Raw genomic sequence first — 56,674 nt, 5'->3', positions numbered from 1 at the left:
CATCGTCAGCGCCCACCCCAACAAGGTCATCGGCAACCCCGGGCTCAGCGACCGCCTCGAGCACGTCCTGGTCGGCCTCTTCGGCCTGGAGGGCCCGGTCGGCTACGACGGCGGTGTCGACTGGACCGTCGGCTACTCGCTGGGCGCGCTCGGCCTGCTCACCGCCATCACCACGATCTGCCTCGCCTTCCGGCCCGAGCAGCCGGCCGCCCGGCTCACCGAGGACGACGAGGCCCGACTGCGCGAACTGCTCGTCAAGCACGGCGGGCGTGACTCCCTCGGCCACTTCGCACTCCGCCGCGACAAGGGCGTCGTCTTCTCCCCCAGTGGCAAGGCCGCCGTCTGCTACCGCGTCGTCTCCGGAGTGATGCTCGCCAGCGGCGACCCGATCGGCGACGTGGAGGCCTGGCCCGGTGCGATCGAGCGCTTCATGGACGAGGCCAAGGCCCACTCCTGGACCCCTGCCGTGATGGGCTGCTCCGAGACCGGCGGCGAGGTGTGGACCCGGGAGACCGGCCTGGACGCCCTCGAACTCGGTGACGAGGCGGTGGTGGACGTCGCGGATTTCTCGCTGACCGGGCGTGCCATGCGCAACGTGCGCCAGATGGTGAAGCGGATCGAGCGCAACGGCTACGAGACGCGCGTACGCCGCGTCCGTGACCTGTCCGACGGCGAACTGGAGCGGATACGCCGCGCGGCCGGGGACTGGCGCGGTACGGAGACCGAGCGCGGCTTCTCCATGGCGCTCGGCCGGATCGGCGACCCCTCGGACGGCGACAGTGTGATCGCGACCGCCCACAAGGAGGACCCGGACTCCCCCTACGGCGACCTCAAGGCCGTCCTCCACTTCGTTCCCTGGGGCCCGGACGGCATGTCCCTGGACCTGATGCGCCGCGACCGCTCGGCCGACCCCGGAATGAACGAACTGCTGATCGTGGCCGCCCTGCAGGCTTCGCCGAAGCTCGGCATCGAGCGGGTCTCCCTCAACTTCGCGATGTTCCGCTCGGCGCTCGCGCGCGGCGAGAAGCTGGGTGCCGGCCCTGTCCTTCGCACCTGGCGCGGGCTGCTGGTCTTCCTCTCCCGCTGGTTCCAGATCGAGTCGCTGTACAAGTTCAACGCCAAGTTCCGCCCCCGCTGGGAGCCTCGGTTCGTGGTCTTCCGCAACACCCGCGATCTGCCGCGGATCGGCTTCGCCGCGATGCAGGCGGAGGGCTTCGTGACCCTCACGATGCCCCGCCCGTTCCGCCGCCGGAAGGCCCGCCCCGCCCGCCCCTGCGCGCACATCCGCCCCGCTCCGGCCGCCGCCGAGCGGGAAGTCCACGCAGCGTAGGACGGGTCCGGTGCCGGAGGACCGGCGTGGGACCCGTGCGTCCGGGCCTAGTCTGGACGCATGAGTACCTTGCGCGGACGGGGCACGGCCACGGGCCTGCCGGAGTGGGACCGCTGTGCGGTCATGGGAGTCGTCAATGTGACACCGGACTCCTTCTCCGACGGCGGCCGCTGGTTCGACACCACGGCCGCGGTCAAGCGCGGTCTCGACCTGGCAGCCGAGGGCGCCGACCTGATCGATGTCGGCGGTGAGTCCACCAGGCCGGGAGCCACCCGGGTCGACGAGGACGAGGAGCTGCGGCGCGTCGTCCCCGTCGTACGGGGACTGGCTGCCGAGGGCGTCACCGTCTCGGTCGACACCATGCGCGCCTCCGTCGCGGCGCAGGCGGTCTCGGCGGGCGCGGTGCTGGTCAACGACGTCTCCGGCGGCCTCGCCGACCCGGAGATGGTCCCTGCCGTCGCCGCCGCCGAGGTGCCTTTCGTGGTCATGCACTGGCGCGGCTTCAGCGCGGACATGAACAGCCGGGCGGTCTACGGGGACGTCGTCGCCGAGGTCGTCGGCGAGCTGCGCGAGCGTATGGAGGCCGTGGTCGGCGGCGGTGTCGCCGCCGAACGGATCGTGATCGACCCGGGCCTCGGATTCGCCAAGCAGGCCGAGCACGACCTCGCACTGGTCGCGCATCTCGCCGAGCTGCGCGCGCTGGGCCGCCCCGTTCTGGTCGCGGCGTCCCGCAAACGGTTCCTCGGCCATGTCCTGGCCGCCGGCGCCACAACCCCGCCGCCCGCCCGTGAACGGGACGCCGCCACCGCCGCCGTCTCGGCGATCGCCGCCCATGAGGGCGCCTGGGCGGTCCGGGTCCACGAGGTGCGGGCGACGGCGGACGCCGTGAGGGTCGCGCGCGCCGTAGAAGGAGCCGGACGCAACGAGGGAGCCCGGTGACCGCTCGTACGGACGTCGAACGGGTCGAGGAGGCCAACACCGCCTTCTACGAGGCGATGGAACGCGGCGACTTCGAGGAGATCTCCGCGCTGTGGCTGGACGGCGACGGGGGCGACGACATCTCGTGCGTGCACCCGGGGTGGCCGGTGCTGTCCGGGCGCGGTGAGGTACTGCGCTCGTACGCCCTGATCATGGCGAACACCGAGTACATCCAGTTCTTCCTCACCGATGTGCGGGTGAGTGTGGCCGGGGACACCGCCGTGGTGACCTGTACCGAGAACATCCTGAGCGGCGGGCCGGCCGAGGAGGCGGGTGAGCTGGGACCGCTCGTCGGGCAGCTGGTGGTGGCCACGAATGTGTTCCGTCGCACACCGGGCGGATGGAGGATCTGGTCACACCACGGTTCACCCGTTTTGGCCGAATCGGAGGACGAACAGGACGACGAGTCCCCCACCTGAGTGGGTAAGCGCCCTGGTGGAAGGTTGATTTCCGGCCGGGCGGGGTAGGCGCCGCTACCAGCCACCGTCGGCTCCTCCCGCAGCCCCGTGGGCGGGCCCTGTCGGTGCCCGCAGGTAGATTCGATTCGTGCACTGCTGCCGCCCGCACGCGGCGCCGTGCGCGCAAGACCTACGACAGCAGGAGTGATTCGCGTGGATCGTGTCGCGCTGCGCGGCCTCAGGGCCCGCGGGCACCATGGCGTCTTCCCCCGGGAGCGCGAGGAGGGGCAGACCTTCATCGTGGACCTGGTGCTCGGCCTGGACACCCGCCCGGCGGCGGCCGACGACGACCTGGCGAAGACCGTGCACTACGGAGTGGTGGCGGAGGAGGTCGTCGACGTCGTCCAGGGCGAGCCCGTCGATCTGATCGAGACGCTCGCGGAGCGCATCGCCCAGCAGTGCCTCAAGCACGCGGGCGTCCAGGAGGTCGAGGTGGTCGTGCACAAGCCCGACGCCCCGATCACCGTCCCGTTCGACGACGTCACCGTCACGATCACCCGGAGCCGAACATGAGCGATCCCACCGTGCAGCCGGTGCCCGCAGCGGTCGTCGAACAGGTCGACGCGGCGGACATCACTCTGTCCAACCCGAAATGGGCCGTCATCGCCCTGGGCTCCAACCTGGGCAACAGGCTGGAGACGCTCCAGGGCACGGTGGACGCGCTGGAGGACACTCCGGGCGTGCGGGTGAAGGCGGTTTCGCCGGTGTACGAGACGGAGCCCTGGGGCGTGGAGCCGGGCTCGCAGCCGGCGTACTTCAACGCGGTGGTCGTGGTGAAGACCACACTGCCGCCCAGCTCGCTGCTGGAGCGCGGACAGGCGATCGAGGAGGCGTACGACCGGGTGCGCGAGGAGCGCTGGGGGCCGCGCACCATCGACGTGGACATCGTGGCGTACGCCGATGTGATCTCCGACGACCCGGTCCTCACGCTGCCGCACCCCCGGGCCCATGAGCGGGCCTTCGTGCTCGCCCCATGGCACGACGTCGAGCCGGCGGCCCAGCTGCCGGGGCGCGGCACGGTCGCGGAGCTGCTGGCCGGTGTGGGCCGGGAGGGTGTCCTGGTACGCGCCGACCTGGAACTCCGTCTCCCCGAGTAGTCGTTAGGCTCTTCAGGGTCGCCGACACGAAGGACACACGGGTGAAGCAACTACGGCTCCGGGTACTGGCCGGGCTCTTCGTGGTGGCCGGAGTGCTGTCGTGGGGCGGTGCGCGCCTCTGGGACTCGTTCGGCACGTTGCCGAGCGTGCCGCTGGCCGCGCCGATCGTCCTCGCGGCGATCGCGGCGGTCCTCACCGCGACCGCGTTGTCGTTGCGGGCCCGCCTTCGCGCGCAGCGCGAGCGACGCCTCGGTGCAAAAGGCGTGGAACCGCTGATGGCGGCCCGCGCGGTCGTCTTCGGCCAGGCAAGCGCGCTCGTCGCCGCGCTCGTCAGCGGTATGTACGCCGGTGTGGGCGTCTTCCTCCTCGGCTCCCTGGACGTCCCGGCCCGCCGCGACCAGGCGATCTACGCGGCGTTCTCCGTTCTGGCAGGCGTCGCGGTGATCGCCGCCGCCCTCTTCATGGAGCGGGTCTGCAAGCTTCCCGAGGACGAGGACGACGGCAGGGGCCAGGTCCCGACGGCATGACATGGCGCGAGCGGGTCCGTTCCCCCGCCCGCGGCGCTGCCTGCTGCCTGCTGCCTGCTGCCTGCTGCCTGCTGCCTGCTGCCTGGAGCAACGTCCCGCCCTGCACATCCGCCGCCTCCAGGATGGCCGCCAGCCGCGTCCTGACGTCGTCCGGCAGGGAGACACGAGCCCCGAGAGGTGCGATGGCGACCTCGTCCCGCCTGGCCCGCAGGGCCCTGCCGACGAGGCGTTCATTGTGGCCACCGGGTCCGTAGCCGTCCGATGTGTCGAAGAAGGTCGCGCCCGCGTCCGCCGCGGCCAGCAGCGCGCGCTCGCCGCGGGCGTCGTCGATCTCCCCGTACACACCGGGCGACAGCACCATCGCACCGAAACCGAGCGCAGACACCTCGAGACCGCCGAGTCTGCGTCCGGGCAGCAGCTGTTGGCTCATGTACGGGATGCTTGCACAACGGGGACGCTCTGCCCCGGCGTTGAGGCCCGTGCGCCGGTCAGCGAGCCATGATCAGGCTCATCGCCTCATTGCGCGTGGCGACATCCCTCAGCTGGCCCCGCACCGCCGACGTGATCGTCTTCGCGCCGGGTTTGCGGATGCCCCGCATCGACATGCACATGTGCTCGCACTCGATCACGACGATCACACCGCGCGGCTCCAGGATCTTCATCAGCGAGTCCGCGATCTGCGTGGTCAGCCGCTCCTGCACCTGCGGGCGGCGGCCGAAGACGTCCACGAGGCGGGCCAGCTTGGACAGGCCGGTGATCTTGCCGGTGGTCGACGGGATGTAGCCGACATGGGCGACACCGCGGAACGGCACCAGATGGTGCTCGCAGCAGCTGACCACCTCGATGTCCTTCACCAGGATCATCTCGTCATGGCCCAGGTCGAAAGTGGTCGTCAGCACGTCCTCCGGCTGCTGCCACAGCCCGGCGAATATCTCCTTGTACGCCCTGGCCACGCGCGCAGGCGTCTCCCGCAGTCCCTCACGGTCCGGGTCCTCGCCGACCGCGATGAGCAGTTCACGCACGGCGTTCTCGGCGCGCTTCTCGTCGAACTCGCCGATCTTCCCCTCGCCGTCCAGCGTCACCGGGTCGGTCATATGTGTGCCTCGTTCCTGTGATCCGCCGCGGCGCAGAAAACGGCCGCACCTCCCAGGCTAGAACCTGGGAGGTGCGGCGTTCATTCCGGGTTTCGGATCAGTAGACCCGAAAACTTCCTGGTCAGGCCTCCGGGCGCTCCTCGGCCACCGGGTCGGCTGTCGACTTGGTGACATCCGTCACCGTGCTGCTCGAAGATCCGGCACCGTTTGCCGCACCGTTCGTCAGTGCCAGCTCCTTCGGGGAGAGCACCGGCGGACGTGTCGACGGCGTACGCCGCGAGGAGCCGGTCCACGCCGGGCGGGCCGGGCGCTTCACGATCGGCGCGAAGATCTCGGCGATCTCCTCCTTGCCGAGGGTCTCCTTCTCCAGCAGCGCGAGGACCAGGTTGTCGAGGACGTCGCGGTTCTCGACGAGGATCTCCCAGGCCTCGTTGTGCGCAGTCTCGATGAGCTTCTTGACCTCTTCGTCGACCAGCGCAGCGACCTCTTCCGAGTAGTCGCGCTGGTGCGCCATCTCACGGCCGAGGAACGGCTCCGTGTTGTCGCCGCCGAACTTGATCGCGCCGAGCCGCTCGGTCATGCCGTACTGCGTGACCATGGCCCGTGCCGTGGTCGTGGCCTTCTCGATGTCGTTCGCCGCACCCGTGGTGGGGTCGTGGAAGACGAGCTCCTCGGCCGCACGGCCACCCAGCATGTACGCCAGCTGGTCGAGCATTTCGTTGCGCGTGGTCGAGTACTTGTCCTCTTCCGGGAGCACCATCGTGTAACCCAGGGCCCGGCCGCGGGACAGAATCGTGATCTTGTGGACCGGGTCCGAGTTCGGCGAGGCCGCCGCGACGAGGGCGTGACCGCCCTCGTGGTACGCGGTGATCTTCTTCTCCTTGTCGGACATGATCCGGGTCCGCTTCTGCGGGCCCGCCACGACACGGTCGATCGCCTCGTCCAGCATCTGGTTGTCGATCAGCTTCCTGTCGCTGCGGGCCGTGAGCAGCGCGGCCTCGTTCAGGACGTTCGACAGATCGGCACCGGTGAAGCCGGGCGTACGGCGGGAGACGGCGGAGAGGTCGACGTCCGGGGCGACAGGCTTGCCCTTCTGATGGACCTTGAGGATCTCCAGACGGCCCTGCATGTCCGGGCGGTCGACGGCGATCTGCCGGTCGAAGCGGCCCGGGCGCAGCAGCGCGGGGTCGAGGATGTCCGGCCGGTTCGTGGCGGCGATCAGGATGACGCCGCCCTTCACGTCGAATCCGTCCATCTCGACGAGGAGCTGGTTCAGGGTCTGCTCGCGCTCGTCGTGGCCGCCGCCGAGACCCGCGCCGCGGTGCCGGCCGACGGCGTCGATCTCGTCGACGAAGACGATCGCCGGGGCGTTCGCCTTGGCCTGCTCGAAGAGATCGCGGACCCGCGAGGCACCGACGCCGACGAACATCTCGACGAAGTCGGAGCCGGAGATCGAGTAGAACGGGACACCGGCCTCGCCCGCGACGGCGCGTGCAAGCAGCGTCTTTCCTGTACCGGGCGGGCCGTACAGCAGCACACCCTTGGGGATCTTGGCGCCGACGGCCTGGAACTTCGCCGGCTCCTGCAGGAACTCCTTGATCTCGTGGAGCTCCTCGACGGCCTCGTCGGACCCGGCCACATCGGCGAAGGTCGTCTTCGGCGTGTCCTTGGTGATGAGCTTGGCCTTGGACTTCCCGAAGTTCATGACCCGGGAGCCGCCGCCCTGCATCTGATTCATCAGGAACAGGAAGACGACCACGATCAGCACGAAGGGCAGCAGCGAGAGGAGCACCGAGAGGAACGGGCTCTGCCGCTCGGGCGAGACCGTGTACCCCTTCGGGATCTCACCGGCGTCGTACTTCTGCTGCAAGGTCTGGGCCAGCGCGACGCCCTGGTCGCCGATGTAGCTCGCCTGGACCTTGTCGCTGTCGTCGACCTTCTGGTCCTTCTTCAGCTCGATCTTGATGATCTGCTCATCGCCGGTGGTCAGCTTGGCTTGCTCGACCTGGTTCTTGTTGATGGCCTGGACAACCTTGGCGGTGTCCACCGTCTTGTAGCCGCCCGACGAGCCGACGACCTGCATCAGCACGACCACGGCGAGGACGGCCAGCACGATCCACATGACCGGCCCACGGAAGTATCGCTTCACGTCCATCCATACGGAGCGGTGTCGCTCCGTCCCTCCTGCCCGTAGGTAAATGCTGCTATGAGACTCAACTGAAAAGACTGTTCTTCGGACGGTACCCCAGCATTGTCACCCGTGACCGCCTTCCCATGCTCCAACGGTGGGAAGGCGGTACGGGTTCCCGTGCTCCGGCGTCGTCGTCAGCCGCCGTAGACGTGCGGAGCGAGGGTGCCCACGAACGGGAGGTTGCGGTACTTCTCGGCGTAGTCCAGGCCGTACCCGACGACGAACTCGTTCGGGATGTCGAAGCCGATCCATTTCACTTCGATGGCGACCTTGGCCGCGTCCGGCTTCCGCAGCAGCGTGCAGACCTCGAGCGAGGCCGGCTCGCGCGAGCCCAGGTTCGACAGCAGCCAGGACAGGGTCAGTCCGGAGTCGATGATGTCCTCGACGATCAGGACGTGCTTGCCCTTGATGTCGGTGTCCAGGTCCTTGAGGATACGGACCACACCGGAGGACTGGGTGCCCGCGCCGTACGAGGAAACGGCCATCCAGTCCATCGTGACGGGGGTGGACAGCGCACGCGCCAGGTCCGCCATGACCATCACGGCGCCCTTGAGGACTCCGACGATGAGCAGGTCCTTGCCCGCGTACTCCGCATCGATCTTCGCGGCCAGCTCGGCCAGCTTCGCGTCGATCTCTTCCTTGGTAATGAGGACCGATTTGAGATCGGCGCCCATGTCCTTCTCGTTCACCCGCGTCGCTTTCTGTCGCTGCCCTTGCCGTTTCGGCGCATCGCCGAGGGCGTGTCGGCCCGCCCGCCCGCTGCCGGCTCAGCCTTGCCGAATAACCAGTCTGCCACCCTGCCGACGGACCTCGACGCGGCCCGGCAGGTTGATGGCCCCCTGCCCACGCCATCCGGTGATCAGCCGCTCGACCTCTTCGACATGCCGAGCGAACAGAGAACCGGCAGGTGAACCGGCTGCGACAAGGGCCCGGCGGAGCACCCGGCGGCGCACCGCGGGCGGCAGTCCGTACAGCTTCGCGCATTCGAGCAGTCCGGCTTCGTCCCGCACGGACGGGTCCACGTCGGCGGCCCAGGCATCCAGCGCGTCGGCGTCGTCCCGGGACAGCTGCGCGGTACGGGCCAGGGCCTCGACGACGCCCTTGCCGAGTGCCTTCTCGAGGGCGGGCAGACCCTCGTGGCGCAGCCGGGAGCGGGTGTAGGCGGGATCGGCGTTCATCGGGTCGTCCCAGACGGGCAGCTGCTGCACGAGGCACGCCTTGCGGGCGGTCTGCCGGTCGAGCTTGAGGAAGGGGCGGCGGTAGCGGCCGGAGGGGGACACGGCCGCCATGCCGGAGAGCGAGCGGATGCCGGAGCCGCGGGCGAGACCGAGCAGGACCGTCTCTGCCTGGTCGTCGCGGGTGTGGCCGAGGAGCACGGCAGCAGCGCCGAGGCGCTCCGCGGCCTCGTCCAGGGCTGCGTACCGGGCGTCGCGGGCAGCGGCTTCCGGCCCGCCTTCGCGGCCGACGGTGACGGCCACGGCCTCGACCGGGTCGAGGTTCATGGCGGTGAGGCGGGCGGCGACCTCGGCGGCGCGGAGGCCGGAGCCGGACTGGAGGCCGTGGTCGACGGTGATCCCGCCGGCGCGCACGGACAGCTTCGGCGCCTCGAAGGCGAGGGCGGAGGCGAGCGCCATCGAGTCGGCCCCGCCGGAGCATGCGACAAGGACGAGGGGCGGCTCGGCCGTCGCGAGCCGCCCGGCCCTGCCGACGGCGGCGGTGCGCGGGAGTTCGCTCAGTTCGTTGAGTACGTCGTGGAGTACGCGGCGGACCGCCAGGCGTATCGCCGCGACCGCAGGATGGGGACCCATGTCCGGTGCCCTTCGTGATGTTGGGGGGTGCCTCGATCGGAGAGTCGGAACGGGAGGTTCGGTCACTCAGAGTGCGTCGATGGTGACAGAACCGGGCCGTTCCCCGAGCATTGCACGCCTACCCATTGCCTACGGTCCCTCGGACGAGTGATTGAGAGGGCGTCCTTCTGCCGTCGGCCGCATGACGCTCCTCAGTCTGCCCTACGGTGCACCCTCGCGACCCAGTCCGCCGGTTTGGCGATCTCCGCCTTGGTGGGCAGGGTGTTGGGCGAGGTCCAGACCCGGTTGAAACCGTCCATCCCCACCTCCTCGACCACGGCCCGGACGAACCGCTCTCCGTCACGGTACTGACGGAGCTTCGCGTCGAGTCCGAGCAGTTTGCGCAGCGCGATGTCGAGCCGTGAGGCGCCACGGGCACGGCGCTGCTGGAACTTCTCCCGGATCTCGCCGACGGACGGCACGACCTGCGGCCCCACGCCGTCCATCACGAAGTCCGCATGGCCTTCGAGGAGGGACATCACGGCGGTCAGACGTCCGAGGATCTCCCGCTGCTCCGGGGTCTGGACGATCTCCACGAGGGAACGGCCCTCGTCCTCCTCGCCCTCCGGGCGGCCGCCGGCGAGCGACTGGGCGGCCTCACGCAGCCTCTCCAGCACGGTCATCGGGTCGACGTCGGTCTCGGCGAGGAATGACTGGATCTCGCCCTCCAGATGGTCGCGCAGCCACGGCACGGCGGTGAACTGGGTGCGGTGCGTCTCCTCGTGGAGGCAGACCCAGAGCCGGAAGTCGTGCGGGGCGACGTCCAGTTCGCGCTCGACATGGACGATGTTCGGGGCGACCAGAAGAAGCCGGCCCCCGCTGCCCGGGGCGCCCGGCAGCTCGCGGGTGGGCGGGGCGAAGGTCTCGTACTGGCCGAGCACACGGGAGGCGAGGAACGAGAGCAGCATCCCCAGTTCGACGCCGGTCACCTTGCCGCCGACGGCGCCGAGCACGGCTCCGCCGGGAGTCCCCGCGCGACGCTCCTGCATCTTGTCCAGCAGGGGTTTCAGCAGCTCACGGAAGCCGGCGACGTTGGCCTTCACCCATCCGGCCCGGTCGACGACAAGAACCGGGGTGTCCTCCGGCTGATGGCCGTCCGGGATCATCCTGGTGAAGTCCCGGACGTGTTCCTCGGACGCGCTGGCATGCCGGCGCAGCTCGGCGACGACGGCACGCGCCTCGTCCCGGCTGACGTCGGGGCCAGGCCGTACCAGGCGGGTCGCGGTCGCGACCGCGAGGTTCCAGTCGACCATCTCGGCACCACCGATGCTCGTCATGCGTCAACCGTACGTTGTCGGCGCCGCTGTGCCAGCGGGTTGGACGCCATGGCCTACGGCCGGTACTGCGCCCGCAGACCGACCGGTGCACCGCACGACCCCGGCGCCACGGTGCCGACCGTCCGCTGCGCGGGGACCGGAGCGCTGCCGCACCCCCGGTGACGCCCGGACCGCGACGGGCCCCGACGGCGGAACCCGCTGCCGGCCCGCGGGCCGCCCGCACCCTCGACGGCCACCCGTCGCCCCACGGCACGGATCCGCAGCCGATCCGGGCGCCGCACGCCACCCCGGCACCCGGTCGGTCGGACGGACACACACCCCCCGGACCACGGCCCGACCGGCCCGACCGGCCCGCCGGCCGCGTACGACGCCGTGCCGGTCGGGCGCTACGGGACGAGTGCGGAGGCCATCCGGTCCAGCGCCGGGCGGCCCGCGCCGTAGGACGGGGTGTCGCCTGCCATGAACGCGAACGCCAGCAGCCGCCCGTCGGGCGAGATGGCCGTGCCCGCCAGCGCGTCCACCCCGGTGAGGCTCCCGGTCTTGGCACGCACAAGGCCTGCGGTACGGGCCTCCGAGCGTTCGCTGAGCGTGCCGGTGAAGCCCGCCACCGGCAGCCCGGTGAGGACCGGGCGGAGTTCGGGGCGGGAAGGGTCGGCGGCCCGGGCGAGCAGCGCCGTGAGCAGGCCGGCGGAGACCTTGTCCGCGCGGTTCAGCCCGCTGCCGTCGGCGAAACGGGCCTTGCCCACGGGGAGCTTCAGCCGCTTGAGCCGTTCGGTGACGGCGGCCCGGGCGCCGTCGAAGCTCGCCGGATGTCCTCCCACGACCGCGGTCCGGCGGGCCAGGGCCTCGGCGAGGTCGTTGTCGCTGTTGGTCAGCATCCGTTCGACCAGGGCGGACATGGGCGCCGAGAAGGTCCTGGCGAGGGGGACGGCCTTGGCGGGGGGCCTGGCGCGGTCCGGCCCCGCCTCGGTGTTGATGCCGCGTTCACCGAGGAGCCCCACGAAGGCGGCCGCGGCGTCGTGCGCGGGGTCCGTGCCGCGTGGGGCGGGGCCGCTGCTGGAATCGTCCAGCCGGCCCTCGTTGAGCATCAGGGGGACGACGGGCGCGATGTTCTCGTTGGGGCCGATGGGGTGCCGGACGGGGCCCTTGTACAGGGAGGTGTCGTACGACAGCCGGATCGTGCTGACGCCCCGCTCACGCAGGGCACGCGCGGTGCCGTCGGCCAGCGCTCGCAGTCGGGCCTTGTCGAGGGTGGGGTCACCGCCACCGACCAGGGTGACCCGTTTGAAGTCCGGGGCCGCGACGACCGTGGTGGGGATGCGGTGGATGGGCCCCGTCGCCGAGAGCACCGCGACGGCCGTGGCGATCTTGACGGTGGACGCCGGGGTCATGGGGGTCCCTGCGGCCTTCCCGTACAGCTGCTTGCCGGTCGCGACGTCGACGACGCACGCGGTGAGCACCGAGCCGAGCCCGGGGTCGTCCAGAAAGGGCGCGAGTGCCTGGGCGACGGGAGCGGGCGGGGCCGCGGGGGCGGCGGGGGCAGCGAGGACCCCGGGAGCACTGGGGGCGGGTGCGGGCCCCGGAGGTGACGTGCGCACCGGCGTCCGGTGATGTACGCCACCTGTTCGGGACAGCGCAGCGGCCCTGTCCTGCTCGGCCTTACGCTGACCTGAGTCCCAGGGACCGGCCGCGGTCACCGCCCCGGCCGCGAAGGCGAGGCCGACCACGGCCGCGCCTGCCGTGAACTGCCAGGTCGCGCCTGTCGTGAGCTGCCGGTTTCGGCGGTCGGGCACCCTGGACCAGCCCCTTTCGCGATCACACACCTGCGTAGGGGACACTTAATCACTGCGCCTTGCCGCGAGCATGGCACCCCGGCCAGCACCGGGCCCACCCGGCCGGAGCCCGGGGCGGTCCGCTCCGGGGAGTCGCAGCCACCGACATATGTGTTGATCATGGAGGAGTGCCACCCGTGGAGTTCGACGTCACCATCGAGATCCCGAAGGGGTCGCGGAACAAGTACGAGGTGGACCACGAGACCGGCCGGATCCGCCTGGACCGTCGTCTCTTCACCTCGACCAGCTACCCCGCCGACTACGGCTTCGTCGAGAACACCCTCGGCGAGGACGGCGACCCGCTGGATGCCCTGGTCATCCTGGACGAGCCGACCTTCCCCGGTTGTCTGATCAAGTGCCGTGCCATCGGCATGTTCCGTATGACCGACGAGGCCGGCGGCGACGACAAGCTGCTGTGCGTCCCTGCCTCCGACCCGCGCGTGGAGCACCTGCGGGACATCCACCACGTCTCCGAGTTCGACCGCCTGGAGATCCAGCACTTCTTCGAGGTCTACAAGGACCTGGAGCCGGGCAAGAGCGTCGAGGGCGCGAACTGGGTCGGCCGCACCGAGGCCGAGGCCGAGATCGAGGCCTCCTACAAGCGCCTCGAGGCACAGGGCGGCGCGCACTGACGCGTACGCCGCAGGCGGACCGGGCGGTGCACCCCACACAGGGGTGCACCGCCCGTCGCATACTGGCCGCACGTGGGCCGGGCGGGTGAGTCGCAGCGACTGAAGCGCCCGGGCGGGGGTAGCTCCGTCCGTGGCAGGGGAGATCGGATTCCTGGAACGGGGAGGAGTCGGGAGAGCGGTGGTGGCGGAGCCGGAAGGTCCCCTGGAGGACCGGAAGCCGCAGTCGGACGAGGCACGCAGCGCGTTCGCCCCGCCCGAGGGGGTGGGACAGCCCGGGCCCCCCGAAGAGGACCATCCGTCCTCCGAGTTCGCCGTTCCCGCGGGCCTGGCCACGGAACCGGCGGCGGAGCCGGAGGGGTCCGCGTTCGCCCCGCCGTCGACGTACCGCGCCAAGCAGTCCCTGCCGGTCTTCACTCCGGCCCACGGCATCCCGGTGATCCAGCTGCCCAAGGACGCGCCGTGGCAGGACCGGATGCGCACGATGCTGCGCATTCCGGTGAGCGAGCGGCCGGCGCCGGAGCCGGTGCAGCGGCACGACGAGACGGGGCCGGCCGTGCCGCGCGTGCTCGACCTGACGCTGCGTATCGGCGAGCTGCTGCTCGCGGGCGGTGAGGGCGCGGAGGACGTCGAGGCGGCCATGCTCGCCGTCACGAGTGCGTACGGGCTCGACCACTGCGAGCCGACCGTGACCTTCACCCTGCTGTCCATCACGTACCAGCCGTCGCTGGTCGACGATCCGGTGACCGCGAACCGGACCGTGCGCCGCCGCGGCACCGACTACACGCGGCTGACAGCCGTCTACCAGCTGGTCGCCGACATCAGCGCCGAGGACCACGACATCAGGCTGGACGAGGCCTACCGGCGGCTGGCGGAGATCCGCCGCAACCGGCACCCGTACCCCGGATGGGTGCTCACGGCGGCTGCCGGTGTGCTGGCAGGGGCGGCGTCCGTGCTGGTGGGCGGCGGGGTGCTGGTGTTCCTGGCGGCGGCCGTCGGAGCGATGCTCGGCGACCGGCTGGCGTGGCTGTGCGCGGGGCGCGGGCTGCCGGAGTTCTACCAGTTCGTGGTGGCGGCGATGCCTCCTGCCGGGATCGGAGTTGCGCTGAGCGCCCTCCACGCGGATCTGAAGCCGTCCGCCGTCATCACGGGTGGGCTGTTCGCGCTGATCCCTGGGCGGGCGCTGGTGGCGGCCGTGCAGGACGGGCTGACCGGCTTCTACATCACGGCATCGGCCCGGCTGCTCGAGGTCGCCTACTTCTTCGTGGCGATCGTGGTCGGCGTGCTCACGGTGCTGTACGTGGGCGTGCAGTTCGAGGCGAACCTCAGTCCGGAGGGGTCCCTGGGCCCGGTCGAGCGGCCCGTGGTGCAGATCCTGGCGTCGATGGTGCTGTGCCTGACCTTCGCAGTCATGCTCCAGCAGGACCGTTCCACCGTACTGGTCGTGGCCGTCAACGGCGGGGTCGCCTGGGTGATCTACGCGGCCATCGCCGTGACGGCGGGCGGGTCGTCGGTGATGGCGACTGCCGTGGCCGCGGGTCTGGTGGGTCTTTTCGGGCAGTTGTTGGCCCGCTATCAGCACACCTCGTCGCTGCCGTACGTCACGGCGGCGATCGGACCGCTGCTGCCCGGATCCGCCACGTACTTCGGGGTGCTCCACATCGCACAGAACGACATGGACCTCGGCTTCGCCTCGCTGGCGAGGGCAGCGGCGCTGGCGCTGGCCATTGCGATCGGGGTGAACCTCGGCGGTGAGATCGCCCGCCTGTTCCTGCGCAGCCCTGCGGCGGCAGGGAGGCGGCGCGCGGCCAAGCGGACGCGTGGCTTCTGACTCCGTCGGGACTCCGGACGGGCTCCGGCGGACGGCCGCTCCGCCGGCCGGCATCCCCGATCCGGCCGCTTCCCGGCCGTCCGGCCTGCGGGAGCCCTGTCAGCGCTTCGCGTGACGGCCGCGCGAGTTCGGCTGAGGCGGCTGCTGGGCGGCCCTGTCAACGGCCGTGGGGCCGGCGGCCGCCGCTTCCTTCTTGCCCTTGGAGCGGGCCCGCAGGAACTCGATCGCGATCGGGACCACGGACATCAGCACGATGGCGATCAGGATGGCCTCGATGTGCGTGTGGACGAAGTCGACACCGCCGAGAGCGGCCCCGAGCAAGGTGACGCCCGCGCCCCAGAGCACGCCGCCGATCACGTTGAAAGTGATGAACGAGCGGTAGTTCATCCGGCTCACACCGGCGATGATCGGTGTGAACGTACGGACGATGGGCACGAAGCGGGCCAGGACCAGGGACTTCGGTCCGTACTTCTCGAAGAAGTCGTGCGCCTTCTCCACGTTCTCCTGCTTGAAGAGCTTGGAGTCGGGGCGCTTGAACAGGGCCGGGCCGACCTTGCGGCCGAAGAGATAGCCGACCTGGTCACCGATGATCGCGGCGAGCACGATGAGGGTGCACACCACCCACAGCGGCATGTCGATCTTTCCGGCGGCGACCAGCAGACCCGCCGTGAACAGCAGCGAGTCACCTGGCAGGAAGAACCCGATCAGCAGTCCGGACTCGGCGAAGACGATGACGAGGACGCCGATCAGGCCGAACGTGGTGATCAGATAGTCCGGGTCCAGCCAGCTCGGTCCGAGCGCAAGGGTGTTCACGAGGTCCGGGCTCCTGTTGGTGTTGATGGTCGGTCGGCGTGCGTACGGCGTGTCGGCCGGCGTGTCGGCTGCCCAAAGCTATCAACGCATCCGAGCGGCGACGGGTTCCACCCGGCCCTCTCCGGATGCGAGGTGAACGGACCGCAACCAAGCTGTGCCCCATGGGCATCGATGAGTACGGCGGCGGGCAGGGCCCGCACGCCGATGTGCTGGTCGTCACAACGAACGACGTACCCGGCCATGAGGTTCAACAGGTGATCGGTGAGGTCTTCGGTCTGACGGTGCGCTCCCGGCACCTGGGCAGCCAGATCGGAGCGGGGCTCAAGTCGATGATCGGCGGCGAGCTGAAGGGTCTGACGAAGACGCTGGTGCAGACCCGCAATCAGGCGATGGAACGCCTGGTGGAGCAGGCGCGGGCGCGGGGCGCGAACGCGGTGCTGATGTTCCGCTTCGACGTCACGGAGGCGGCCGACGTGGGTACGGAGGTGTGCGCCTACGGCACGGCGGTGATCCTGGCACCGCGGCCATGAGGCGCAACGGGGTGAACCGGCGTCCGGCCCGGGCCGGCCCCGGCAGCCGGCCCGTGCCCGGTGGCGTCAGTCCCCGGCGTGCCGGGATGCGTTCGCATGGATCGCCTCGCACAGGTGTTCCGCGAGGCCGGGCCGTGCGGAGTCGTAGAACTCCTTGAAGCGCGGGTCCGCGACGTACATGTCGGCCAGACAGCGGTGGATCTCGTAGGTGCACTCGTAGAACCAGGTGATGATGTGCCGCCTGTGCTCCTCGGCGAGGTCCATCGCGCGTTCGCCCGTCGCCGGCTCGCCCTCCGACATGAGCGCGGCGTAGCGCGCGCCCCAATCCGCGGCCTCGGTCTGCATCCGCTGCCAGTCCGCCTTGGTGTAGCGCGCCACGCGCCGCTGTGACTCGGCGTACGCCGCGGTGTCGCCCCAGCGCTGCTCGACCTCGTCGGCGTACTGCTCGGGGTCGTTGTCGCCGAAGACCTCGAACTTCTCCTCGGGTGTCAGATTGATGCCCATCTTCCGTGCCTCCATGGCGTGTTCGACGGCCTTGGCCATCTTCTGCAGCTCGGCGATCCGGGCGGTCAGCAGTGCGTGCTGACGGCGCAGTTGTTCCTGCGGGTCCGCTTTCCCGGCGGCCAGATCGTCGAGCAGGGACGCGACCTGGTCGAGCGGGAAGCCCAGCTCCCGGTAGAACAGGATCTGCTGCAGCCGGTCGAGGTCGGCGTCGTCGTAGCGCCGGTGGCCCGCGTGGCTGCGGCCGCTCGGAGAGAGCAGCCCGATCCCGTCGTAGTGGTGCAGCGTGCGCACCGTCACTCCGGCGAAGCCGGCGACCTGTCCCACGGAATAGCCCATCGCCTCCCGCTCCTTTCTGGTACGCACCTCAGCCTGCGACCTCACGCCACGTGAGGTTCAAGCCATTTGATTCAAGGCTTTTTGCACCATTCCTGCCGTTATGGTGAAGCCCGTGACGACGACCGCCCCCGCCCCGCCGACCCCGGCGCGTGCACTGCTCCCACTGATCATTCCCGCGCTCGTCGTCGGCGTCGGGTCGAGTCTGCTTCTGCTGGGCGTGACCGCGGTATCGGAACAGCTGAAGAACGTCCTGTGGGCGCTCCTGCCGGACGCGCTCGGCGTCGGCCGCTACTCGCCGTTCTGGATCATCGTCGTGCTGACGGCGACGGGCGTCGCCGTCGGACTCGTGGTGTGGAAGGTGCCCGGACACGCCGGCCCCGATCCGGCCACCGTCGGGCTCGTCGACCCGCCGATGCCTGCCCCGGTGGTGCCCGGACTGCTGATCGCCGCGGCACTCGGGCTGGCGGGCGGGGTCAGCCTCGGCCCCGAGAACCCCATCACGGCCGCGAACATCGCGCTCGCGTGCTGGCTGGGCACCAGGGCGATGCGGCACACGGGGGCGGATCTGTGGGCGGCGCTCGCAGCCGCGGGCACGATCGGCGCGCTCTTCGGTACGCCCGTGGCGGCCGCCCTGATCCTCACGGAGAGCATGGCGGCACGGCCTGCGCCCGGCGCCCTGTGGGACAAACTGTTCGCCCCGCTCATCGCGGGCGGGGCCGGCTCGCTGACCACCGTGCTGATCGCGCATCCGACGTTCGACCTCTCCCTGCCCAGGCTGTCGGGGTCGCGCTGGGGCGATGTGCCCGCGGCGATGGCGGTGTGCTCGCTCGGCGCGCTGGTCGGGATGGCAGCGGTGTACGCCTTTCCGCACATCCACGCCGCCTTCAGGAAACTGCGGCATCCCGCCCTGATGGTCACCGTGGGCGGGCTGGTGCTCGGGCTGCTCGGGGTGCTCGGCGGGGAGCTGACGCTCTTCAAGGGCCTGACCGAGATGAAAGTGCTGGCCTCGGACCCGACGGGCTGGTCGTACGAACAGTTCGCGCTGATGACCGTGGTCAAGCTGGCGGCGCTCACGGTCGCGGCGGCATGCGGCTTCCGCGGCGGACGGATCTTCCCCTCGGTGTTCATCGGGGTCGCCCTCGGACTGGGGGTCAGTGCACTCGTACCCGAGGTTCATCCGACGCTCGGGGTGGCCACCGCGGTACTCGGTGTGCTGCTGGCGGTCACCAGGCAGGGCTGGCTGAGCCTGTTCACCGCGGCCATCCTCGCCGCCGACCCCCATGTGTTCCCGCTGCTGTGCATCGCCGTGCTGCCGGGCTGGCTGCTGGTGACCGGGCGGCCCCAGATGCAACTCCACCACGACGGCACATCACTGCGCTGAAAGGCGAGCGGACATGGCACTGCACAAAGGCGGCGCGCAAACCGAGGAGAGCGAGGAGCGACGCAGGCTCTCGCTCAATCCGTTCTACGGCGAGGCCGACCCCACCGGGTCGATGACCTCGGCACCTCCCAAGCACCAGCTCCCGGACGGGCCGATGCCGCCCTCGACGGCCTATCAGCTGGTCCATGACGAGCTCATGCTGGACGGCAACTCACGGCTGAACCTGGCCACGTTCGTCACGACGTGGATGGAGCCGGAGGCCGGGGTGCTGATGGCGGAGTGCCGCGACAAGAACATGATCGACAAGGACGAGTACCCGCGGACGGCCGAGCTGGAACGGCGGTGTGTGGCGATGCTCGCCGACCTCTGGCACGCGCCGAACCCGGCGTCGACGGTGGGCTGCTCGACGACCGGGTCGAGCGAGGCGTGCATGCTCGCCGGGATGGCGCTGAAGCGACGGTGGGCGAAGCGGAACGCGGACCGCTATCCCGGCCCGGGCGCCCGGCCGAATCTCGTCATGGGCGTCAATGTGCAGGTCTGCTGGGACAAGTTCTGCAACTTCTGGGAGGTGGAGCCGCGGCTGGTGCCGATGGAGGGGGACCGCTTCCACCTCGATCCGGAGGCCGCGGCCGGGCTGTGCGACGAGAACACCATCGGTGTGGTCGCGATCCTGGGGTCCACCTTCGACGGGTCGTACGAGCCGGTCGGCGAGGTCTGTGCGGCGCTGGACGCCCTCGAGGAGCGTACGGGCCTGGACATCCCGGTGCATGTGGACGGGGCGTCGGGGGCGATGGTGGCCCCCTTCGTGGACGAGGACCTGGTCTGGGACTTCCGTCTGCCCAGGGTGTCGTCCATCAACACCTCCGGTCACAAGTACGGTCTGGTCTACCCGGGGGTGGGGTGGGCTCTGTGGCGCTCGCCCGAGGACCTGCCCGAGGAGCTGGTCTTCCGGGTCAACTACCTGGGCGGCGACATGCCGACGTTCGCGCTCAACTTCTCGCGGCCCGGAGCGCAGGTGGTGGCGCAGTACTACACCTTCCTTCGGCTCGGGCGCGAGGGCTACCGGGCGGTCCAGCAGACGACACGGGACGTGGCGTGCAACCTCGCCAAGAAGATCGATGCGCTGGGCGATTTCCAACTGCTCACCCGGGGGGACCAGTTGCCGGTCTTCGCCGTCACGACCGCTCCGGACGTCAAGAACTTCGACGTGTTCGACGTCTCGCGACGGCTGCGGGAGAACGGCTGGCTGGTGCCCGCGTACACCTTCCCGCCCAACCGCGAGGACCTGTCGGTGCTGCGTTTCGTCTGCCGGAACGGCTTCTCTGCGGACCTGGCCGCCCTGCTGATGGAGGACCTGACCCGGGTCATGCCGGACCTGCGGGCCCAGAGCGCTCCGCAGAGCAAGGACAAGGCGGCCGTGACCGGCTTCCACCACTGAGCCCGGCCGGGGCCGCAACGCGTCCCCCGCTGCGGTGACGGGTGTGCCGGGGACCCACGCGTCCGGTGCACGAGGTCTCCCCCGGCCCCGCCTGGTGAGGGGAAGGACCGCCAGGCGGTGGGACACCCCTGGCTCAGCCAGGGGTGTCCCAACCGGCCGGAGGCCGGAGACAGCCCTGGCGGATGGGGGTACCTCCCGGGCGTGGCTCCCAGGGAGTACTGAGGAGCCCGGGACCGCGCAGCGACGCGCCGTGCAGGGCGCGTCGCGAGGCGGTGAACCCGTCCGGTCACCGCACCCAGGGTCCTTCGTTCGGACAACGCGGCGAGCGTGCGTACCCGGGCACGCGAGCCCGGCAAGGTCCGAACAAGAGGCCCTAGTGGCTCAGCCGTGCGAAGCGGCGCACCGCCAGTGGGAAGAACAGGGCGAGCAGCGCCAGCGGCCAGGCGACGGCCAGCAGCTGAGCGTGCTCGGCCGCCCAGGAACCGCCCGACGGGATGCCCGACAACTCCCGTACCGACGTGGCCGTCGCCGAGAGAGGGTTCCACTCGACCACGGCGCCCAGCCAGTGCGGCATCGACTCCGGTGCCGCGAAGGCGTTGGAGAGGAAGCCGACCGGCCAGACCAGGATCTGCACGGCCTGCACCAGTTCGGGCCTTCCCGCCACCATGGCCAGCTCGATGCCGAGCCACAGCATGGCGAAGCGCAGCAGGAGCAGGAGCCCGACCGCCCCCAGGAGCGCCCCGAACCCGCCGTGCCAGCGCCAGCCGGCCGCATGCCCGACCCCGATCATCACGACCAGGCCGAGCGCCGACTGGAGCATGTCGGCCGCGCTCCGGCCGACCAGCACCGCCGAGTCCGCCATGGGCATCGCGCGGAAGCGGTCGATCACCCCCTTGTTGAGGTCCTGGGTGACGGCGAGCATCGTCGCCTCGAGTCCGAAGACCATGGTCAGCGCCAGCATGCCGGGCACCAGATAGCCGATGTACTCGCCCTCGACGTCCCGTCCGCCGCCGATCAGATAGCCGAACATCAGCAGCAGCATCACCGGGAAGACGAGTCCGACGGCGACCGTCACCGGCTGCCTTGCCCAGTGGGCGAGTTCACGCCGGGTCATGGTCCATGAGTCGCTCAGCACATGTGCGTGCACGCCCGTACTCACACCGCCTCCTTCGTGAGGTGCAGGAATACCTCGTCGAGCGTGGGCCTGCGCAGTGCGATGTCCTCCGCCTCGATCCCGGCCGCCTCCAGCGCCCGTACGGTCTCGGTCAGGGCGGCCATGCGGTCGGTCACCGGTGCGCTGAGCAGCCGGCGGTCCTCGTCCACGGCCGGCTCGCCGGGCAGCACGGCCGCGGCGCGCGCCAGGTCCGGCGCCTTCCGGACGACGACGTCGATCCGGTCGCCGCCGAGCTTCGCCTTGAGTTCGGCGGCCGTGCCGTCCGCGATCACCCGCCCCTGGTCGATGACCGAGATCCGGTCGGCGAGCTGGTCGGCCTCCTCCAGGTACTGCGTGGTCAGCAGCACGGTCGTGCCGCAGCCGACCAGCGAGCGCACGGCGCCCCACACCTCAGCCCGCCCGCGCGGGTCCAGCCCGGTGGTCGGCTCGTCCAGGAAGAGCACCTCGGGCTCGGTGATCAGCGAGGCGGCCAGGTCGAGCCGGCGCCGCATACCGCCGCTGTAGTGCCTGACCGCCTTGCGTCCGGTGTCCACGAGCCCGAACCGCTCCAGCAGCTCGTCGGCCCTCGCTCCGGCCCGGCGTGCGCCCAGATGATGGAGCCGCCCGAACATCTCCAGGTTCTGCCGTCCGCCGAGCTCCTCGTCCACCGCCGCGTGCTGTCCCAGCAGTCCGATGCGGCGCCGCACCGCGGCGGCCCCGGTCCGTACGTCGTGGCCCGCCACCCGCACGACGCCCGAGTCATGGCGGAGGAGCGTCGTCATGATCCGTACGGCAGTGGTCTTCCCCGCTCCGTTCGGCCCGAGTACCGCGTGCACCGTGCCCCTCGCGACGGCCAGGTCGAGGCCGTCGAGCGCCTGCTTCGCGCCGTAGCGCTTGTGCACGCCCTCGGCGACGATCACGTCGGTCATCCGTCTCCCTCCCACTGATTAGTCAAACTTGACTAGCTAGTGAAAGATAGGCCACGGCAGTGCAAGTGGTCAAACTTGATTAACCCTGGTCCCCGGGATGGGGAGTTCCTGTCGCATACGGGTTCTCCTCCCCCTCCGCGAGGACCCCCACGAACGGCTCGCCCTCGCCGGCGAAGGTGTAGGCCCCGCCCTCGATCCGCTCGATCAGGCCCCGCGTCCAGGCAGCACCGGCGTCCGCCGAATGGACCCACATATTCATGATCTCGCCGATGTGGCCGAGTTGCTCGGGCCCCCCCTCGGGGCTGTAGTACTCGGTGACCGACGTCCGCCATTCCTCCAGGCCGCGCACCCGCGCCCTGAGCAGATCCACCGCCTCCTGCCGCTCCAGATCCACGATGAAGCCGACCCCGGCGGAGAGCATGTCCACCTTCTGGTCGTGCGAGACCAGCGCCTCTCGCAGGAGGGCGAAGAACTCCGAGGTGCCCTTCTCGGTGATCTCGTACTCGGTGCGCGGCGGGCCGCCGACCGTCGACGGGGCGATCTCATGGGCGTGGAGCAGGCCCTGCTTGGCCATCTGCTTCAGCGCGTGATAGATCGAGCCGGGCTTGGCGTTGGACCACTCGTGCGCCCCCCAGTACTCGAGATCGTTGCGGACCTGATAGCCGTGCGCCCGCCCGTGCTGCCGCACGGCCCCGAGGACCAGAAGCCTGATCGCTGACATCGCGCGCCTCCCTGTTCAACTTTGACCAGAGTACGCGCGCCACCCCGTCCGGCACGGGTGGGAATCCGCTTCTCACGGGCCCTCACCCCGGCCTGCTCAGGGCACCCACTTGTACTTGCCTCCTCCCACCCACCTCACGTAGGCGGGGTCGTCGAGGTCGACATGGGCCAGCCCCGCCCGGTGCGCCAGCTTGACCACATCGATCATGTCGTAGGCGGTCCCGGCCAGTTCGCCGTTGATCTCCACCAGACGGAACGGCGGATCGTGCGGCACGACGGCGAGGACGACGACGGGGGTCGGGGTGAACTCCTCGTGAGCATCGTTCGTCATGCTTACAGCGTGTGGCAGAGGGGCTGTACGCACATGTCGAGCAAACCGGCGGCCAAGTCGAGCCAACCTGCGACGCCGGCGCGGTGACGGAAGGATCCGACGGCAGCCGACACCCGGCACGGGCGCGTTGCCGCCCGGCAGTCCTTGCCGTCGGCCCGGCGGCCCCGGGGAGACCCGTGCACCGGGCTCCGCGAGCTTCCCCGCCGAGCTCCCCGCAGTCCGCCAGGACAGGACCTAGTCCCGTGCAGGGCGTCGCGAGCCGGTGAACCCATCCGGTCACAGCACTAGCCGCTCTCCTCGGCCACCAGATCGAACGCGTTCCTGCCGTCGAGCGACTCCCGGACAATGTCCGCGTGCCCCGCGTGCCGGCCGATCTCCTCGATCAGGTGCAGCATCAGCCAGCGCATGGACACCCGTCCGTCCTTCGGGAACCAGGGTGAGTCGGGCAACGGGAAGGTCTCGTCCATGCTGGGCACCGAGCGGATGAACTCCTCGGTCTCCTTGGCCACCGCGTCCCAGAAGGCCAGCACGCCCGGGATCGTCTCGTCCCCGACGAGCCGGAAGCCCTCGCTCCAGGTCACCTCCGTGCGCTGCCGCTCGCTCTGCTTCTGCTGTGCGAGCCGCAGCCAGTTCAGCTCGCCCTCGGCGACATGCTTCAGCAGACCGGACAGGGACAGCTCACTGGCGCTGGGGCGGCGTGCCGCCTGCTCCTCGGTGAGCCCGAGCACGGAACGGCGGACAGCCCCACGCTGCGCCTCGACGAAGTTCAGCAGGGCTCCGCGCTCGTCGCCGTGACTCTCCGCAGGAACGTGAGTGACCATCATGTGCACCCTTCGTGAGGTGGGTTCTCCCGACACCTCACAAACTACGGCCCCTTGCGGACAGCTTCTGTCCTCAAGCAGAACTCACAGCGGATAGCGGGTCCGGCCGTGCTGCACCGAGATCCACTTCTGGGTGGTGAACGCCTCCACCGTCGCATCGCCGCCGAGCCGCCCGAGCCCGGAGAGCTTCTCCCCGCCGAAGGCCACCAGGGGCTCGTCCTGGATCGTCGAGTCGTTGACGTGAAACATGCCGCTCTCGATGCGCTGGGCGAACCGCACACCCCGCTCCACATCGCGCGTGTGCACCGCGCCGCTGAGGCCGTACGGACTGTCGTTGGTGGTCCGCACGGCCTCGTCCTCGCCGTCGAACGAGGCCAGAAGTGCCACCGGGCCGAAGATCTCCTGCCGCAGCAGAGGCGAGTCCTCGGGGAGCCCGGCGAGGACGGTCGGCTCCACCAGATTGCCGCGGGTGCGGCCACGGACCAGCGCCGTGGCACCGTCCGCCACCGCCTGGTCCACCAGCCCGGACAGCGCCTCCGCCTGGAAGTTGTTGATGACGGGGCCGATCTGGGTCTCGGGGTCCCGCGGGTCGCCGGTGCGCAGCGCCGCCACCCTCGCGACGAACTTCTCGGTGAACTCCGCCTCGAGTGACCGGTCGACGAGTATCCGGTTGGCGGCCATACAGACCTGCCCCTGGTACACGAACCGGCTGAAGACCGCGGCGTCGACGGCATGGTCGACATCGGCGTCGTCCAGGACGACCAGCGCGCCGTTGCCGCTCAGCTCCAGGATCGTCCGCTTGAAGTTGCTGCCGGCGACCGCACCCACATGACGACCCACACGGTCCGAGCCGGCGAACGAGATCACCTTGGGGACGGGATGCTCTATGAGGGCGTCACCGATCTCGGCGATGTCCGTGACCAGGACGTTGAGCAGTCCGGGCGGCAGCCCCGCGTCCTCGAAGATCTTCGCGATCAGCCCGCCCCCGACCACCGGGGTGTTCTGGTTGGGCTTGATGACCACGGCATTGCCGAGCGCCAGCGCCGGTGCCACGGACTTCAGGGTCACGAGGAAGGGGAAGTTGTACGGCGTGATCACACCGATGACGCCGACGGGCAGCCGGTAGACGCGGTTCTCCTTGCCGTCCACCAGGGAGGGCAGGATCCGGCCCTCCGGACGCACCGCCAGCTGTATCGCCTCGCGCAGGAACTCCTTGGCGAGACGGATCTCGTAGCCCGCCTTGAGCCGGGTCCCGCCGAGCTCCTCGGTGATGGCCTCGGCTATCTCGTCCTCGCGCTCGTCCACTATGCGCAGCGCACGCTCCAGGACGATTCTGCGGGTGTACGGACTGGTCGCCGCCCAGGGCCGCTGCGCCCGCTCGGCCGCGCGGTACGCCTGGTCGACCTCCGCGACCGTGGCGACGGTGACAGCCGCCAGTTTCTCGCCGTTGTACGGATTGAAATCGATGATGTCCCACGAGCCACTGCCGGTCCGCCACTCGCCGTCGATGTACTGGTGGGCCAGGTCGGTGAAGAAGGACATTCGATCCCTTACTGCAGGCGCAAACGGTGCAGACCCCTGATGGCGTGTCATCGTACTGTCGTCTTACGTAAGTTGGAGCAGGCCGCGGAGGAGGTCCCGGCTCTCCTCGGGTCCCGGCGAATCACCCTGCAGCCGCTTCATCACCCGTTCGTACTGGGCGACCTCTTCGCGCTTGTCGAGATACAGCGCGCTGGTCAGCTGCTCCAGATAGACGAGATCGGAGAGGTCCGACTCGGGGAAGCGGAGCATCGTGAACGCCCCGGACTCTCCCGCATGGCCGCCGAAGCTGAACGGCATCACCTGAAGGGTGACGTTCGACTGCTCGGAGATCTCGATCAGATGCCTCAGCTGCCCCTGCATCACCGACCGGTCACCGTAGGGCCTGCGCAGCGCTGCCTCGTCCAGTACCGCATGGAAACGCGGGGCCCGCTCGGAGACGAGCGCCTTCTGGCGTTCCAGGCGCAGCGCGACCCGGCGGTCGATCTCGGCGCTCGGGGCCCCGGGCATCCCGCGGGAGACGACGGCGTGTGCGTACGCCTCGGTCTGGAGCAGGCCGTGAACGAACTGGACTTCATAGATCCGGATGAGGGAGGCGGCGCCCTCCAGGCCGATGTACGTCTGGAACCAGCCGGGCAGCACATCGCCGAAGCTGTGCCACCAGCCCGCCACATTGGCCTCCCGGGCCAGGGCGAGCAGCGAGTCGCGCTCCGCGTCCTCCGTGACGCCGTACAGCGTGAGGAGGTCCTCGACGTCCCTTGCCTTGAAGCTCACCCTTCCCAACTCCATACGGCTGATCTTGGATTCGGATGCACGGATCGAGTAGCCGGCCGCCTCGCGGGTGATGCCGCGCGATTCGCGAAGCCGCCTCAGCTGCGAGCCCAGCAGGATGCGCCGCACCACGGAACCTCCGCCAGAGCCCTCGGCCTGGGGGTACCCCCACGACTCCCCTGCGCTCACGTCTCCGGCCCTCCCATCGCCTCGGTGTCACGGAGCACCCCCGAACCCCGAGCCCCGGATTCTGCCACCAAAACGCTTCGCCCCGTACTCAATCGATTACGGAAATGGGAGGCGATCGGGAAGGGCGTGAAAGAAGCCCTGGGGGAGAAAAGAGCGTCAATCACCACGGGGGTGGACAGGCCGGGCGCGTGCACGTGCATCTGCCCTTGCATCTGCCTACCTCATTCGGAACCATGGACCCCGCGCACCTGCGTACTCGTTCGTGTTGTAGCGTCACAGCCGCGATTCCCGGGAGTGCCTCGCATGGGGACGAATGGATCGACCATGCTCGAGCCGTTACGGCAGGGGCTTCCGCCTATCGATCCCGCGGCCGTCTCCAGCTCCGCCTCCTGCGCCCTGCCCTCCCGTTACGAAGCCGTACGCGGCGCGCGGAAGTTCACGAGCAGAACGCTGACCCAGTGGGATCTGAGCGACCGCTTCGACGATGTGGCACTCGTCGTCTCCGAACTCGTCACCAACGCACTGCGTCACGCCCTGCCCGCGAACGCCCCGCGCGACGGCGAGCCGGAGCAGCCCGTGCGCCTGCATCTGATGCGCTGGACGGGACGACTGGTGTGCGCGGTGCGCGATCCCAGCCGGGAGAGCCCCGTGGCGTCCGAGGCGGAGGACTCGGCCGAATGCGGCCGTGGTCTGTTCCTCGTCGACTCCTTCAGCGACAGCTGGGGCTGGCATCCGCTGGCAGGGCCGCTGACCGGGAAGGTGGTCTGGGCACTGTTCCGGCTGCCGGCGGGCGAGAAGCACGACTGACGTCGCACGAGCGAGCCCTTGCAACGGCCACGTCCTGTCCGCAGGGGCCACACGCTGCACCCCCGGGAACTACGCGCGTCAACTCCCGGCGGGACAGCCCGACGTCGGCCGGGTCACGGCGCGCGGGGAGTCACCGGGCGCCTGCGGGCCGGCCGCCGACCAGATGGTCGAACTCTCCGTCCTTCACGCCCAGCAGCAGCGCCTCTATCTCGGCCGGCGTGTAGACGAGCGCCGGCCCGTCCGGATAGCGCGAGTTGCGCACAGCGACCTCCCCGCCCGGCAGCTTCGCGAACTCCACGCAGGAACCCTGCGAATTGCTGTGGCGGCTCTTCTGCCAGACGACTCCGTGAAGCTCTGTGGCCGCCATGCCGTTGTACACGTCGTGCACAGGACGCTCCCCGAGTTACAAGGTGCAAGTGTCAACTGTCTCGGATCATAGCTGTGTTCATATGCGAATGCATGAGCAGATGCACGTGCACGAGCGGTGGTGCGGTGGTTACAGCCCCGCTGACCCCTCAGGAGATCGTGTGCAACGCCCCCGCAGGGTGGGCCGTCCCGGACCGCAACCCCCGTGCACGAGAAAGAGACGCGTTCCACGGCTCTCCGGCTCCCTCGTCCGGGCAATTCGGCCGGAGAAATACGGAATGCGGGCCACCGCCGGCCCGGTGGGCTCGGCGCATCCGCTCCCGTTGGAAGACCTCTGTCCGGGTCTCGGCAGCCCGGGACCCCCTCCTGGGATTCCGGCGCGCCTCCGTGCACGGCCGCCTTGGGTCTTTCGTTTGGATCAGGCTGGATCAATGAGCGGGGTCCGGTGCGTGCGATCGCAAGGCGGAGGAAGGAGCCCACGCGGAGCGTGGGCGACCGACGACAACGCGGCGAGCGTGCGTGCCGGGGCACGCGAGCCCGGCAAGATCCATACGAGAGGCCCTGTCGGCCGACCCGCTTCGGAGCTCGGCATACGCCTGCTGACGGAGCGTTCGCCGGACATGCGACTGGCCTTCCGGGGGACCTCGAGGTGCGGCCGCGGTGGCCAGGATCCGTGCCCACGGGGTGAAAATCCGATGGCGAAGAAGAGCACGGTCGCGCGGAACGAACGACGCAGGGGAGCCGTGGAGCGATACACCGCGCGGCTCGCGGAACCGAAGGCACTCGTCCGCCGACCCGGCACACCGGAGGCGCAGCGGCGCACGGCCGGGCCGAACTGCGACGTCAGCCGCGTGACGCGAGCGCGACGCGAGTCCGCGGGGACACGACCGACAGCCGGCCACGCTGCCGTGTCAGGAAGTTCGGGCTGTCACGGGTGCGATTGCGGGAGCAGGTACACGCGGCGTTCCTCCCCGGAGTGACCAAGTCCTCCTGGTAGCGGGCTGATAGCTTGGCGCGGTCTTGCAAGCGACCAGGGGGACATGATCGTGCACAAGATCGCACGCACCGGATTTGCCGCAGCGGGTCTCGTCGCCGCACTCGTACTGACGGGCTGCGGCAGCGGCGGCGACGCGGACAAGAACCGCGGAAAGCCGTCGGCCACGCCGAGCGCGGCGACCGGCGGCGGGACCGGCGGGAGCTCCGAGGGGCCCGGGGCCGGGGACATCGAGGGCACCTGGGCCGCACAGAGCGACGGAAAGGTCGTCGCCCTTTCGGTCACCGGCGGCCACGCCACAGTGATCGCCGGTCAGCGCGTCTGCAACGGCCAGGTCAAGGAAGCGGAGAAGGTGACGCTGTCCCTGAAGTGCACGGACGGCGACACCGAGCGCACCTCCGGGACGGTCGAATCCAGCGACGGGAAGACCGTGGTCGTGTCCTGGTCCTCCGGCGCGAAGGACACCCTGATGAAGACGGAACCGGGGTCGGGGTTCCCCTCCGGCCTCCCGGCCGACCTTCCGACGGAGCTGCCGACAACGCTCCCCACCTCGTGACCGGGTGAACCGCCGACAGCCGCGCTCCTCGTCACGGCCATGACGACCAAGGGCCGGCCGTGACGACCAGGGGGTGGCAGCCGCCGCGAGGCAGCCACCCCTTCTCGATGCCGCCGTGGCCTGACGGAGGGTCCGGCCCCGGCATGAGCGAGGCGGAGGCACGTCTCAGCCGTCGGTCGCGTCCGGTTCCTCACCGGCGCGGCGGCCGGGCCTCGCCCTCACCCGGCGGCACGGACGCCGGTGATCGCATGGTCGGCGCCTCCCGCCGAGGACTGCACGACCGCCCTCGGAGGCGCTACTCGCCTCTTCCCTCGGTGTCCGATCCGGGCCGTAGCTCGTCGCGGCGGCCGTGTGCCGGCATCCGGGCCGTGTCGGCGGCGGTGGTGCCGTGGTGCCAGCCCGCCGCATCGGTGGCGCCGCGGACCCGGGTCCTGACCGTCTCCGGGAAGAGCCGGTCCGCGTGGTCCGTGACCGCCACGTCCCGGACCGCGAGGACGGGGAGCAGATCACCCGTACCCGCCTCCTCCGTGGCGTGTGACGCGGCCTCGGTGAGCCGGGTGCCGATGCGGTCCGCGTAGGCCAGGAGGAACGACTGGCGGAAGGTCTTGGTGCGCTTGCGGCCCGCGGCACGCTGGGACGCCTCCGCGCGGGTCATCGCGGTCGTGCCCTGGACCAGCAGGGAGGTGTGGAGCAGCTCGACCGCGTCCAGGTCCGGCCCGAAGCCCACCACCGTGGAGAAACCGAGCGCGCTGTTCCAGACCGCACGGCAGCGGTTCGCCGAGGCGACGGCGTCGAGGAGGATCGCCTTGGCCTCCTCGTACGGCGCGTCGACACCGATCCGGCAGGCGACGGGCACGTCCGCACGCTGGGTTCGCGCCGCGAGCAACGCCTCGTCGATGCTGTGCCGCGCCATCAGCTCCTGGGCCTTCGCGGTGAGCGCCTCCGCCTCCTCGGGGTAGTCGGTGGCTTCCGCCTTGGCGAGGAGTCCACGGATCCTGACCAGCATGCGGGGCTCGTCCCCCCGTACGGGCGGCGGCAGGTGCACCGGCGATCCGGGTACCGGGCCGACGGGTTCGATCGCGGGGAGCCGCACGAGCAGCCGGTAGAGCTCCAGCAGGGCGGTAGCCCAGGAGAACCGGTCCGCGGGCCGCACGGGCCCGGCTGCGGGCAGCCCCGCCAGCTGAGCAGCCCAGCGCGGCGGCAGATCCTGCCCGTACCGCCGCGTCTCGCGCGTGATCAGCCCGGCGGCCAGTCGTATGTGCACCTCGCCGAGGTCGCGTCGGACGATCCTCACGACATCGGCGGGCTGCCAGCCGCGTTCCCAGGCCCTGCGCACGAGTTCCTCGCCGCGCCGCATCAGTTCCGCGTCCGCAGCGGGGTCGGAGGCCAGCAGGGACGCACCGGTGTCGAGCGCGTCGTCGTCATCGGCGTACAGCGCACCGCCGAGCGCTCGCTCCACCACATTCACGTCGATGGAGCCTACGCGACCGTCCGGCCGTCCGGTCCCGGCGGCCGGACGCCGGGGCCGGACATCCGGTGCACGTCGGGCCGGGTGCCGCGGGTGTCCCGGCGCCATTTCGTCCACAGCCTGTGGATATCGAACTGCTGCGCACCCTTGAGGCCCGCCCGGCGCCCGGAAAAGGGGGGTACGGGGCCTTGGCCCGGCCGGGGCACCCGCCGCCGCACGGGCACCCCGCCCGAGCCGCGCCGTCGTCGGCACCCGTCCCCCGCCGCCGGGACCACCCCGTCGGGGGTTCCGCGCCCCTCCCCCCGAGCCCACCCGGTCCTCCGCCCGTCCATGCAGCCGCGGTGGACCCGAGCGCTCAACCGCCGCCGTACCGTGGCGTCATGGGTGAGAACAAGCAGCGCATGCTGGCCGGTGACTGGTACCTGCCCCACGACCCCGAACTCGCCGCCGACACGGAACGCCGCTTCGCGCTCTGTGCCGCCTACAACGCCAATGGCGGTGCCGCACCCGCCGACCGGGCCGGGATCCTGGCCGAGCTTCTCGGCTCGGTGGGCGACGACGTCCGTGTCCGGCCGCCGTTCCAATGCGATTTCGGCAGGTACATCAGCATCGGCACCGGCACGTTCGTCAACTTCGGTGCCGTCTTCCTCGACGTCGCCCCGATCACGATCGGCCAGGACGTCCAGATCGGGCCGAACGTCCAACTGCTCACCCCCACCCATGAGCTGGACCCCGAGCGGCGACGCGAGGGCTGGGAGAGGGGTGAACCGATCACTATCGGCGACAACGTGTGGCTGGGCGGCGGGGTGATCGTCTGCCCGGGAGTCACCATCGGCGAGAACACGGTGGTCGGGGCGGGCGCCGTGGTCACGAAGGATCTGCCGCCGGGTGTGCTGGCGGTGGGGAATCCGGCCAGGGTGGTGCGCCGGCTCACGGCTTGATGATCAGTTTGCCCCGCACATGGCCCGTCTCGCTGAGCTCCTGGGCCTTCGCGGCCTCCGCGAGCGTGAAGATCCCGGCGACCGGAATCTCCAGACGGCCGTCGACGGCGAGCCGGGCCTGCTCCGCAAGCCCCGCCCGGACCCGCTCCGGAGGTGTCCCACCTGCCGAGAAGGGCACACCGTGGTCGGCCGCGTTCATGTCGGCGATGGTGATGATCCGGTCGGTCGTGCCGCCGCGCAGCTCGATCGATGCAGGCAGAGCGCCCTTCCCCGCCGCGTCGAAGACCGCATCGACCCCTCGGGGAGCGGCGGCGCGGACCTGTTCGACCAGCTTCTCCCCGTACTCCACCGGGATCGCGCCGAGCTCACGCAGATAGTCGTGGTTGCCGGGGGACGCCGTGCCGACGACGGTCGCGCCGAGCGCCACCGCCAACTGGACCGCGACCGAGCCGACCGCACCCGCGGCGCCGTGCAGCAGCAGCGTCTCGCCCGCCCGGAGGCCGAGACCGTCGAGGACGCGCTGGGCGGTCTCGCCCGCGACGGGCAGAGAGGCGGCCGACTCCCAGGACAGCCCGGCGGGCTTGGGCACGATGTCACCGGCAATGGCGTACTGGGCGTACGCGCCGGTCCTCGTCCAGCCGAGGACCTCGTCCCCGACGGCGGCAGTGGTGATGCCGTCGCCGATCGCGTCCACGATGCCGGCGAACTCCAGGCCGGGTACCGCGGGGAAGGTCGTGGGGTAGTGCTGCTCCACCCAGCCGTGGCGACGCTTGTGGTCAAGGGGATTGACGCCGACCGCGACGACCCTGACGCGCACTTCGCCGGGGGCCGGCTCGGGCTTCGGGGTCCTGGTGTGCCGCAGCACCTCGGGGCCGCCGAACTCCTCGTACACGATCGCTTCCATCACTCCGGCCGTCGCCCCCGCACCCGTGGCACTCGTTGCCATGCCGGTCGCTTTCGTGGCGTCCGCCGTTTCCGCACCGTTCTTCGTTTCGGCGCCGTCCTTCGTTCCCGTGGCTTCAGTGACCTTCGTGGCTTCCATGCCGGACTCCCTGTGACCGGGATCTTTCTCTGACGGCTCCAGCCTCGTCCGGCGGCCCGCCCGATCCGGCCCGTCTTTGGGACAGTCCGCCCTGGCCGAAAGACCGGGCACCTGTCCGGCCCGCCCGAATACGCTGATCCGTATGGACCTCACCGGACCCGTCCCCGCACTGACCACCGCCTACGACGTCATACGGCAGCCGCTGGGCGAGATCCTGCCCCGGCTGTCGTCCGTGCTGTCCGGACCGGTCCCGCACCGTGCGGCGGCCGAGCTGTCCACGCACTGTGCGCACTCCCCGCTCAAGACCCATGGGGAGCCGGAGATCGCGGACCGGACGACCACCGCCGACCTGGCTCCGCTGCTCGCCTCCGGCATCGCCGGACGGCCCTGGCAGGGGACCGCCGCCTTCGCCGGGGCCGAACGGCCGCTGTTCGCGGTCACCAGCGACGCGACCCCGCGGGGTGCGGTGCTGGTGCTGGTCAGGGAGGACGACACCCCCGTCGACGCGGCGGCCGCCGCGGTCGTCCAGGCCATGTGGGACCTGGTGACCAGCCACTTCGAGCGGCTCTCCGCGGAGGCCGTGCCCGGCGCACTGGCCCGGTCCAGGACAGCGGCCCAAACCCGCGCCCGGGTCATCTCGGAGCTCGGCGAGGCGCATGCCGCCTCACTGACCGGCCTGCTGGGAGTGCTGCGCAGCCGCAGTCTCGGTGACGGCGCCGCCCGCGCCGCAGCCACCGATCTGGCTGTGACCGCCCTGGTCGAGCTGCGCGCCGAGGCCGAACGCGACCAGGAAATCGCGGAGGAGCCGGCAGGCCAGGCCTTCGCCCGGCTGACCGCCTCGTTGAAGCCGTTGGTGCGCTACAGCCCCGTCCGCCTGGAACTGGCGGAGCCGGAGACCTCCAGGAACCTGGCCGCCGATGTGGCGCACACCGCGCGGGCGGTGGTCCGGGCGGTACTGCTGACCGTGCTGGAGCAGGAGGGGCTGACGCGTGTGCATGTCGGCTGGCAGCTGACCGACCGGGAGTTGCGGGCGACGGTACGGGACGACGGCCCCGGCGCCCTGACACCCGGGGCACTGGCCCCGGGCCGGGTCGTCGAACGCCTGGACGTGCTGGGTGGGCGCCTGGACCTGGACGCGGTGCCGGGCTGGGGCACGACGGTCACCGCGACCATTCCCCTCGAGGTCTCGACGACGCCCGCCCCCGACCCGCTCACCGCGCTGGGCGCCCGCGAGGTCGAGGTGCTGACCCACTTGGCACTGGGCCACCGCAACCGCGTCATCGCCCAGGACCTGCACATCAGCGAGTCCACAGTGAAGTTCCACGTGGCGAACATCCTGACCAAGCTGGGCGTGGGCTCGCGGGGCGAGGCGGCAGCACTGTTCCACGCAGCGGCCTGACGCACCCGCCACGGCGGTACGAGGTGCCCGCGACGGCAGCCGCGCGCCGCACGGGCGCCCTCGTCCGACCTGCCCGGTTCGCGTACGGGCCGATGTCAGTGGCCGGTGCCAGACTCGCCCCATGACCGAACGGTGGGCCCTGGCCCCGGCCGAGGGGGGTGGGGCGCTGCTCGTACCCCTCGGCCCGGACGGGCTGCCCACCGCTCCCGTGCTGGCCGAGCCGGATCTCGTCGAGGCGGTCCGGTCACGGCCCGAGGTCGGACGGGACGGGCGGTGGGTGTGGCGGTCCACCGCCGAGATCCATCCACGGCTACTCGCCGCCGGCGTCCGGGTCGAGCGGTGCTACGACCTGGAGAACGCCGAGCTGCTCCTCCTCGGGCACGAGGGCCGGCTCGGCGAGCCCCGGTCGGCGGCGGCCGCCTGGGCACGGCTGCGCCACGCGCCCGTGCCGCCAGATCCACCGCAGCGGTCCGCCGAACCGGGCTCGCAGTCCTCACTGTTCGAGCCGCAGCCGGTGCCCGTCCCCTTCGACGGCCTGCTGCAGGTCTATGCCGAACAGCAGCGAAGACACGAGGCCGCCGAACACCCCGGCCGGATGCGGCTGCTGACCGCGGCCGAGTCGGCCGGGATGCTGGTGGCCGCCGAGATGAACAGGGCGGGGCTCCCGTGGCGCGCGGACGTCCACCGGGAGGTGCTGCACGAGTTGCTCGGTGAGCGGTACGCCGGCGGGGGCGAGCCGCGCCGCCTCGCCGAACTGGCGGACGAGGTGTCGGCGGCGTTCGGACGGCGCGTACGGCCCGATCTTCCGGCGGACGTGGTGAAGGCGTTCGCGCAGGCCGGCATCAAGGTCCGCTCGACCCGGCGCTGGGAGCTGGAGGAGATCGACCACCCGGCGGTCGAGCCGCTGATCCAGTACAAGAAGCTGTACCGGATCTGGACGGCCCACGGCTGGAGCTGGCTCCAGGACTGGGTCAGGGACGGGCGCTTCCGGCCCGAGTATCTGCCGGGCGGCACGGTCTCCGGCCGGTGGACGACCAACGGCGGAGGGGCACTGCAGATCCCCAAGGTCATCCGGCGGGCGGTCGTCGCCGACCCCGGCTGGCGGCTTGTCGTCGCGGACGCCGACCAGATGGAGCCGCGGGTGCTGGCCGCGATCTCCCGCGATCCGGGCCTGATGGAGGTCGCGGGCCACGCCGGCGATCTGTACACGCGGCTGTCCGACCGGGCGTTCTCCGGCGACCGCGCCCACGCCAAGCTCGCGCTGCTCGGCGCGATCTACGGCCAGACCAGCGGCGACGGTCTGAAGAACCTCGCCGCCCTGCGCCGCCGCTTCCCGCTCGCGGTGGCCTATGTGGACGACGCCGCCCGCGCGGGCGAGGAGGGCAGGCTCGTCCGCACCTGGCTGGGCCGCACCAGCCCCCCGGCGGTCGGCGCGGGCGAGGACGACGAGGCGGGCATCCCCCAGCCGGGCGGTGCGGACGACGAGGCCGTCCAGGACGGGTTCGTGCCCGGTTACGCGTCGACGAACGCCCGGGCCCGCGGCCGTTTCACCCGTAACTTCGTGGTCCAGGGCAGCGCCGCGGACTGGGCGCTGCTGATGCTCGCCGCACTGCGCAGAGCGACCGCCGGCATGGAGGCGGAGCTGGTCTTCTTCCAGCACGACGAGGTGATCGTGCACTGCCCGGCACCGGAGGCGGAGGCGGTCGCCGAAGCGATCCGCGCGGCCGGGGAGCTGGCGGGGCGCATCGCGTTCGGCGACACACCGGTGCGGTTCCCGTTCACGACAGCGGTGGTGGAGCGGTACTCCGACGCCAAGTGACGTGCCCTCCACCGGTGTTCGCGGCAGACGCCGGCCGGCGTCTGCTCCGGGCCCGGTGCAGACGCCACTGCGCGCGCCGGCACCAGGGCCCCGGCCCCTCCCCGGGTCAGCCGAGTCGGCGAACGGGCACTCCCGCGAGAAAGGCCCGGATGTCCTCGACGGCCTGGCTGTAGTACGTCGCGTAGTTGGCGCGGGACACATAGCCGAGGTGCGGGGTCGCCAGCAGACGCGGGGCGGTGCGCATCGGATGGCCGGCCGGGAGCGGTTCGATGTCGAAGACGTCGATGCCCGCACCTGCGATGGTGCCGTTGTGGAGTGCGGCGACGAGGGCGTCCTGGTCGACGATGGCCGCCCGTGAGGTGTTGACCAGATAGCTCGTCGGCTGCATCAGCCCCAGCTCCGCGGCACCCAGCAGGCCACGGGTGCGGTCGCTCAGCGCCAGGTGCACGGAGACGAAGTCGCTGGTCTCCAGCAGCTCCTCCTTGGAGGCGGCAAGGCCGGTGCCGACCTCTTCGGCGCGCTCCTCGGTGAGGTTCTGGCTCCAGGCCACGACATCCATGCCGAAGGCGAGGCCGACGCGGGCGACCCGGCTGCCGATCTTCCCGAGGCCGAGCAGGCCGAGGCGGCGGCCGTGCAGATCGGCGCCTACGGTGGACTGCCAGGGGCCGCCGTCGCGCAGCGCGTTGGACTCGGGGACGATCCCGCGGGCGAGACCGAGCAGCAGCGCCCAGGTCAGCTCGACGGGCGGTGTGGCGGAACTGGCCGTGCCGGAGACGGTGATCCCGTGCCGCTCGGCTGCTGCGAAGTCGATGACGGAGTTGCGCATTCCCGATGCGACCAGGAGCTTCAGACGGGGCAGCCGGTCGAACAGGGTGGCGGGGAAGGGAACCCGCTCACGGAGGGTGACGACGATGTCGAAGTCGGCCAGGGCCTCGGCGAGTTCGTCCTCGCCGGTGAAGTGTTCGGCAAAGGTGACGACATCGACCTCGTCGGTCACGGGCGACCAGTCGGCGACGGTGGTCGCGACGGACTGGAAATCGTCGAGCACAGCGCAGCGCAGTTTCATGCAGATCATTCTCGCCAATTGGCTGTCGCCGGTCAGTGGCAGCCTGCGGGTGACGCCCGGGACGCGTGCATCCGATCCCACCCGGAGGCTCGAGCGGTGCACCCGGAGGCTCGAGCGGTGCACCCGGCGAGCAGCACCAGGAATGGAATGCAACTCTCCGCAAATCTGTGATCACCACGCGGTGACCTGGTGGACCTCCACCCCTTAGCGTCTGCCGCATGAGTTTTCGATCGCGCCAGATACAGACCCAGGGCTCTGTTCATCTGCCGCATCCTCGGAACGAGTCGGCGGCGCCGACGGTCCCGCCGGGCACGCCCGCCCGGCCGGGCACAGCGGCCCGGACGGAGACAGCGGCCCGGACGGACGCACCGGCTCGCGCGCCGAGGAACGCGCACGGCCGGCGGGGCGGGGCACTGACGGTGCTGTGCTTCCTGGTGTGCTGCGGGGTGGGGCTGCAGTCCTGGGTCGCGCTGCGCGTGGCCGGATTCGACCTCGGGATCTTCGACCAAGCCCTTCGGGCCTACGCGCACTTCGAGCTCCCCAGGTCGCCGATCAAGAGCGTCCACCACGAATTCCCGCCGCACTTCTCGCTGTTGGGCGACCATTTCTCACCGGTACTGGTGCTGCTGACACCGCTCTACTGGACATGGGACGACCCGCGGGTCCTCGTCATCGCCCAGGCCGCCCTGTTCGCGGCCGGGGTGCCCGTGGTCCGCCGCATTGCCCGGCACTGCTTCGCCGGTACGGCCCCGGAGACCGTGCGCCGCGCGCAGGACGGAGCGGGGCTCGTGTACGCGCTGGGCTGGCCCTTGTCGAACGCCGCGTACACGGGCTTCCACGAGGTGGCCTTCGCCGTGCCGATCACACTGCTGATGCTCGAGCGCGGTCTGGCCCGCCGCTATGGCGCGGCGGCGCTATGGGCGGCCCTCCTGTGCACCGTCAAGGAGGATCTGGGGCTGGTGGCCGGGGCCTTCGGGCTTCTGCTGGCGATACGCGCCCATCGCGAGCGCCATCGCACGGGCCGGGCGATCGGGGTGGCGATGGTCGTGGCAGGGCCGCTGATATCCGCCGTGGTGATCATGTGGTTCCTGCCGGCGATGGGCAGCCCTCCGGGCTACTACTGGTCCTACGGCCGGCTGGGGGCGGACGCGGGCGACGTCCTGGTCCGGATGGTCACCGAGCCGTGGGTGGTGCTGCATGTGGCGTCCAGCCCGCTGATAAAGGTGGCCCTCCTGGCATGGGTGCTCGGCAGCCTGGCCTTTCTGCCACTGGGCTCCCCCACTCTTCTCCTGGCGGCTCCCCTGCTCGCGGAACGGGTTCTGTCCGACAACCCCAACCACTGGCTGGCGATAAACCACTACGACGCCTTCCTGTGGCCGATCCTGCTGACCGCGGCACTGGAGGCCCTTGCCAGGACCCACCGGGCGGGATCAGCTCGCCGCGGGCTCACGAGGGGACTCACGATTGCGGCGATCGCCCTCAGTTCGGCGGCCGCGGTCTTCCCCGGCACGGGCGTCCTCGTCGTTCCGGGCTCCTGGAAGCCCTCCCCGGACAAACACGCGCTGGCCGAGGCGGCCAAGCTCATTCCGGACGGCGCGACCGTCGAGGCGGACAACAACGTCGCGCCCCGGCTGACCGCCCGTACCGACGTCGTCATCGCCGACGCCGCTCCCCGGGGCGCCGACTGGGTGCTGATGCGCGAGACCGAACGTGTCTTCCCTTTCGCCGAGGTCGCCGAGCAACGGCAGCGCATCGACCTGCTGTTGGAGCACGGCTACGCGCAGGTGTGGCGCCGGGACGGGGCCGTACTTCTCCACCGTGTCCGCCATGTGCCCATTCCCGGCGCCCGCCGCCCCGGGCCGGAGAGCGTCCCGGTGCGCGAGCGGGTGCCGGAGGACGTGGGACGCCATCTCTTCCAGCGGTAGCCGACCGTTGGCCGTGCGACGCGGATCCCCGGGCGTTTGGCGGCAGCCGCGGTCCCTGACCACAGCGATTGCGGGACCGCTCTCAGGCGGACCGCTTCCGGAACGCGATCGCGGCCCTGCGACGCGACGGGTCGAAGGCGTCCACGGAACCCGCTCCCTCGCCCGGAGTGCCGTTCCAGGAACGGATCTTGTTCGCCACGCCCTTGATCTTCGGGTGTCCGGGCAGCAGCGCGATGTGGAAGTGGGACTCCTTCGGCTTCTTCTCGTCGCCGCCCCACACCACCGCGCCGTTCAGTTCGGCGAGGATGTCCCGCACCACCACCAGTTCGTGCGGATACAGACCGCCCTTCGCCCCGAGCGGATAGCCGGTCTCGCGGATCGCGATGGCCGTCCCCGACAGGTGGTTGGACTCGTACCTCTCCCCCACCTCGCGAAGCGCCCGGTACCCGGTCACATCCCCCTCGCGGAGCCGGTCGATCTCGTAGTGGAACCGGCGGGCCACATGCAGAAGGATCACCGCCGCGTCCCCCTCGGCGAGGGCCACCGTCTCGCCGCTGCCCTCGATGCGGTGCGACCTGGCCCCTTCCAGAACCGGCCACCCGTTCTCGGACGTCCCCCGATGCCATGCCTGAGCACCACCGGTGGCACCGGTCGCGGCCGCAGCCGTACCGCTTCCCGCGATGCCGAACAGGGCGGCACCGCCCGCCACTCCGGCGGTCGCGCCGACGAACCGCCGTCGTGACACATCCCGTTCCGGTCTCACCCTCGAGTCCCCTTCCTTCTCTCCACGGTCTTCACCACACGAGCCACGCCCATGACCAGAGCCAGCAGCACGGAGGCCGCCGTCACCGCCGCGAGGCACACCAGGGCCGGGTTCACCCACACAGGGACGAGATCGAACCCCGCATGGCACTTGTTGTGGAGCGGGAACCAGCGTCCGGGTTCCTCCCAGTGCTCCGACCGGTACGCCTCGTCGTACGCCTGGCCCAGCCGCGCGCACGTCTCGTCGATCTCATGCCCGCCGGAGAACATCCCGACGAAGTACACGGCGCACATCGACACCGCCGCCACCACGGATACCAGCAGCCACACTCCGGGACGGCGCCGGAACGCTGCCCGGCCGGACATGCGCCGGTCCTCTCCTGTCATGCGCCGTCAGCGGCCTTGCGAGCACGGGCTCGGGCCTCGGCCTGTCGCAGATACTTCCGGTGGTTCGCCTTCCACTCCGCAGCCATCCGCGCCTCCAGGCCGGTCCGCGCCAGCAGTGTGTCCGTGAATCCCTTCTCGAACGGCTCCAGAACGCTGTACGGAAGCATGGCCGGCAGCGTCTTGATGCCACCGCGGACCGTGATGAGACCGATCTGCGCCGCCACGACCTCCTTGTCGTCCGCTGCCGTCAGGATGTTGTGGGCCAGGAACTTCGTGTCCTCCGTGTTCCCGTTGAACCGCTTCTCGTAGTAGTTCGAGAAGCGCTTCAGACCGCCGCCGCCGTTGTACTGCTCCCGGACCGCGGTCACGATGTCCTTGCCCGACCGGACCTTGTCGGCGATCAGGAACGCGTCCGCGTCCTCGATCAGGTCGTTGAAGCCGAAACTCGATGCGACACCGATCTTCGCCAGCTTCGCCTGGCAGAAGGTGTAACCGGACGCATAGCTGTCCGACTCGCGGCGCCAGTCCGCGTAGAAGGTGAGCAGGTCGCCGCCCCAGCCTGCGACGTCGCCCTCGTTCACGCTCTTCGGATTGCCCGGCGGGGCCGACACGAAATGACCGTTCGCCGACGCCATCAGATGCTCCGCGCCGAGCGGATGGCCGGTGTAGGGGTCCGTGAACTCCTTCAGGACGGACATGCCCCTGCCCCTGGCGAAGCCGATGAAGTCCTTGTCGTACTCACCGATCAGGAAGTCCCAGTCGCCGCCGCCGTACGCCTCATGGCGGGTGAACTCCATCACCAGCCGGTCCGGGTTTCCCTTGCCGTACTCCCGCGCCACCGCGTACAGACGCGTGACGTAGTCGATGAAGTTGTCCGCAGGGCCCGACGGCTCGTTGACCGAACCGGCACCGGTGTCACCGCCCGGTCGGGTGACGTCGCGGTCCAGGTCGAACACATCCTGGCCGTTGGTGACCCTGAACTCCTTGATCTGGTTGAACGCCCAGTTCGAGGGGAGCGGGAAGCCCAGGTTTCCGGAGAAGCCCCATGACATACCGGATACGAACGACCAGCGTGCGTCGGTCTTCCTGGTGACGTTGCCGCACACGTTCCGGGATCCGTACACACCGTGGATGTACTTCTTCCCGTTGTACGCCAGACCCGCCGCGACACCGTGGAAGTACGGCACGATCGCCGAGTCGATCTCTTCCTGCGTGGCGTCGTAGTCCACCGCGAAGTAGAGGGTCGTGCCGCGGTTGAAGCCGTAATCCGAGGCCAGCTTGTGCGCGTTCAGAGCGTGCTGGTAGCCCTGTGTGTAGGTGAAGTCGGAGAGTCGGCGGGCGTTGTCCTGGTAGATCGGGAAGACCCTCATACCCGCATCGAAGATCGTCTTCAGCTCACCCGGCTTGATCTCCTTGTCGAGCGTCGACCCCGGAGGGTCGTACAGATAGCGGCCGACCACCCGGTAGCCGTTGTCGTGCAACCACTTCGCACGGGACGGTGTGATCTCGAACCGGGTGTCGCACCCGGACGCCGGACGGTCGGCGTCCCCCATGGACACCAGAAGCTGCGCCCAGGTCTGGTAGTCCGCACGCCCCGTCCTCGCCAGCGCCGAGAACTCCTGGAACAGGTCGGCGTACTCGCGCAGCTTCGAGTCGAAGTCGCTGCGGAACCCGGTGCGGACATCGCCGGGCAGCGGCTCGTTGAACACACAGGCCGCCGAGAACAACTGGACCCAGATACCCGATGCGCCCTCGGACAGGGTGTGCGACTTGAGGCCGGCCTGGGTGGTGGGGCCGAAGTTTCCGTTCACCGAGCCCTCGGCGATCCCGAGCTCGTACTGGATCGCCTTCATCAGGGACTTCTGCACATCCCGCGAGTACAGGCCGTCGCACGGCCCGACGTCGAAGGTCGACTTCCCCCAGTAGCGGCTGTTCAGCCACTGCTGGATCTCCCGCACCTTGTCCGTCCCGCCGGCGACGACGACGTAGGCGTCCATGTTCAGGATCACCTTGAAGATCTTGGCCTGGACCCTGCCGTCCTGCGGCAGGCCCATGTCCGACTTGACCGCATCGACCGCCGCGCCGGTGGAGATGTCGTAGTCCCCCCGGCCGTCACCGCCCCAGTAGCCCTTGCAGAACAGTCCGTGCTGCAGGATTCTGACGATGTTCCGGTTCGCGTTCCAGCCGAACGTGACGTCACCGAGTGCGGCGAGTCTGGACTGCGTCGTCGGGCCGAACGAGGCGACCAGCGGACTGATCCCCAACTCGTGCTGCAACCCCATGACCAGTGCATACATGGTCGCCCATCCGGTGCGGCCGTCCTCCGGGCATCGCACGTACCCGGACACCCCGCCGTAGGTGGAGTTCACCCACTTCTGTGCCTCGAGGACCTTCTCGTCCGCCACCGTTCGGCCTCCCTTCCCGTCGCCCTGCAGCCCCGATACGGAACGCGGGAGCACCCGAGGAGGACCAGAGGTGCGAGCGCCCGCTCACAGGCCGCGACCCTACGGGCCACGCCTCTCCGCCCGGTCTCCGCGACACCTGCGCGGGGGCGGGCACGATCCCGCCAACGCCGACGACACCGACCGCTCAGGGCAGATCGGCACGCAGCATGGCATACATGATCATGTCCCGGCGCTCGTCGCCCACCTGCTGCCAACTGCGGAGCAGGCCCTCGCGCCGGAAGCCGGCACGCTCCGCCGTCCGTATCGACGCGGCGTTCCACGGCTCCGCACAGAGCTGCAGGCGGGGAATCCGTAGATCGCCGAGGGCCCAGACGGCCACCGCTCGAAGGGCTTCCGCAGCGACCCCCCGACCACGGGCAGATCCGGCCACCCAGTAACCCAACGACGCACGGCCCTCGTTCAGTTCCCTGAGCCACAGGCCGACCGTTCCGAGCGGTCTGCCGTCCTCGCGGCGCACGATGACGAACGGATACCCGCTCCCGGTGGACGCCCGCTCCCACTGCCGTCGGACGAAGGCTTCGCCCGCCTCCTGCGAGTACGTCCGGGGAATGGTCGTGATCAACGGAATGTAGGGGTCGTCCGACGCCTCCCGGACGAGCGGCAGATCGCCCAGCTCCCAGGGGCGCAGCACAAGGCCGTCGCCCGCGGACAGGCGCGGAACGTCCACGGCTCCCGCACGGTTCAGCGTGAGGTCCCGGAAACCGTCTTGATGCGCGCCGTCGCCGTGGCCACGGCGACGGGCTTGCCGTCGGCGGCCAGAAGCTCGCCGGACAGGAAGCACACCTCGTTGCCGCGCTGGACGATCCGCCCCCGTCCGATGAGCCGACCCGGTCGGGCCGGCCGCAGGAACTGCACATGGAGATCCAGGGTCGGCGCGAACTGGCCGTCGGACAGGGTCGCCACGAGCGCCGGCCCCAGCGTGTCGTCGAGCATGGCGGCCAGAAACCCGCCCTGAACCACTCCCACCGGGTTGAGGAACTGCTCGGTGGCCTGAAAGGCCACCTCGATGGTTCCCTGCTCCGGATCGACCGCGATCAGTTCCCACCCCAGCGTCGTCGCCGCGGCCGGCGGGGGTGTCCGTCCGGCCAGGACGTCCCAGAAGGGGCCCGTCCTCTGCGCATCTGTGGTCATGAAGGGGACCTTACTCGGCCTCCTTACTCGGCCTCGGTCCCGTCCTCTCCGAGCGCGATCGCGTCGTCCACCTCCTGCTTGCGGACGGCCAGTTCACTCTCGTAACGCTCCTGGTCCACGGCCTGGGCGATGTCCTCGTCCTGCCTCAATGAGCACGTCGGGATCGGCCCTGGCGTTCTCGAGGATGCCCATCCGGCCATAGGCGGCCTGCGCCCTTTCGCCCCACAGACCGACGTCCTTCACACAGGGCACGACTCGGCTGAGCAGCAACGACTGGTGGAGCTGGTACATCTCCGAGTTGTCGACGAATTCCATGCATTCGTCGAGTGGCAGGCCGAGTTGCTCGTGGACCGCCTTTCCCTTGAACCGGTCGCGCAGCAGAGAGCAGCCTTCCACCACGAACTCCTCGCGCTCGGCGCGCTCCTTGGAGGTCAGTTCGCCGTAGTAGTCCTTCAGCGCGAGGCGCCCGAAGGCGACGTGCCGCGCCTCGTCCTGCATGACTCAGGCAAGCAGCTGTTTGACCAGCGGATTGGTCGACACGTCGCGGAAGAGGCCGAAGGCGGCGAGCGCCAGGCCCTCGATCAGCACCTGCATGCCGAGACAGGGGAGGTCCCAGCGGGAGTCCTCCAGCAACTCGGCCAGCAAGCTGGCCGGGTCCTGGTTGATCGGGTAGTGCATCCCGACCTTCTCGCGCAGGAACCGCAAGTACAGCTCCACGTGCCGCGCCTCGTCCATGGTCTGGGTGGCGGCGTAGAACTTGGAGTCCATGTCCGGTGCCGACTCCACGATGCGCGCGGACACATTCAGCGCGCCCTGCTCACCGCTCTGGCCAGGAATCCCCTGACCGCCGAGGGCCTGATCTGACGGGCCGGGCACCACCCAGGTGGCGTGACGCGCCACGCGCCGGGCCGGCAAAGGCCCGCTCAGAAGCCAGGGTGGCGGCTTGCGCCACATCGCGGACACGAGGTCGCCGCACCCTCTGAACGAGAAGCCCAGCTCGGAGGTTCTCCGAGCGGGGCTTCATCAGAGTCGGTCGTCCATGCGGTTCAGGATGCCGGCCGAGGGGCGCTCCCGGGGGACGCGGACTCTGCTCGGAGAGTCCGCGCCCGACCTCCGTCAGGCCCCTCCGGCCCTGGCCGAGCGAGCGTTACGGGCCCTGTTGATACGGCGCGCCGTGGCGAACAGGGGAAGCACTGCCGCGAGGGTCAGCTGGAGCGTGCAGCCGGTCACAAGGAGAGTTTCGGCGCCGGGGGAGTTGGCGGCCCAGGCGACCAGGCAGCCGATGTTGATCGCCGCCCATCCGATCGTGGCAATGGCCATGCTGCCGGTGGGCTTGGGGTATTCGACCCTGCTCACCATCAGCCAGGCAACGCCGAGCACCGCCATCAGTGTGACCATGAAAGGGAGTTCGAGCAGGACGACCGAAACAACTGTCAGTGCGGCGAACGGGATCGGCATGCCCTGGAACATGCCGTCCTGCATCGGGGTGACCGAGAAGCGGGCCAGCCGCAGCAAGCCGCCGAGCAGTACGGCGACGGCAGCCGGTACCACGAGTTCCGGGTGCGAGTCGTCGTTGACGAGCCCCCACACCACCACGAAGTACGCGGGTGAAAGGCCGAAGCTGACCAGGTCCGAGAGGTTGTCGAGCTCCGGCCCCATCCCAGAGCTGCGGAACTTCCGGGCGACCATCCCGTCGCACAGATCGAACAGCGAGGCCATCAGGATGAGCATGACGGCGGTGGCCGCGCCCTGCCTCATCGAGCCGTCTTCCCCACCGCCCGTCAGGTAGGGGACCAGAACGGCGGTGGTGATGAAGTAGATGGAGGAGAAACCGCAAACCGCGTTGCCCAGCGTCAGCACGTCGGCAGCCGACAGCTTCGAGGGCGAATGACCGTCCGCCTCCCCGGGCGTTTCTCCAGCCCACGATGGTGACATCTCGGGATCAGTGAGGGTCAAAGCTTCTCTCCTACACGCGTTTCCTGCTGAAGGCCGCCGGTGGCGAGCATCATCGCAGTAACACGATGCGACCAACAGGCGGGTCCAGGCGCCGTCTCCCGCACGGAGACGACCGCACGTGCCTGAAACAGCATCCGCACCCCGAGGCCCGGTCCGGAGTGATCGCCGTCCCCGAGTTCGACATCCTGCGCGCCGCCGTCTGCGCGAACCGTCCGCCGAACTCCGGCCGGGACATCGCCGGCGCAACCCAGCATTCCGTGACAATGGCGGGGCGCTGCAGAGCCCCTTCTCGCCGTGGCCGCCCCGGTTGCGCGACCTCCGGCACGGCGCGGCCGCGCTCAAGCTCGCCGCCGAGGCCGCCGAGGCCGCTGAGGCCGCTGAGCTGCGCTCAAGCGCAAGGCCGGGCCGGAGAAGAGGCCCGCAGGACTGCCGTGCGGGCCACGGCGAGGGCGAAAGCCGACGCCAGGGCGAAGAAGGAGAGCGCGCGGAAGAAACCAAGAAGTGGGGCCCGGGCCGCTCCGACCATCCATCGCTCACGCAAGCCGCACCCGGGCGGGCCTCGGCCCCGGCCGTGTGACGCATCGTGCCCTGCCCAACGCAGAAGGCCAGGTCACGGGCTACGTGACCTGGCCTTCGCCGGAGCCGCCTTCGGGATTCGTACCCGAGACCTACGCATGACGAGGCCCCGCAAGATCATCCCGGGTGGTGCGGGGCAGTGCCAAGGGCTGTCCCTCCCTCAGCTGCACGCCTTGATGGGCTTGAAGGACCTGGCCCCGTCCTTGCCCGACGGGGCTCCGAGGAATTCGGCCTTCTCAAGGTCCGCAGTCTCCGACTCATGCTTCGTGGTGTACCCGAGCGAGAGGCCGGCCTTCAGCTCGAAGCCGCCCTCCTTGCTGTTGGCGTCCACTGTGTGGGTCGTCCTGGTGCTGATGGCGGAGTCGTGAAGGAGGCGGGCGTACGGGTTCTTGCTCGCGCTGAGCGGAGTTCCCGGCTTGTCGGGCGAGGTCGCGGGAGGTGTATCGGTCATCATTCCCGTCAGGGTCCGGCCGTCCACATTCGGCTTGCCCTCGGAGCTGCCGACGATGTCGTTGTTGCCTTCGCCGATGGCCTTCTCCACCATGTCCCGCTGCTCGCGCTGCTCGGGCGTGATCTCTTCGTCTGGGGGGAAGGCGAGGGTCGTGGTGGTGGTCTCCACTTCCTTCACGCCGTTCTTGTCCCCGCCCTTGATGGTGCCCTTGGGGTTGGCGTCCTTCCGGTGCTTGCCCTTCCGGTGCTTGCCCGTGCCGTCCTTGGCTTCCTTCGACCCTTCGACGTTGGTGGCGGCGCTGCCCTCCTTGGTGACGGTCGTGACGACGTCGATCCGGGCCAGCTTCCCCTTGTTCGGGCCCTCGGAGTAACGCGTGACCGTAATGGCGCCGTTCAACCCGGCGCCGGCCTCGCCCTTGAACTTGGCAGGAGCTTCGTTCGCGCCCCAGCTGGTCTTCCCCTTGGCGCTGACCTCGAAGTCGCGGGTGGTGGAGATGACCGGCGGGCGCAGCCAGTTGTTGATCTGGGTGCGCTTCATGCCGCTCGCGTCGACGGCTCCCGAGATCCCATAGGCGCTGTTCTTGGTCTCGCCTTCGAGTCCGAGCTCGGCTTTCGCCTTGACCTTCGTCTCTTCGGTACTGATGTGGTTGTCTTTGTAGTCCTTGCTGAAGTTCTCCCGCTCGTCCTCGTCGAGGTCGACCCCGAAGACCCGCAGGAACCCCTTCCCGGCCTCCTTCGGAGCAGAGTCCTGAAGGTCCTTGACCCTCTCCTGGAACTCATTGGCCTTGTCCGGGTCGGAGAAGACCCAGGTGTCCCCGTCCTTCACCTCGACCCCGGCGCCGAGTTCGAGGACCTTCGCCTTGTTCTCTCCGAACTTCGCCTTGGCGCCGGTTTCAAGGCCGGCCTCACCGCTCCCCTGGACGGTGATCATGATGCGTTTCCCGGTGCCCTTCGAGCCGTCCGGGAGCTTCTCCGAAGTGTCCGTGAACTCTTCCCGCTTCATGGTGAACTTGCTGCCCAGCTTGACGATGGCGACCTTGACCTCCTGCCCGGAGTCGGTCTGCTCGTTCTTCGTGTTGCACAGCACCGGCCGGTAACTCTTGTCCCTGTCCTGGGCGTCCTGGTCCTTGGCGCTGATGGAGATGATGTCGCAGTTCGATCCGCCGGTCAGCTTGCATATCTGGGCACTGATGGCCGCCGAGATGTCGCCCCCGATACCGACGGCCGTTACGCCCGCGATGACTGCAGCGACCACCACGACGACACCCATGTAGTCGACAGCGCCTTGTCCGGCATCGGTTGACAGCCTGCCCGAAACCGACCTCGACCCTTCGAAGGGTCCCATTCCCCCTGCCCCTCTCCCCCGCGGGCTTCCCGCACGGTGCTGATGTTCCCCAAGAATGGATGAATGCCTCGCACTGATACCGAGGCCATTGCTCATAACTCCAGTGATTCGGGAAGGAGTTATTGAGAGCGGAGTGTCACCGTGCGCGTCAGGATCGGCACATGGATCCGCGACGCATAAGACGGACGTGGAGGACATCTCCACGGCTCCACAGCAGCCGCTCTCATCGGCGGACTCGCCGCGCCGGAAATTCGGCCAACGCGCCGGCCTCAGTCGGACGCGACGACCTGGACGCTCTTGGCAACCTTCTCCAGCTCGTCGGAGCTCAGAGCGGATGCGGCAGCGTTGATCCGGACCAGAAAGGTCTCGCCCCTCTTGTCCGTGCCCACCACGTCGACCCCGTTGACCGGCTCCCCCTTGGGAGGGGTCGACCCGGTTCCAGTGGATTTGAAGGCGTAGTCGATCCGCTGACCGTCATCCGTGCCGCCGACGGTGAAGTCCTTGAACCCCTTGATCTCCGCCTGCAGTTCGTGGTCGCCGAGGGCGGAGGCCGCCGCCGTCTTGGCGTCACGGGAGTCGTCGTACTTGAGCACGACCGAGATCTTCCCGAGCTGGCGTCCGCCCTGCTCCAGCACGGCCGCCCCGTCGGCGGCCTCGGGCCGCTCCGCCTCGGACTGGACCTTCCACGCCGTGGGGAAGTCCACGGTGATGTGGGGCGTCTTGAGGCGCTCGTAGCCCTCTGGTGCCGCCTCGTCCGCCGCGCCGCCGCCCCCGCAACCGGCCAGCAGCAGCATCGCAACCGCCGCGCCGCCCATCACCTTGGCGCTCCGCCGGAGTCCGCGTTCCCACCTCCGTGCCGCTCCGTCTGTCGGTCCGCGATGCTCCATGCTCGTGGTTCCTTCCGTACGGCGTGCTCAGTGTGGGGGGATGTGTCGCCTGAGGCAGCTGTGTCCCATGGGGCAGTGTGTGTTCGAGAATCGTACAGAGCGACGCTGGTCGGCACATGGGCCCACGGACCCAATTCGCAACTCCATAAGGAGACTTACCGAACTGACCAGCGGGGACCGCCGGGCCTCACACCGAAGCCGAAACCGCGCTGACTCCCGCATCCGTGAGCACGTAAAGCCTGCCGTCGGCGACCAAGGGGACTCCATCCGCACTCGGCTCGCCCTTCGCGCGCCAGCGCGCCGCTCCCGTACGAGCGTCGTAGGCCCACAACTCCGAGGTGTGGCCCACCAGTACGGACTGACTGCCAGCCAACGCCGGTACGGAGGTGCAGCTGTTGGACGGTGTACGCCACAACTGCTTCCCGTCGGATGCGGCTCTTGCGGTGACATAGCCGCCGGGCTTCTTCTCCTCGTCGGCGAAGGGGTTCTGGAAGCCTGAGTCGACGGAGTGCGCGCCCCGGTAGCCGTCACTCGTAGCCAGAAAGACGGCGGACCCGCCCGACGCAGCCTCGGGAGTCACCGGCGAATCGACCGTGGCGCGCCAGCGCCGGTCGCCCGTCGCGGCGTCGTAGGAGTACACGGCCCCGGTTCCGCCCTCGCAGGCGTAGACCGTACGCCCGTCGGCGGAGAGGGTGATCCGCGCACCCGGGCCCTCTGTGCTCTCCTTCGGAGGCGCGGGGGACTTCCAACGCCGCTCCCCGGTGGAAAGGTCGTACGCGGCCAGTTCGTTGGCCTTCCCCGACCCGGTGGCGTACATCAGCTTCGTATCCGTCGCCAGCACCACGCTGTCCTGCTTCGGCAGCGACCAGCGCTCGTCCCCCGAATCCGCGTCGAGTGCGACGATCCGTTCGCCGCCCCGGGTCTCCGCGATCACCTGTCCGCGGGAGGGGTCCCCGAGCAGCAGCCGGTTCCCCTCAGTCCGCCACTTGACGCGCCCCGTGCCCGTAGCCAACCCGCACAGCACACCCTCGACCAGGGTGCGGGTGGAACCGGCTTCGTCCGCCGCCTTCTCCGTTCCCATCAGCACGCACACAGTGGAGCCGATCACCACAGGTGCCGCAGGGGAACCGCCGCCCAGCGGTGCACTCGCCCAGCGCCGGCTGCCGTCGTCGTCAGCGAAGGCGTTGACGTGCCCGCCCCTGGCCACGGCATAGACGGTCCCGTCGGCGACGGTGACAGGCCCGAGCACCGCGTCCCCCTGCTTGCCGCCGGCCACCTCAGCCACCCATCGCTCGCGTCCGTTCCCGGCGTTCACCGCGTGCACGGACAGCGGACCGTCGGAGGTGATGTAGAGGGAGCCGCCCGCACTGCTCAGCCAAGTCACCCCGGCGGCAGCCCCGTTCATCGCGTACGTCCAGGTGGGCTGCCGCTCGGGCGGCGCCGGAATGCCCCCGTCCTCCTCACTGCCGAAGACCTGCCACGCCGCAAAGGCTCCGACACCCACGACCCCGGCCCCGAGCACTGCTCGGCGGCCGACGTGCCGCCCCTGCCGTCCGGCGTGACCCCGCGCGTTCATTGCTTCACCTTTCGCGTGCAGCGACTTCCGGGCTTCCCCTCGCGCCCGGCGGAGACCGGATGGCAACACGACCGACTGAGATAGCGTGTGCGGCCCCGAGGAAAGAGAGAGGTAGAAGATGTACGGCACGCGCAGCAACCAGGCCTCGCCGCCAGCACATCACATGCAGGTAGGGGGGATCCAGGGACGCCCCACGTGGTTCTTCCCACTGATTCGCTCGTGGGCTGTCGGCCTCGTGGCGCTGACGCTGCTGAGCATCGCGGTGGGCTACGCGGTACAGGGTGTCTTCGACTCCCGCCTGCACTCCTTCGGCTGGCGGGTCGCGCTCATCTACGTCCCCAACGTGCTGACGATGACCATCTGTGTCCTGGCCGCCGCCCGCGTGCACCGCGCGCCGCACCGCGACTCCCTCCCCCGCCATCTCACGGCGACCTTGGCGGTCCCGCTCTTCACCCTGGTCATCTCGCTGGTCAACGGTTGGGGCGCGCTCAACGCGGAGGTCGGCTCGATGATGGTCGCTGCCGTGCTGCTGGGGGGCGTGCTGGCACTCACCCTGGACCGGGTACTGGAGAGCCGCCGCTGAGCTCCTGGCGTACCGGCGGCCGACCCGCGGCCGCGATTGCGCGGCCGACATCCGCAGCTCCTCGTACGCCTGCGCGATGAACCCCATGTGCTGCACACAGTGGGAGCCTTCGATCTCTAGCCGGGATTCGCCGACGACTCCGGTGAAAGCTCCTGCGAAACGCCCGTTGGATACGCGGCCCGCTGGAACGCGGTGCATTCGGCGGGCGAAGCGGTTCGGGCGGCCGCGGCTTCTCTGAGCCGCCTTCAGGATTCGAACCCGAGACCTACGCATGACGAGTTGTCCGATCATGGTCCACGGACGTCCGGCGGCGTTCGCATAGTGGCCCTCAGCGGCCGAAAACCCCTGACTAGGGATCTTCAATGGTGCGGGTTACGTCGGGCCGTGACGGCTGCCGTGGTCCGCGCCATGTCGGGAGGATGAGGTATCCCGATTGCGGTGGATCGACGGCTGAGGAACGGGCTCGGCGTGAGCACGTCCGGCTCGTGATGGATCGGCTGTTCAGGGTCATTTCGGCTGCTTCCGGGCCATGGAGGGTCCAGTGCTGTGACCGCCATCAGTCGCTGCGGTTGCGGTACTTCGGTGCGGTACGGCCGTGACGACCTGTGGGGCTCCGCCTCCGTCAACTCGGGCTTGAACGTGTTCAAAGTCTATGCCAGGCTGCGGAACACGTCCTTGATCTCCCGTCGCGCGCGCGACCTGCAGAAGCCGCTGGAGGTGGAGCGTGTTGCGTTCCTGCCGGACCGCGCTGGTCCTCCTTGCCATGGCTCTCCCACTCACGGCCTGCAGCTGGTTCTGGCACCGGCCGCCGCCCGAGGGCGAATCCGTCATGCTGAAGCCGGCCGAACTCACGACCACATGGACCGACGCCGACGGCGGCACCCTGACGCTGAAGCCGGATGGAACTTTCACGGCCGACAACGTATGCGGCGACTGGATGGGCGCCTCGGACTGGAACTGGACAGGACCCCGGTCAGGATCGGGCACCTGGAAAGACGACTCCGACAAGTCAGGGACCGCCGTCTGGCGGTCGTTCGACACCAAAGGCCCCGAGGGGGATGACGTGGGAGACGTCCTCAGCGCTCTGCGGCATGGAAAGACTCTGATGCTCTGGACCCGCGTGGGCGACGAAGACAACGACGAGCCCCACTGCATTCTGACGAGAGATCTTTAACAGCTGACGGCGGTTAGGAGTCGAGCCCGGTCTTGGCGATGAGACCCTCGATGAGGCGGGGGCCGGTACGGCATCCGTTTCAACCGTGCCTTCACCAGCGCAGTGAGCTGGTCAAGGCTGTGTTTGGTGAGGTTGGCCAGCGACCTCTTCAAGTGTGACCACACGCCCTCGACGGGGTTGAGCTCGGGAGCGTACGGCGGCAGCTGGTAGACGGTCAGCCATGCCCACGATCATGGAGATCCTTCGGCACACCCGGATCAGCCAGACGAGGAGGTACGTCAAGGGCCGATCCCACCTCTCGAAGGACGCCATGCGGCGCATCGGCGAGTTCTTCGTGCCCGCTCCCCCGGCGCCCGATCGGGGCCCCACTGAGACCAGAACTGAGACCCCCGACACCCGCGCGGCTCGCGCCCGCCGCCGTCGCCGCATCCACTGAACGAGAAAACCCCAGGTCGGAGTCAATCCGACCTGGGGTTTCAGGATGAGCCGCCTTCGGGATTCGAACCCGAGACCTACGCATTACGAGTGCGTTGCTCTGGCCAACTGAGCTAAGGCGGCAAGCTGCCGATATACCTCTCCCGGCAGGAGCAGGTTCGCATCAGCAGCGGCGCCAAGTCTACAGGGTTATTCGGAGTGCCCCTGACCAGGTCGCTGATCACTGGCAGCGCTTGTTCTCCGACGGGGGCGTGCCCTCGAGCAGGTAGTTGTTGATCGCCGTGTCGATGCAGTCGCTGCCCCGACCGTATGCCGTGTGGCCGTCACCGTCGTAGGTCAGCAACGTGCCGGAGGAGAGCTGGCCCGCGAGGGCCTGGGCCCATTTGTACGGGGTGGCCGGGTCGCGGGTCGTACCGACGACCAGGATCGGGTCGGCACCCTTCGCCTCGATGCGATGGGGGGAGCCGGTGGCGGTGGCCGGCCAGTAGGCGCAGTTCAGGGACGCCCAGGCGAAGCCCTTGCCGAAGACCGGGGATGCCTTCTCGAAGTCAGGGACAGCCGAGCCGACCTCGGCGGGGGTCTTGAAGGCGGGCGGCGCATCGAGGCAGTTCACGGCCGCATTGGCGTACATGAGGTTCGCGTAGGCACCGTCCGGCTCTCGCTCGTAGTACGAGTCCGCCAGAGCCAGCAGCTCGGCCCCGTCACCGTCCATCGCCCGCCTGAGGGCCGTGCGCAGCTGCGGCCAGGCACCCTCGTCGTACATCGCGGCGATCACGCCGGTCGTGGCCAGGGACTCGGTGAGCTCGCGGCTCTCGCCGGTCGGGACCGGTTCGGCGTCGGTGGTGGCGAAGAAGGCCTTGAGCCTGGCTGCCGCGTCTGTCGCGGATTCGGTGCCGAGCGGGCAGTCCGTGTGCTTCACACAGTCAGCGGCGAAGGACTTGAAGGCGGTCTCGAAGCCTTCCGTCTGGTCACGGTTCACCTGACGGGCGGGCAGCGACGGGTCCATCGCCCCGTCCAGCACAAAACGGCCTACACGATCAGGGAAGAGCTCGGCGTACGTCGCGCCCAGGAAGGTGCCGTACGAAGCGCCGACGTACGACAGCTTCTCGTCGCCCAGCACCGCGCGCAGGATGTCCATGTCGCGCGCCGCCTCGACGGTCGAGACATGCGGCAGCACCGAGGCGGACCGCTTTTTGCAGCCTGCGGCAAAGTCCTTGTACGCCTCCCGCAGCTTGGCGATCTCGGCTGCGTTGTCGGGGGTCTGGTCGGTCTGTGTGTAGGCGTCCATCTGCTTGTCGTCGAGGCACTCGACGGGCTCGCTGCGGGCAACACCACGCGGGTCGATCGCGACCATGTCGTACCTGGCGCGCACCGGGGCGGGATAGCCGATGCCCGCGTACCCCTGGAGGTATCCGACAGCCGAACCTCCCGGCCCTCCCGGGTTCACCAGAAGCGAGCCGATCCGCTTGCCCGGACCGGTGGCCTTGACCCGGGCCACCGCAAGATCGATCGAGGGACCGTCGGGGTTCGCGTAGTCCAGCGGAGCCTTGAGCGTGGCGCATTCGAACTTGGGGACACCGCATGCCCGCCAGCTCAGCCGTTGGTCGTAGTACTGCTTGAAGTCGGACGTGGGGACCGCGGCCGGCGGCCCGGACCCCTCGGACGCCTCCGAAGGCAGGATGCGGCTGTTGCAGCCGGAGAGAAGCATCCCCACGGCAGCGGCGCACGCGATGGCGGAGATCCGGAGGCGTTGCCTGGTATCCATTCTGGGAGCCTAGCCGCATGGCGTGGGTTCGTACCCCTTGACGCCCGTTTGGGTGATTCGGACCTGCAGGGTCAGCCCGAGCGGAGCGCCAGCGTCATCGCCTCCACCGCCAGCAGTGGCGCCACATTCGCGTCCAGGGCCTCGCGGCACGCCAGGATCGCCTGTATCCGACGGAGGCTCCGCTCGGGGCTCGAGCTCCGGGCGACCCGGTCGAGGGCATCCCGAACGTCCTCGTTCGCGAGCGCCACCCGGGAGCCCATCTGCAGGGCGAGCACATCGCGGTAGAACCCGGTCAGGTCGGTGAGCGCGAGATCGAGACTGTCGCGCTGCGTGCGGGTCTTGCGGCGCTTCTGCCGGTCCTCCAGCTCCTTCATCGCCCCTGCCGTGCCACGCGGCATCCGGCCGCCCGCCGCCGCGCCCAGGGCGGTCTTCAGATCCTCGGTCTCCTTGGCGTCGATCTCCTCGGAGACCTGTTTGGCGTCCTCCGCCGCAGCATCGACCAGCTCCTGTGCGGCCTTCAGACAGCCGCCGATGTCCTCGATGCGCAGCGGAAGTTTGAGAACGGTGGCGCGGCGGGCGCGCGTGCGTTCGTCCGTGGCCAGTCGGCGCGCTCGGCCGATATGCCCCTGGGTGGCACGGGCGGCGGCGGTCGCCGCCTCGGGTTCGATGCCGTCGCGTCTGATCAGGACATCCGCGACCGCCGTGACGGGCGGTGTGCGGAGGGTCAGGTGCCGGCAGCGGGAACGGATCGTGGGAAGGACGTCCTCCAGAGACGGCGCGCACAGCAGCCAGACCGTACGCGGGGCGGGCTCCTCGACGGCCTTCAGCAGCACATTGCCCGCCCCCTCGGTGAGACGGTCGGCATCCTCGAGGACGATGACCTGCCAGCGTCCGACCGCCGGTGACAGCTGGGCCCGGCGGACGAGCTCGCGGGTCTCCTTCACACCGATGGACAACAGGTCCGTGCGGACGACCTCGACGTCCGCATGCGTACCGACCAGGCTGGTGTGGCAACCGTCGCAGAACCCGCAGCCGGGCACCCCGCCCAGCGCGCGGTCAGGACCGACGCACTGCAGAGCGGCGGCGAAGGCACGCGCCGCGGTCGCGCGGCCGGAGCCGGGCGGGCCCGTGAACAGCCACGCGTGCGTCATCCGGGACGCATCCGGGGGCTGCTTGCCCGCCGCCTGCGCCGATACGAGGGCATCGGCGTCCCGTGCGGCGGCGGCGAGCTGCTCCTGGACACGCTCCTGTCCGACCAGGTCGTCCCACACGGCCATGCAGCCGTCACCGCCTTCTGACGTCGTACGAGGTGTTGCACCGGGTTCCCATTGTGGGGCAGGGGTCCGACAGCCCTCGCACCCTGTGGAAAACCTCGACGGTGGAAGCGGTGGACGACCCCGCCGGCAGGGAGCCAGTGCTGTGACCGGATGGGTTTGCCGGGAAGCTCGCGGCGTCCGGTGCATGGTGTCTCCCCCGGCCCCTTGCGGCCGCGGGCATGGAGCCTCCCCCGGCCCCTTGCGGCCGCGGGCATGGGGCCTCCCCCGGCCCCTTGGGGCCGAGGGGACGCATCGCAAGCCGGTGGGGGTGCTCCTCCTGGCTCCGCCCGGGGGTACCCCCACCGGCCGGAGGCGGCTCCTCCTGGCTCCGCCCGGGGGTACCCCCACCGGCCGGAGGCTGGGGGAGATCGCCCTCGTACTGGATGTACTCGGGTGATTCGAGAACGCAGCGTGGGGGCGCCTCCCAGCGAAGCCAGGGGGAGTGCCGTGCAGGGCGTCGCGAGCCGGTGAACCTATCCGGTCACAGCACTAGCTAGGGGCGCCGGCCGCCGTAACGGCCGTCCTCGTCGTCGTCATGCCGGCCCAGCAGCTCGTCCGCCAGCGTCGGGAGGTCGTCCAGCGGGGTCTCCTCGGCCCAGTCGGAGCGGCGGCGCGGCCGCCCCTCCTCGTCGACCTGTGCAAGCTCACGGGTGCGGTCGGCCCCGTCGGCGGGCCGCTCGTCCCGGAAGATGTCCTGGGGCACCCGGTCCGCCGGATCCACGCCCGGCACCGGCGGAAGCACCGCCGTCTCGTCAGCCGCAGCAGCACCCGGGGCAGCGTCCGGCACCTGCGGCAGGACGGCCGTCTCATCAGCCGCAGCGGCCCGCGACCCAGTCTCCCGCACCGGCGGAAGCACCGCCGTCTCGTCAGCCGCAGCAGCACCCGGGGCAGCGTCCGGCACCTGCGGCAGGACGGCCGTCTCATCAGCCGCAGCGGC

50 protein-coding genes, 1 tRNA gene and 5 pseudogenes (1 of these 56 running past the window's edge) are annotated in these 56,674 nt (G+C 69.9%); 21 read left to right on the top strand and 35 right to left on the bottom strand.

Annotated elements, in window-relative coordinates:
• The 6 genes from AC068D_RS32815 to AC068D_RS32790 form a co-directional block, all read left to right on the top strand.
• Positions 1-1,330, top strand: the 3' portion of a protein-coding gene (locus AC068D_RS32815; protein WP_478826769.1) for a phosphatidylglycerol lysyltransferase domain-containing protein. 506 nt of this gene lie to the left of the window's left edge; 1,330 of the gene's 1,836 nt are visible here — the last part of the coding sequence; the start codon falls outside the window, past its left edge; the stop codon is at positions 1,328-1,330.
• A gap of 60 nt (positions 1,331-1,390) precedes the next feature.
• Entirely contained in the window at positions 1,391-2,269 is an 879-nt protein-coding gene (folP, locus tag AC068D_RS32810) for a dihydropteroate synthase (RefSeq protein ID WP_478826768.1), read from the top strand.
• Complete coding sequence (locus AC068D_RS32805; RefSeq protein ID WP_478826767.1) at positions 2,266-2,727, top strand: nuclear transport factor 2 family protein; 462 nt, start codon at positions 2,266-2,268, stop codon at positions 2,725-2,727. The genes folP and AC068D_RS32805 overlap by 4 nt, the downstream gene beginning before the upstream one ends.
• Before the next feature lie 192 nt (positions 2,728-2,919).
• On the top strand, positions 2,920-3,279 hold the full coding sequence (folB, locus tag AC068D_RS32800; protein ID WP_478826766.1) for a dihydroneopterin aldolase: 360 nt from the start codon (positions 2,920-2,922) through the stop codon (positions 3,277-3,279).
• The gene (gene folK, locus AC068D_RS32795) at positions 3,276-3,863 is read left to right on the top strand and encodes a 2-amino-4-hydroxy-6-hydroxymethyldihydropteridine diphosphokinase (RefSeq protein ID WP_478826765.1); all 588 of its coding nucleotides are present in this window, start codon (positions 3,276-3,278) and stop codon (positions 3,861-3,863) included. The genes folB and folK overlap by 4 nt, the downstream gene beginning before the upstream one ends.
• Before the next feature lie 41 nt (positions 3,864-3,904).
• A complete protein-coding gene (locus AC068D_RS32790) occupies positions 3,905-4,390 on the top strand; it encodes a DUF3180 domain-containing protein (protein ID WP_478826764.1) in 486 nt (161 codons plus the stop codon).
• On the opposite strand, the gene AC068D_RS32785 is transcribed toward AC068D_RS32790, so the two are convergent.
• The 7 genes from AC068D_RS32785 to dacB all read right to left on the bottom strand — a co-directional run bounded on the left by AC068D_RS32785 (position 4,323) and on the right by dacB (position 12,592).
• Positions 4,323-4,820: an aldo/keto reductase gene (locus AC068D_RS32785; protein WP_478826763.1), complete on the bottom strand. Its 498-nt coding sequence runs from the start codon at positions 4,818-4,820 to the stop codon at positions 4,323-4,325. The genes AC068D_RS32790 and AC068D_RS32785 overlap by 68 nt on opposite strands.
• 58 nt (positions 4,821-4,878) lie before the next feature.
• A complete protein-coding gene (gene folE / locus AC068D_RS32780; protein ID WP_478826762.1) occupies positions 4,879-5,484 on the bottom strand; it encodes a GTP cyclohydrolase I FolE in 606 nt (201 codons plus the stop codon).
• Positions 5,485-5,605: 121 nt separating this feature from the next.
• A complete protein-coding gene (ftsH, locus tag AC068D_RS32775; protein ID WP_478826761.1) occupies positions 5,606-7,639 on the bottom strand; it encodes an ATP-dependent zinc metalloprotease FtsH in 2,034 nt (677 codons plus the stop codon).
• Positions 7,640-7,809: 170 nt separating this feature from the next.
• Positions 7,810-8,349, bottom strand: coding sequence for a hypoxanthine phosphoribosyltransferase (gene hpt / locus AC068D_RS32770; protein WP_478826833.1), 540 nt, complete (start codon positions 8,347-8,349; stop codon positions 7,810-7,812).
• A 93-nt stretch (positions 8,350-8,442) separates the two neighbouring features.
• Positions 8,443-9,483: a tRNA lysidine(34) synthetase TilS gene (gene tilS / locus AC068D_RS32765; RefSeq protein WP_478826760.1), complete on the bottom strand. Its 1,041-nt coding sequence runs from the start codon at positions 9,481-9,483 to the stop codon at positions 8,443-8,445.
• Positions 9,484-9,674: 191 nt separating this feature from the next.
• A complete protein-coding gene (locus tag AC068D_RS32760; protein WP_478826759.1) occupies positions 9,675-10,799 on the bottom strand; it encodes a zinc-dependent metalloprotease in 1,125 nt (374 codons plus the stop codon).
• 386 nt (positions 10,800-11,185) lie between these two features.
• Positions 11,186-12,592: a D-alanyl-D-alanine carboxypeptidase/D-alanyl-D-alanine endopeptidase gene (gene dacB / locus AC068D_RS32755; protein WP_478826758.1), complete on the bottom strand. Its 1,407-nt coding sequence runs from the start codon at positions 12,590-12,592 to the stop codon at positions 11,186-11,188.
• A gap of 176 nt (positions 12,593-12,768) precedes the next feature.
• Between dacB and AC068D_RS32750 the strand changes: the two genes are divergently transcribed.
• Positions 12,769-13,263 (top strand): inorganic diphosphatase, encoded by a 495-nt coding sequence (locus tag AC068D_RS32750; protein ID WP_108151010.1) that lies wholly within the window; start codon positions 12,769-12,771, stop codon positions 13,261-13,263.
• A 178-nt stretch (positions 13,264-13,441) separates the two neighbouring features.
• The gene (locus AC068D_RS32745) at positions 13,442-15,091 is read left to right on the top strand and encodes a threonine/serine exporter family protein (protein WP_478826832.1); all 1,650 of its coding nucleotides are present in this window, start codon (positions 13,442-13,444) and stop codon (positions 15,089-15,091) included.
• 99 nt (positions 15,092-15,190) lie between these two features.
• On the opposite strand, the gene AC068D_RS32740 is transcribed toward AC068D_RS32745, so the two are convergent.
• Positions 15,191-15,904, bottom strand: a complete 714-nt coding sequence (locus tag AC068D_RS32740) for a DedA family protein (protein WP_478826757.1) — start codon at positions 15,902-15,904, stop codon at positions 15,191-15,193.
• A 161-nt stretch (positions 15,905-16,065) separates the two neighbouring features.
• On the opposite strand from AC068D_RS32740, the gene AC068D_RS32735 reads away from it, so the two are divergent.
• Positions 16,066-16,434 carry a YbjQ family protein gene (locus tag AC068D_RS32735; RefSeq protein ID WP_478826756.1) on the top strand — a complete coding sequence of 123 codons (369 nt, stop codon included), beginning with the start codon at positions 16,066-16,068 and terminating at the stop codon, positions 16,432-16,434.
• A gap of 66 nt (positions 16,435-16,500) precedes the next feature.
• Here the strand turns inward: AC068D_RS32735 and AC068D_RS32730 are convergent, their stop codons facing one another.
• Positions 16,501-17,274 (bottom strand): MerR family transcriptional regulator, encoded by a 774-nt coding sequence (locus tag AC068D_RS32730; protein WP_478826755.1) that lies wholly within the window; start codon positions 17,272-17,274, stop codon positions 16,501-16,503.
• Between the two features lie 100 nt (positions 17,275-17,374).
• On the opposite strand from AC068D_RS32730, the gene AC068D_RS32725 reads away from it, so the two are divergent.
• Both AC068D_RS32725 and gad read left to right on the top strand, forming a co-directional pair.
• A complete protein-coding gene (locus tag AC068D_RS32725) occupies positions 17,375-18,655 on the top strand; it encodes an ion channel protein (protein WP_478826754.1) in 1,281 nt (426 codons plus the stop codon).
• A gap of 13 nt (positions 18,656-18,668) precedes the next feature.
• Positions 18,669-20,093 carry a glutamate decarboxylase gene (gene gad, locus AC068D_RS32720; protein ID WP_478826753.1) on the top strand — a complete coding sequence of 475 codons (1,425 nt, stop codon included), beginning with the start codon at positions 18,669-18,671 and terminating at the stop codon, positions 20,091-20,093.
• Between the two features lie 373 nt (positions 20,094-20,466).
• On the opposite strand, the gene AC068D_RS32715 is transcribed toward gad, so the two are convergent.
• From AC068D_RS32715 to AC068D_RS32685, 7 genes are all read right to left on the bottom strand, one after another.
• Positions 20,467-21,207: an ABC transporter permease gene (locus AC068D_RS32715; protein WP_478826831.1), complete on the bottom strand. Its 741-nt coding sequence runs from the start codon at positions 21,205-21,207 to the stop codon at positions 20,467-20,469.
• A gap of 41 nt (positions 21,208-21,248) precedes the next feature.
• Positions 21,249-22,175, bottom strand: a complete 927-nt coding sequence (locus AC068D_RS32710) for an ATP-binding cassette domain-containing protein (RefSeq protein WP_478826752.1) — start codon at positions 22,173-22,175, stop codon at positions 21,249-21,251.
• A gap of 79 nt (positions 22,176-22,254) precedes the next feature.
• A complete protein-coding gene (locus AC068D_RS32705; protein ID WP_478826751.1) occupies positions 22,255-22,896 on the bottom strand; it encodes a PadR family transcriptional regulator in 642 nt (213 codons plus the stop codon).
• A gap of 96 nt (positions 22,897-22,992) precedes the next feature.
• On the bottom strand, positions 22,993-23,226 hold the full coding sequence (locus tag AC068D_RS32700; protein WP_478826750.1) for a hypothetical protein: 234 nt from the start codon (positions 23,224-23,226) through the stop codon (positions 22,993-22,995).
• Positions 23,227-23,510: 284 nt separating this feature from the next.
• On the bottom strand, positions 23,511-24,047 hold the full coding sequence (locus AC068D_RS32695; protein ID WP_478826830.1) for a DinB family protein: 537 nt from the start codon (positions 24,045-24,047) through the stop codon (positions 23,511-23,513).
• Positions 24,048-24,131: 84 nt separating this feature from the next.
• Positions 24,132-25,589: an aldehyde dehydrogenase family protein gene (locus AC068D_RS32690; RefSeq protein WP_478826749.1), complete on the bottom strand. Its 1,458-nt coding sequence runs from the start codon at positions 25,587-25,589 to the stop codon at positions 24,132-24,134.
• 63 nt (positions 25,590-25,652) lie between these two features.
• Complete coding sequence (locus AC068D_RS32685; RefSeq protein WP_478826829.1) at positions 25,653-26,486, bottom strand: helix-turn-helix domain-containing protein; 834 nt, start codon at positions 26,484-26,486, stop codon at positions 25,653-25,655.
• A gap of 363 nt (positions 26,487-26,849) precedes the next feature.
• Between AC068D_RS32685 and AC068D_RS32680 the strand changes: the two genes are divergently transcribed.
• Positions 26,850-27,353, top strand: a complete 504-nt coding sequence (locus AC068D_RS32680) for an ATP-binding protein (protein WP_478826748.1) — start codon at positions 26,850-26,852, stop codon at positions 27,351-27,353.
• A 130-nt stretch (positions 27,354-27,483) separates the two neighbouring features.
• Here the strand turns inward: AC068D_RS32680 and AC068D_RS32675 are convergent, their stop codons facing one another.
• The gene (locus AC068D_RS32675) at positions 27,484-27,741 is read right to left on the bottom strand and encodes a DUF397 domain-containing protein (protein ID WP_478826747.1); all 258 of its coding nucleotides are present in this window, start codon (positions 27,739-27,741) and stop codon (positions 27,484-27,486) included.
• Between the two features lie 673 nt (positions 27,742-28,414).
• On the opposite strand from AC068D_RS32675, the pseudogene rpsN reads away from it, so the two are divergent.
• Both rpsN and AC068D_RS32665 read left to right on the top strand, forming a co-directional pair.
• A pseudogene (gene rpsN / locus AC068D_RS32670) lies at positions 28,415-28,716 on the top strand (30S ribosomal protein S14).
• A gap of 43 nt (positions 28,717-28,759) precedes the next feature.
• Positions 28,760-29,269 carry a hypothetical protein gene (locus AC068D_RS32665; protein ID WP_478826746.1) on the top strand — a complete coding sequence of 170 codons (510 nt, stop codon included), beginning with the start codon at positions 28,760-28,762 and terminating at the stop codon, positions 29,267-29,269.
• 295 nt (positions 29,270-29,564) lie between these two features.
• Here the strand turns inward: AC068D_RS32665 and AC068D_RS32660 are convergent, their stop codons facing one another.
• Positions 29,565-30,728 carry a DUF2786 domain-containing protein gene (locus AC068D_RS32660; protein WP_478826828.1) on the bottom strand — a complete coding sequence of 388 codons (1,164 nt, stop codon included), beginning with the start codon at positions 30,726-30,728 and terminating at the stop codon, positions 29,565-29,567.
• 389 nt (positions 30,729-31,117) lie between these two features.
• On the opposite strand from AC068D_RS32660, the gene AC068D_RS32655 reads away from it, so the two are divergent.
• The gene (locus AC068D_RS32655) at positions 31,118-31,678 is read left to right on the top strand and encodes a sugar O-acetyltransferase (protein WP_478826745.1); all 561 of its coding nucleotides are present in this window, start codon (positions 31,118-31,120) and stop codon (positions 31,676-31,678) included.
• On the opposite strand, the gene AC068D_RS32650 is transcribed toward AC068D_RS32655, so the two are convergent.
• Positions 31,668-32,582, bottom strand: a complete 915-nt coding sequence (locus tag AC068D_RS32650; RefSeq protein WP_478826827.1) for an NADP-dependent oxidoreductase — start codon at positions 32,580-32,582, stop codon at positions 31,668-31,670. The genes AC068D_RS32655 and AC068D_RS32650 overlap by 11 nt on opposite strands.
• A 280-nt stretch (positions 32,583-32,862) precedes the next feature.
• Here AC068D_RS32650 and AC068D_RS32645 point away from each other — a divergent pair, with 280 nt between their 5' ends.
• Together AC068D_RS32645 and AC068D_RS32640 are read left to right on the top strand one after the other, a co-directional pair.
• A complete protein-coding gene (locus tag AC068D_RS32645) occupies positions 32,863-34,119 on the top strand; it encodes a helix-turn-helix transcriptional regulator (protein WP_478826744.1) in 1,257 nt (418 codons plus the stop codon).
• Positions 34,120-34,240: 121 nt separating this feature from the next.
• Positions 34,241-35,938 (top strand): bifunctional 3'-5' exonuclease/DNA polymerase, encoded by a 1,698-nt coding sequence (locus AC068D_RS32640; protein WP_478826743.1) that lies wholly within the window; start codon positions 34,241-34,243, stop codon positions 35,936-35,938.
• A 106-nt stretch (positions 35,939-36,044) separates the two neighbouring features.
• Here AC068D_RS32640 and AC068D_RS32635 read toward each other — a convergent pair whose 3' ends face one another.
• The gene (locus AC068D_RS32635; RefSeq protein WP_478826742.1) at positions 36,045-37,004 is read right to left on the bottom strand and encodes a D-2-hydroxyacid dehydrogenase family protein; all 960 of its coding nucleotides are present in this window, start codon (positions 37,002-37,004) and stop codon (positions 36,045-36,047) included.
• A gap of 218 nt (positions 37,005-37,222) precedes the next feature.
• Between AC068D_RS32635 and AC068D_RS32630 the strand changes: the two genes are divergently transcribed.
• Positions 37,223-38,929 carry a DUF2079 domain-containing protein gene (locus tag AC068D_RS32630; RefSeq protein WP_478826741.1) on the top strand — a complete coding sequence of 569 codons (1,707 nt, stop codon included), beginning with the start codon at positions 37,223-37,225 and terminating at the stop codon, positions 38,927-38,929.
• A gap of 82 nt (positions 38,930-39,011) precedes the next feature.
• On the opposite strand, the gene AC068D_RS32625 is transcribed toward AC068D_RS32630, so the two are convergent.
• The 10 genes and pseudogenes from AC068D_RS32625 to AC068D_RS32580 form a co-directional block, all read right to left on the bottom strand.
• Positions 39,012-39,692: a hypothetical protein gene (locus AC068D_RS32625; protein WP_478826740.1), complete on the bottom strand. Its 681-nt coding sequence runs from the start codon at positions 39,690-39,692 to the stop codon at positions 39,012-39,014.
• A complete protein-coding gene (locus AC068D_RS32620; protein ID WP_478826739.1) occupies positions 39,689-40,057 on the bottom strand; it encodes a hypothetical protein in 369 nt (122 codons plus the stop codon). Before AC068D_RS32620 ends, AC068D_RS32625 begins: the two co-directional genes overlap by 4 nt.
• A 17-nt stretch (positions 40,058-40,074) precedes the next feature.
• Complete coding sequence (locus AC068D_RS32615) at positions 40,075-42,483, bottom strand: glycoside hydrolase domain-containing protein (protein WP_478826738.1); 2,409 nt, start codon at positions 42,481-42,483, stop codon at positions 40,075-40,077.
• Between the two features lie 184 nt (positions 42,484-42,667).
• A complete protein-coding gene (locus tag AC068D_RS32610) occupies positions 42,668-43,210 on the bottom strand; it encodes a GNAT family N-acetyltransferase (protein WP_478826737.1) in 543 nt (180 codons plus the stop codon).
• Between the two features lie 14 nt (positions 43,211-43,224).
• On the bottom strand, positions 43,225-43,674 hold the full coding sequence (locus AC068D_RS32605) for a PaaI family thioesterase (RefSeq protein WP_478826736.1): 450 nt from the start codon (positions 43,672-43,674) through the stop codon (positions 43,225-43,227).
• 23 nt (positions 43,675-43,697) lie between these two features.
• Positions 43,698-44,496: pseudogene (locus AC068D_RS32600) on the bottom strand (ferritin-like domain-containing protein); the annotation flags it as partial.
• 294 nt (positions 44,497-44,790) lie between these two features.
• A complete protein-coding gene (pssA, locus tag AC068D_RS32595; protein ID WP_478826826.1) occupies positions 44,791-45,609 on the bottom strand; it encodes a CDP-diacylglycerol--serine O-phosphatidyltransferase in 819 nt (272 codons plus the stop codon).
• A gap of 757 nt (positions 45,610-46,366) precedes the next feature.
• Positions 46,367-47,926, bottom strand: a complete 1,560-nt coding sequence (locus AC068D_RS32590) for a hypothetical protein (protein WP_478826735.1) — start codon at positions 47,924-47,926, stop codon at positions 46,367-46,369.
• A 344-nt stretch (positions 47,927-48,270) separates the two neighbouring features.
• Positions 48,271-48,888, bottom strand: coding sequence for a hypothetical protein (locus tag AC068D_RS32585; RefSeq protein ID WP_478826734.1), 618 nt, complete (start codon positions 48,886-48,888; stop codon positions 48,271-48,273).
• A 187-nt stretch (positions 48,889-49,075) separates the two neighbouring features.
• The gene (locus tag AC068D_RS32580; protein WP_478826733.1) at positions 49,076-50,464 is read right to left on the bottom strand and encodes an outer membrane protein assembly factor BamB family protein; all 1,389 of its coding nucleotides are present in this window, start codon (positions 50,462-50,464) and stop codon (positions 49,076-49,078) included.
• 235 nt (positions 50,465-50,699) lie between these two features.
• Between AC068D_RS32580 and AC068D_RS32575 the strand changes: the two genes are divergently transcribed.
• Both AC068D_RS32575 and AC068D_RS32570 read left to right on the top strand, forming a co-directional pair.
• Positions 50,700-51,047 (top strand): hypothetical protein, encoded by a 348-nt coding sequence (locus AC068D_RS32575; RefSeq protein ID WP_478826732.1) that lies wholly within the window; start codon positions 50,700-50,702, stop codon positions 51,045-51,047.
• A 763-nt stretch (positions 51,048-51,810) separates the two neighbouring features.
• A complete protein-coding gene (locus tag AC068D_RS32570) occupies positions 51,811-52,221 on the top strand; it encodes a hypothetical protein (RefSeq protein WP_478826731.1) in 411 nt (136 codons plus the stop codon).
• Between the two features lie 13 nt (positions 52,222-52,234).
• Here the strand turns inward: AC068D_RS32570 and AC068D_RS32565 are convergent.
• Positions 52,235-52,442, bottom strand: a pseudogene (locus AC068D_RS32565) (transposase); the annotation flags it as partial.
• Between AC068D_RS32565 and AC068D_RS32560 the strand changes: the two are divergent.
• A pseudogene (locus AC068D_RS32560) lies at positions 52,442-52,657 on the top strand (tyrosine-type recombinase/integrase); the annotation flags it as partial. The pseudogenes AC068D_RS32565 and AC068D_RS32560 overlap by 1 nt on opposite strands.
• Before the next feature lie 48 nt (positions 52,658-52,705).
• Here AC068D_RS32560 and AC068D_RS32555 read toward each other — a convergent pair.
• The 4 genes and pseudogenes from AC068D_RS32555 to AC068D_RS32540 form a co-directional block, all read right to left on the bottom strand.
• Positions 52,706-52,779, bottom strand: a tRNA-Thr gene (locus AC068D_RS32555).
• 97 nt (positions 52,780-52,876) lie between these two features.
• A complete protein-coding gene (locus tag AC068D_RS32550; RefSeq protein ID WP_478826730.1) occupies positions 52,877-54,421 on the bottom strand; it encodes an alpha/beta hydrolase in 1,545 nt (514 codons plus the stop codon).
• Between the two features lie 71 nt (positions 54,422-54,492).
• On the bottom strand, positions 54,493-55,698 hold the full coding sequence (locus AC068D_RS32545; protein WP_478826729.1) for a DNA polymerase III subunit delta': 1,206 nt from the start codon (positions 55,696-55,698) through the stop codon (positions 54,493-54,495).
• 532 nt (positions 55,699-56,230) lie between these two features.
• Positions 56,231-56,674, bottom strand: a pseudogene (locus AC068D_RS32540) (dTMP kinase); the annotation flags it as partial.

Source organism: Streptomyces sp. NPDC043861 (assembly GCF_056435905.1).
The sequence above is the reverse complement of the archived record's forward strand: the minus strand, read 5'-3'. Positions and strand labels throughout refer to the sequence as shown.

What these genes read in the sequence shown, in the direction of transcription:
- folP (WP_478826768.1), top strand. Translation starts at nt 1,391, where the DNA reads ATGAGTACCTTGCGCGGACGGGGCACGGCCACGGGCCTGCCGGAGTGG.
- folK (WP_478826765.1), top strand. Translation starts at nt 3,276, where the DNA reads ATGAGCGATCCCACCGTGCAGCCGGTGCCCGCAGCGGTCGTCGAACAG.
- AC068D_RS32785 (WP_478826763.1), bottom strand. Translation starts at nt 4,820, where the DNA reads ATGAGCCAACAGCTGCTGCCCGGACGCAGACTCGGCGGTCTCGAGGTG.
- folE (WP_478826762.1), bottom strand. Translation starts at nt 5,484, where the DNA reads ATGACCGACCCGGTGACGCTGGACGGCGAGGGGAAGATCGGCGAGTTC.
- ftsH (WP_478826761.1), bottom strand. Translation starts at nt 7,639, where the DNA reads ATGGACGTGAAGCGATACTTCCGTGGGCCGGTCATGTGGATCGTGCTG.
- hpt (WP_478826833.1), bottom strand. Translation starts at nt 8,349, where the DNA reads ATGGGCGCCGATCTCAAATCGGTCCTCATTACCAAGGAAGAGATCGAC.
- tilS (WP_478826760.1), bottom strand. Translation starts at nt 9,483, where the DNA reads ATGGGTCCCCATCCTGCGGTCGCGGCGATACGCCTGGCGGTCCGCCGC.
- AC068D_RS32760 (WP_478826759.1), bottom strand. Translation starts at nt 10,799, where the DNA reads ATGACGAGCATCGGTGGTGCCGAGATGGTCGACTGGAACCTCGCGGTC.
- AC068D_RS32735 (WP_478826756.1), top strand. Translation starts at nt 16,066, where the DNA reads ATGGGCATCGATGAGTACGGCGGCGGGCAGGGCCCGCACGCCGATGTG.
- AC068D_RS32730 (WP_478826755.1), bottom strand. Translation starts at nt 17,274, where the DNA reads ATGGGCTATTCCGTGGGACAGGTCGCCGGCTTCGCCGGAGTGACGGTG.
- AC068D_RS32725 (WP_478826754.1), top strand. Translation starts at nt 17,375, where the DNA reads ATGGTGAAGCCCGTGACGACGACCGCCCCCGCCCCGCCGACCCCGGCG.
- gad (WP_478826753.1), top strand. Translation starts at nt 18,669, where the DNA reads ATGGCACTGCACAAAGGCGGCGCGCAAACCGAGGAGAGCGAGGAGCGA.
- AC068D_RS32715 (WP_478826831.1), bottom strand. Translation starts at nt 21,207, where the DNA reads ATGACCCGGCGTGAACTCGCCCACTGGGCAAGGCAGCCGGTGACGGTC.
- AC068D_RS32710 (WP_478826752.1), bottom strand. Translation starts at nt 22,175, where the DNA reads ATGACCGACGTGATCGTCGCCGAGGGCGTGCACAAGCGCTACGGCGCG.
- AC068D_RS32705 (WP_478826751.1), bottom strand. Translation starts at nt 22,896, where the DNA reads ATGTCAGCGATCAGGCTTCTGGTCCTCGGGGCCGTGCGGCAGCACGGG.
- AC068D_RS32700 (WP_478826750.1), bottom strand. Translation starts at nt 23,226, where the DNA reads ATGACGAACGATGCTCACGAGGAGTTCACCCCGACCCCCGTCGTCGTC.
- AC068D_RS32695 (WP_478826830.1), bottom strand. Translation starts at nt 24,047, where the DNA reads ATGGTCACTCACGTTCCTGCGGAGAGTCACGGCGACGAGCGCGGAGCC.
- AC068D_RS32690 (WP_478826749.1), bottom strand. Translation starts at nt 25,589, where the DNA reads ATGTCCTTCTTCACCGACCTGGCCCACCAGTACATCGACGGCGAGTGG.
- AC068D_RS32680 (WP_478826748.1), top strand. Translation starts at nt 26,850, where the DNA reads ATGGGGACGAATGGATCGACCATGCTCGAGCCGTTACGGCAGGGGCTT.
- AC068D_RS32665 (WP_478826746.1), top strand. Translation starts at nt 28,760, where the DNA reads ATGATCGTGCACAAGATCGCACGCACCGGATTTGCCGCAGCGGGTCTC.
- AC068D_RS32655 (WP_478826745.1), top strand. Translation starts at nt 31,118, where the DNA reads ATGGGTGAGAACAAGCAGCGCATGCTGGCCGGTGACTGGTACCTGCCC.
- AC068D_RS32650 (WP_478826827.1), bottom strand. Translation starts at nt 32,582, where the DNA reads ATGGAAGCGATCGTGTACGAGGAGTTCGGCGGCCCCGAGGTGCTGCGG.
- AC068D_RS32645 (WP_478826744.1), top strand. Translation starts at nt 32,863, where the DNA reads ATGGACCTCACCGGACCCGTCCCCGCACTGACCACCGCCTACGACGTC.
- AC068D_RS32640 (WP_478826743.1), top strand. Translation starts at nt 34,241, where the DNA reads ATGACCGAACGGTGGGCCCTGGCCCCGGCCGAGGGGGGTGGGGCGCTG.
- AC068D_RS32635 (WP_478826742.1), bottom strand. Translation starts at nt 37,004, where the DNA reads ATGAAACTGCGCTGCGCTGTGCTCGACGATTTCCAGTCCGTCGCGACC.
- AC068D_RS32630 (WP_478826741.1), top strand. Translation starts at nt 37,223, where the DNA reads ATGAGTTTTCGATCGCGCCAGATACAGACCCAGGGCTCTGTTCATCTG.
- AC068D_RS32620 (WP_478826739.1), bottom strand. Translation starts at nt 40,057, where the DNA reads ATGTCCGGCCGGGCAGCGTTCCGGCGCCGTCCCGGAGTGTGGCTGCTG.
- AC068D_RS32605 (WP_478826736.1), bottom strand. Translation starts at nt 43,674, where the DNA reads ATGACCACAGATGCGCAGAGGACGGGCCCCTTCTGGGACGTCCTGGCC.
- pssA (WP_478826826.1), bottom strand. Translation starts at nt 45,609, where the DNA reads ATGTCACCATCGTGGGCTGGAGAAACGCCCGGGGAGGCGGACGGTCAT.
- AC068D_RS32590 (WP_478826735.1), bottom strand. Translation starts at nt 47,926, where the DNA reads ATGGGTGTCGTCGTGGTGGTCGCTGCAGTCATCGCGGGCGTAACGGCC.
- AC068D_RS32585 (WP_478826734.1), bottom strand. Translation starts at nt 48,888, where the DNA reads ATGGAGCATCGCGGACCGACAGACGGAGCGGCACGGAGGTGGGAACGC.
- AC068D_RS32580 (WP_478826733.1), bottom strand. Translation starts at nt 50,464, where the DNA reads ATGAACGCGCGGGGTCACGCCGGACGGCAGGGGCGGCACGTCGGCCGC.
- AC068D_RS32570 (WP_478826731.1), top strand. Translation starts at nt 51,811, where the DNA reads ATGGCTCTCCCACTCACGGCCTGCAGCTGGTTCTGGCACCGGCCGCCG.
- AC068D_RS32550 (WP_478826730.1), bottom strand. Translation starts at nt 54,421, where the DNA reads ATGGATACCAGGCAACGCCTCCGGATCTCCGCCATCGCGTGCGCCGCT.
- AC068D_RS32545 (WP_478826729.1), bottom strand. Translation starts at nt 55,698, where the DNA reads ATGGCCGTGTGGGACGACCTGGTCGGACAGGAGCGTGTCCAGGAGCAG.